Genomic DNA, 56537 nt, shown 5'->3' with positions numbered 1-56537 from the left:
CACGCCGCGACGCTGGCCAAGAACGGCTGCAAGATCGTCGCCGAGGGTGCCAACATGCCGTGCACCCCGGAAGCGGTCAAGCTGTTCACCGACGCCGGTGTGACGGTGGCCCCGGGTAAGGCCGCCAACGCCGGTGGGGTGGCCACCAGCGCCCTGGAGATGCAGCAGAACGCCTCGCGTGACTCGTGGAGCTTCGAGTACACCGAGCAGCGGCTGGCGGCGATCATGCAGAGCATCCACCACCGCTGCCTGGTCACCGCCGACGAGTACGGCGCCCCCGGCAACTACGTGGTCGGCGCCAACGTCGCCGGCTTCATCCAGGTCGCCGACGCGATGACCGCGCTCGGCCTGATCTGACGCTTCACCCTCGACTCTGCGGCTACCAGGCAGTGCTCTCGCACTTCTGCCGGGTAGCCGCAGAGTCAACGTCGTTTCGACGTACCATCGCCGGTATGAGTTGGATTCTGCGCACCGGCGCCTCCCTCAGCGTCGCCGCCCTGACACTCCTCGGCAGCGCGACCGCCCACGCCGACGACGCCAGCTACATCGCCGCCCTGGATTCTCAGGGCGTCTTCCGCTCCGGACCGCCCAACGCCCGACTGTCTGCCGGGCACCGGTTCTGCAGCCAGCTGCGCAACGGCGAGAGCCCCGAGCAGGTCGCCGACAGTTTCGTGCGCCGGCCGTCGTTCGGCGGCCCCTCGATGGTCGACGATCTGACCGTCAACCTGCGCCCGGTGATCAACATCGCCCAGCACGAACTGTGCCCGGAGACCTTGCGCTGACTATTCGGCGTCGTCGATGTCCGCTTCCGAAACCAGTTCCGCGTCAATGACCTCGTCGATCAGCGGGATGTCGATGACGTCGCCGGAGACCACGACCGGCGCCCACTGAGCAGCATCCAGGCCGTGCTTCTCGGTGAGGAACCGCAGCCGGTAGGCCTGTTGGGCCCTCTCGAATGTCTGATGCGCGATGCGGGCGTTGAGGCCACCGTTGACCACCGCACCCAGGATGGGAACCGCCTGTGCCAGTTTGCGTTTCGCGAGCCGGAATCCCAGTGCCAGGGAGACTTGGCGGATCACGTTGTCCGCCTGCTGCGGCTGAAGCCGGTGCCACGATGCCTGACGCATCATCTGCTGGGTCAAGCGCGAGAGCGACGCCAGCGCCGCGGCCTTCTCCGCGGAGTTCCCGGCGGCGCAGTAGGCGATCACCCCGGAGGCGAACGCCTGCTCGTCCGGTTCGCGGACGTCGTAACCATAATGCGCCGCAACCAAGGCCACGATGCGGCCCATCCCGACCATGACCGCGGTGACGTCGGCGACCACCGCCGAAGCTGCGACCGTCAGTGTGGTGCCGCCGCTGACCGTGCTCGACACCGCCGCACCCGTGACCGCCAGCGACGACGCCGCGCCCTCGGCCACCGCCAACGCGATATAGCGCTCCTTGCGGCGCGGCACCGAGCGGTCGCAGTGTTGCAGGTCGAGCCGGCGGACTTCGCCATAGGACCCGACCGCGACGCCCCCGTCGGCGAACGTCGCTAACACGTCGGCGGGCTTGACCGAATTGAGTCCGCGCTCGACCAGGAGTGTGTGCAGCGTTTCCAACGCCTTCATGGTGAGCTGGTCCAGCTTTCCGAGGGCGGCAGTGGCACCCGGTACTTGCTCGATGCCGGAGCGGACGTGGCCGGCGACCTGGTGGGCGCGACCCATGACGCCCTGACTCAGATTCTCGAACAGCCCGGGGCGCTGCGTGCCGGTAGCCGCCTCCAGCAGGGCATCCCAAGCCCTGCGCTCGTAGCCGGACATGCCGGGCTGGATGGTCTGGGCCACAGTCGAAACGTTACCGACGAAGTCAACGCTGCAGCGCGACCGCGCATATTCGCTGACGCTCGTCATTGACGACTGTCAGCGAGACGGCGTACGGTGCGGAAATGGACCAAACCGGCATACCGTCCGTAGCTCCCCCGTCTGGCGGGGGTGTCCGGGAGGCCCGTCGGCTCGAAACACGGGCACGGTTGCTCGACGCGGCCCTGGCAGAGATCGCTCAGCGTGGCCTGGCCGCCGCTGATGTCAGTGCGATCGCCGCCACGGCGGGCGTGGTGCGGGGAACGTTCTACTTTCACTTTCCCACCAAGGAACACGTCCTCATCGAGGTCGAACGCAACGAGGAGATCCGGATCGTCGGCGAGCTCGCCGGCGGAGTAGGCGATCTGGCGTCCGTGCTATCCCAGCTGGTCCAATACATTCTGAGCGCCGAACGTCGTTTGGGCGCAGCCGTTTTCCGGGACATGCTCGGTCTGCATTTCTCATCGACCCGTCCCGTCGAAGACGCGCTGACAGAGCATCCGTTGGCGCAGTTCCTGGTGGATGTCATCACCCAGGCGAAGTCTGCCGGGCAGGTTCCCCCAGAGGTCGACGCCGCCGAACTCGGAACGTTTTTCCTCACCGGCCTTTTCGCATTATTGGCCACCGGAGCCCACGATCCCGAACTGCTGGATCGGTACGTATCAACGATCGTCAAAGGAATGGAGATCCGATGAACAGCAATGGCATTGAGGGATACCGGGACTTCCTGGCCAGGCGCGACGGCGAAGCCGACTTGCTCAACAGACGGTTGGCCAATCGCGAACTGTTCTTCGACCGCCTTGGAGCGAAACCCATTCGATCAGCGAAAACCGTTGACCGGCCCACCTTTCTTCGTAACCTGCGGAAGCGACGGCCCGAGCCCGGCCTGGACCGACGGATGCTGTTCCTGCTGGCGACGGCGAAACTCAATCAGGCAGAACGATTCGGCGTCGGTCTGGGCGAGACCTACGGACGCAACAGCGACGAGAGTCTGCCGCCGGAGAACGTCTACCTCGAACTGGAGGAGCACTACCACACCAGACTGCTGGCCTACGCGCTCGACGTCTTCGGGCTGCCCTTCCAGGTCGTTCCCCCGCCGTTTGTGATACGGCAGTTCGTCAAGACCGGGGTGTTTCTGCCCGAACGACTTTCGTTCATGTTCGTCGGAGCCGCAGAGATGGCGGGCTGCATCATGTTCGACGAACTACGCCGTGTCAGCGCCGAACTGTTCGCCGACGAACCCGAAGTGGCAGAACGAATCACGTTGCTCTACCGAGAGATTCTCACCGACGAGATCGGCCATGTCGGCTACTGCGCGTCACGCTGCACGACGGCGGAGCGGGCGATCATGCGCCGCATCTACCCGTGGATCGGGCGATTGATCGCCGGGCAGACCGCCGAGATCGGCCTGCTGATCGATCCGGCGGCGTTGCATGCCCGATTGGACCGATCTTTTGACGTCGGGGACCTCACCGCCGAACTGGACAACGAAACGTATCTGGTCGCGCACCCTTGAGACGCTGAGCCCTGGAATCGGGGATGCGTCGCCACATGCGGCGCGGATCATGACAGGAGTGGAGCTAAGGGGAATCGAACCCCTGACCTTCTCGATGCGAACGAGACGCGCTACCAACTGCGCTATAGCCCCTGACGGATTGCCAGGCTACCAGCCTGCGACCGGTGCTCTGAAACCGAGACCTACTGGCCGGACGCGCGCGGCAGGTCGCCCCGCCAGTCGTACTCGCCGGCGGTCGAGGCGTACTCCAGGTGCTCGAACACCGGGTCCTCGTCGTCGATCTCCAGCACCGCCACGCCGGGCCGGCGCAGCCGCGACGGCGAGACCTCGAACGCCTCGGTGTGCGCGGCCTCGCGCTGGGCACGCGGCCGTTCGGCGCGACGCGCTCGACGCGCCCGCACCTGCTGCTCGATGCGGGTCTGGCGCCGCAGGTAAGCCAGGTAGAGCACGGTCGCGCCGGCCGCTCCGCCACAGATCCACCACGCAGTCGGGGCGACGGTGAAGGCCGTCAGCGCCGAGACCGTCAGGATCGATGCCAGCGACAGCAGCACCCGCTTGCGGAACTCGAACTTGCGGGCGCTGACCGCGGCCGCAGTCTTGCTGTCGGAGCGCGGACGCCGGACAGCCTGGCCGTCATTCGACGACTCGGCGGCGGCTTCCAGCCCCGAGCTGTCGTCGATGGTCTCGTACTCGTAGCCCTCGGCCTCGGTCTCCCGCTCGGCCTCAACAGCAGCCTCGGCCTCCGCCGCGACCTCGGCAACCCGCGCTGCCTCAGCCTCCGCCTCAGCCTCCGCAATGCGCGCCGCTTCAGCCTCAGCCTCGGCAACCCGCGCCGCTTCAGCCTCCGCCTCAGCCTCCGCAATGCGCGCCGCTTCAGCCTCCGCGGCAGCCTCGGCCTCAGCAGCCGCCTGCGCCCGCGCCTGGGCAAATCCCGCCTCCGACAGCGGCAATACGTCGGAATCGTCGTCGACGACGACGTCCACGTCGAGATAGTCGAGTTCGCACTGCTCGCCGACGGCGGCGGCAACGAACACCCGCGACTCGGAGTTCTCGGCGACCTCGACGGACTCGGCAGAATGCTCGGGTTCGTCGGACTCATCAAGGTCGTCGTCGGCGGTGTTCTGCTGCCAGTCCGGGTCGCTGCGGTGTCCGGCGGCCGGCCCGCCGCGCTTGAGTAGCCGGGCGCTGGAACCGCTGGTCAACACCCGGGTGGCCAATGCGACGTCGCTGGTGCGCCGCACGGCGTCGCGCTTGCTGACCAACATCGGCACCAGCACGAACAGCCAGAGGACGACCAGGGACATCCAGAGCAACGATTGCGGGATGCTGGGCATGGTGGCCTGCTCCTTTCCCAGCCAAGGCTAGGTCTGTGACCTACGCGACCTTCGACGGCGCGCCGAGCCAATTACACAGTTGTAATTTACTCCCTGACCTCGGTAGTCACAACTACCACACGGGCAACAACACGCCTTTAAACCCAGGCGGCACGTCCGGAGCGGACCAGCGCCGCGGTCACCGACCCGGCCAGCTCCTCGACGGTCAGCGCCACCAACAGGTGATCCCGCCAGCCGCCGTCCACGTCGAGGTAGCGCTGCAACAGCCCCTCCTCGCGGAATCCGGCCTTGGCCAGCACCGCTCGGCTGGCCGCGTTCTCCGGCCGGACGGTGGCCTCCACCCGGTGCAGCCGGAGCGGCCCGAAGCAGTGGTCAAGCCCCAGCGCCACCGCCCCGGTCGCCACTCCTCCGCCGGCCGCCGCACTGGACACCCAGTAGCCGATCCACGCCGAGCGCAGCGCGCCGTGGGCGATGTTCCCCACGGTCAACTGGCCGCAGAACCGGCCGTCGAGCTCGATCACGAACGGCAGCATCCGCCCGTAGCGGGCCTCGGTGCGCAGACTGGAGCAGACCTGCGGCCACGCCGCGGAGCTGTGCCGGGTTTCCCAGTCCACTTCGAGACTGGGTTCCCAGGGTTCCAGGTGAGCGCGGTCGGCCGTGCGGATCCGGCTCCACGCCACACCGTCGCGCATCCGCACCGGCCGCAGCCGGATCACCCCGGCCGCCACCCGTAACGGGCCGAGCACCGTCGGCCAACCCGGGTGCTGGACGGCCTTGAAAGGCCACAGATTCACCAGCATGTCCCGGAACTCAACCCCGCTGCGCCAGGAACGCGACGTCGACGACTTCGCCGGTGCCGACCTGCTCGATCTCCTCGGGAATCACCACCAGGCAGTTCGCCTCGGCCAGGGTGGCAAGCAGGTGCGACGACGTGCTCGCCGTCCCACCGAGCACCTGCACCAGGTACTCGTCGGTCTGGTCGTCGCGCATCAGCTGACCCCGCAGGTAACCCTTACGCCCCGGCATCGACGTGATCGGGCCCAGCGTTCGGGCCTGCACGATCCGGCGCATCGGTTCACGTTTGCCCAGCGACAGCCGGATCAGCGGGCGGATCATCACCTCGAACACCACCAGCGCACTCACCGGGTTGGACGCCAACAGGAACGTGGGCACACCATCCGGGCCGAGCTGCCCGAAACCCTGCACCGAGCCGGGATGCATCGCGATCCGGGCGACCTCCAGCTCACCCAGACCGGACAGCGCCGCGCGGACCTCCTCGGCGGCGGCCCCGCCGACACCGCCGGCGATCACCACCACCTCGGCACGGTTGAGCTGACCCTCCACCACCTCGCGCAGCTTCTTGGGGTCGGCGCTGACGATGCCGACGCGGTTGACCTCCGCGCCCGCATCGCGCGCGGCCGCGGCCAGCGCATAGGAGTCGACGTCGTAGACCTGGCCGTTGCCGGGCGTCCGGTTGACGTCGACAAGTTCGCCGCCCACGGCCAGCACCGAGACCCGCGGCCGCGGGTGCACCAGGACGCGATCGCGGCCGACGGCGGCCAGCAGGCCCACCTGCGCGGCGCCGACGACCGTGCCGGCGCGTACCGCGATGTCGCCCGGTTGGACGTCGTCCCCGACCCGGCGCACATAATCACCCGGTCGCACACCGCGCAGCACCCGGACCCGGGTGTTCCCGCCGTCGGTCCAGCGCAGCGGCAGCACGGCGTCGGCCAGGGTCGGCATCGGCGCACCGGTCTGGATGCGGGTGGCCAGCTTGGGCTGCAGTCGGGTGGGCGTTCGCGCGCCGGCCTCGATGGTGCCCAGCACCGGAAGGGTGACCGCGGCGTCTCGGCCGTCGTCGCGCTCTGGACCTCCTGAGCTGTCGCCGATCGCCTCGGCGCCGTACACGTCCACGCTGCGCACCGCGTAGCCGTCGATGGCGGCCTGGTCGAAGCCCGGCATGGGGCGCTCGGCGACCACCTCTTCGGCGCACATCAGACCCTGCGCCTCGGCGATCGCCACCCGAACCGGGCGCGGCGCCACCGCGGCAGCCGAAACCCGGGCCTGCTGCTCCTCAACCGAACGCACGACGCGCCTTTCTCCGATGCAGCCTGGGTCCTGGCGCCAGGTCAGTTCTCCGCCAAGCCCAACCGCGCCACCAGCCACCGGCGCAGATCCGGACCGTAGTCATCACGATCCAACGCAAAGTCAACCGCAGCCTTGAGGTAGCCGCCCGGATTTCCCAGGTCGTGTCGCGACCCGCGGTGCACGACGACGTGCACCGGATGACCTTCGGCGATCATCAAAGCGATGGCATCGGTGAGCTGGACCTCGCCGCCGGCCCCGCGGTCGATGCGGCGCAGCGCATCGAATACCGCCCGGTCCAGCACGTAACGTCCCGCCGCGGCGAACATCGACGGCGCATCTTCGGCCCGCGGCTTTTCCACCATGCCCCGGACCCGCAGCACATCGGGGCTGTCCGCGTCCGGCGCCTCTTCGACGTCGAAGACGCCGTAGGCGATGACCTCCTCCGGAGTGACCTCGATGGCGCACAGCACGGAGCCGCCGCACCGGGCCCGCACCTTCGACATGGTCTCCAAGACCCCGGTCGGCAGCACCAGGTCGTCGGGAAGAAGGACGGCCACAGCATCTTCGTCAGCCGACAACACCGGTTCGACACAACTGATGGCATGTCCCAACCCCAGCGGCTCGGCCTGAACCACCGACTCGACCTTGATCAGCTCCGGCGCCCGACGCACCTTGGCGAGCATCGCCTCCTTGCCACGCGCCTCCAGCGTGCCCTCCAGGACCAGGTCCTCGACGAAGTGCGCGACGACCCCGTCCTTGCCCTCGGAGGTGATGATCACCAGCCGTTCGGCACCGGCCTCGGCCGCCTCGGCCGCGACCAGCTCGATCCCGGGCGTGTCGACGACGGGCAGCAGTTCCTTGGGCACCGTCTTGGTGGCGGGCAGAAACCGGGTGCCCAAACCCGCCGCGGGAACAACCGCGGTGCGGGGAATCGAGACCTTCGGCGTGTGCATTGCTCAACACGATAACTCCCACCAGGCTCCACCCCCGCTCTGGCGGTGGGCGCGCCGATGCTGACAGGCTGGACGCCGTGACCGACAACGCGCCTGCGGCCGCGAAATCCGAGTTGCGCTCGCAACTGCTGGCAGCCCGGCGTGCGGTGTCGCCCGAGTTACACGCCGGCGAGGCGGCCGCGCTGGCCGGTCACCTGGCTGTGCTGGCGGCCGCCGCCGGCACGGTCTGCGCCTACCTCCCGGTACGCGGCGAACCGGGGTCGACAGCCATGCTCGACGGGCTGGCCCACCGCGGGGTCCGGGTGCTGCTGCCGGTGGTGCGCACCGACGACGACGGTGTTCCGCTGGCACTGTTGTGGGGCGACTATCACCCTGACACACTGGCCAATCCCCTGGTTGAAGCCCGATTCGGCCTGCTCGAACCCGCCCCGCCGTGGTTGCCGGCGGAATCGGTGGCGCAGGCGGATCTGATGCTGATCCCGGCACTGGCCGTCGACCGCCGGGGCGTTCGACTGGGCCGCGGGGCGGGGTTCTACGACCGGTCTCTGGAGTTGTGCCGGGCGGGAGTCCCGCTGGTGGCGGTGGTTCGCGACGCCGAGCTCGTCGACGAACTGCCTGCCGAGGACCATGACGTGCCGATGACCCATGCCCTGACGCCGGAGTTGGGCGCGGTGGCGCTGGGGTGACCCGGAATGCGGAAGGCCACATAGCGGTTCTAGCACTTGGCACGGTAGAGTGCTAACCCGATTGTCTCGATTCCACGGAGGTTCGTGTGCCCACCTACAGCTACGCCTGCACCGAGTGCGGCAACCGCTTCGACGTGGTCCAGGCCTTCACCGATGACGCGCTGACCACCTGCGATCAGTGCAACGGGCGGCTCCGCAAGATCTTCGGCAAGGTCGGCGTGGTCTTCAAGGGCAGCGGGTTCTACCGCACCGACAGCCGCGAGTCGGGCAAATCCTCCTCGAACGGCAGCAGCCCCGCCGCCAAGAGCGATTCGGGCAGCACCGCAGGCGAGAAGTCCGCGTCCACCGAGAAATCTTCCAGCGACTCCAAGCCGGCCGACAAGCCCGCCACCCCCGCTGCCGCCCCGGCGACCACCTCAAGCTAGTTATCCACAGTCTCGCTGCCTCGCCGACGGCCTCCGGCAGCTCTGGCACTTAACGTGTCGGCATGGGCGAATCGCTCAACCCGACACTGATCAACCGGATTTCGGCGAACCTGCGTCCGGATTGGACCCGCACCGTGCTCGCCCGACGGGTGACGGCCGGCGCCCTGGTCGTGCTGGCCGGTATCGCCGCCGTCCGCCCCGACCCGCAGGGCGGCCTCATCGGCGTGGTGGTGGCCAGTCGCGACCTCGCCCCCGGTACAGCACTGACAGTCGATGACGTTTCGATCGAAAGTCGTTCAGCCCGTACGGTTCCCGACGGCGCCTCCACCGACACCGAGACGGTGCTGGGTAGCATGCTGGCCGGGCCGGCCCGCCGCGGCGAGGTCCTCACCGACGTCCGACTGTTGGGCAGCCGGTTCACCGAGGCCGTCGCCGGGCCGGATTCCCGCGTCGTGGGTATCCACCCGGCAGACGCCGCCTTGACCGATCTGGTGCGCCCCGGCGACGTCGTCGACGTGGTGGCCGCAAATGATGGCGCCGCCGACCCGCCCGGTGGCGCACGAGTGCTGGCAGCCGGCGGGATCGTGGTGCTGGTGTCGGACAAGGGCAACCACGACGACCGGGTGGTGCTGGTGGCGTTGCCGGCCACCGCCGCGGTTGCGGTGGCCGGCGCCACGCTTACTCAATCGGTGACGCTCACGCTGCGATGAGCCGCTAGGCGACGGCCGGTTGCACGCTGGCGCAGAACTTGCACTTGGTCGCGTCGGGATCGATCTCGGACTTGCACTCCGGGCAGACCTTGGTCGGCGCCGGGTCACCGAACACGGTCTTCCCCCGCCGCTTCTGGATGTGCTTGTAGGGCAACACGATCAGGAAGTAGATCGTGGCCATGAACACGACGAAGTAGACGACCGCCGAGATCAGGCCGCCGTAGTCGAGGAAGGTTGCCTTGCACTCCTCGGCACCGCTGCAGGCGGTGTTGAGCTGATAGCCCAGGCCCAGCCCGTCGGTGTTCGGTTGAATGGCGGCGACCAACGGGTTGATCACGCTGTCGGTGAACGCCTTGACCAGGTTGGAGAACGCGAGGGCCACCACCAGACCGATGGCAACGGTGATGACATCATCACGCATCAGAAAATTCTTGAAACCCTTTAACACGCAACGCCCCTTTTCACGCACAACCGCAGGCAGCGACCCTCACCGCCCACGCGAACCGTAATGGCCGTCGGTGTGTCGGCGTGAGGGTTTCAGCGAAGTCGAATCTCAACCGTGATGAGGCGGAACGTTGTCTCGCAGCCAGCGCTCACGTTCCTCGGCTTCGCGGACGTCGTCGGTATCACGCTCGTCGGACGACTCCTGTTGCTCGCCGAGTCCGGGCATGGCCGCTTAGATCTCCAGGCTCGACAACTGGCCGATAATCGCCGCTGCCAGCGGGTTCAGCGTGGCCATGCCGTCGCGCACCGCAGCCCGGGAACCGGCCAGGTTCACCACCAGGGTGCTGCCGGAGACCCCGGCCAGCCCGCGGGACAATCCGGCGTCGGCGATCCCGGCCGACAGGCCCGATGCCCGCAGCGCCTCGGCGATGCCCAGCAGCTCACGGTCGAGGATCTCGCGGGTGGCCTCCGGGGCGACGTCGCGCGGGGTGACCCCGGTACCGCCGACCGACACCACCAGGTCGACCCCGCCGATCACCGCGGTGTTCAGCGCGTTGCGGATCTCCACCTCATCGGCTGCCACAGCCACCACGCCGTCGACCATGAACCCGCCTTCGGCCAGCAGCTCGGTGACCAACGGACCGCTGTGGTCCTCATCGCCGTGCGCGGTCCGGTCGTCGACGACGATGACCAGGGCGCGGCCGGAGACTTCCGGGGACTGTTCCATGGGTGCAACCGTATACCGGCGGTTCAGCGAGGCTCGACGAAGGAGAGGGGAAGCTGGGACCGCCGCGTCAAATCCGCGGTTCAGCGAGGCTCGACGAAGGAGAGGGGAAGCTGGGACCGCCGCATCAGCACGGTTTCCGGCCCCGCACTCACCAACCCGTCACTGCTGCGCTTTACCTAGGGTGACCTGCGCGGTCTTGGAGGCGCCACCGGCATCCAGGTACGTCAGGGTCACCTGGTCACCGGGCGCCTTGGACCGCACGGCGGCCACCAACGCGTCGGCGCTGCCGATCGGACGCTTGTCGAATGCGGTCACCGTCGCGCCCTCGGGCAGGCCGGCCTTGGCCGCCGCCTGGCCCGGAACCACCTCGACCACCTTCGCGCCGTGCAGGCTGCGCTCGCTGGTGACCCGCACACCCAGCGAGGCATGCGAGGCGATGTGGTCCGGGGAGTTGATGAGTTCGTCGGCGATCCGCTTGGCCTGATCCACCGGAATCGCGAAGCCCAGGCCGATCGAGCCGCTCTGGGCATCCGCGGAGTCGCCGCCCATGGTTGCGATCGCCGAGTTGACTCCGACCAGGTCACCGTTCATGTTGACCAGCGCGCCGCCGGAGTTGCCCGGGTTGATGGCGGCGTCGGTCTGGATCGCGTCCAGCACGGTGTTCTGGTTGCCGGCCTCGCCGCTGGTGGAAACGGGCCGGTTCAGCGCGCTGACGATCCCCGTCGTGACGGTGCCCTCCAGGCCCAACGGCGACCCGACGGCCACCACGTTCTGGCCTACCCTCAGGTCCGCCGACGAGCCAATCGTGATCGGGGTCAGATCGGAGACGCCCTGGACCTGCACCACCGCGATATCACTGGCCGGGTCGGTCCCCACCACGGTGAACGGTGCGGTGCGACCGTCGTAGAACGTCACCGTGGTCTTCGGCGCGGGCTTGCCGCCCGGATCGGGCTTGCCACCGGCGTCGGCGGTCTTGGCGGCAGCGGCCACGACGTGGTTGTTGGTCAGGATCATCCCGTCGGTGGACAGGATGATGCCGGAGCCCTCCTCGGACTGCCGGCCCAGGTCGGTCTCCAGCATGACGACGCTGGGCACCACCTTGGCGGCAACCTTCTCCACCGAGCCGTCCGGCAGGCTCACCGCGGCGGGCACGCCGGGCGCCTCGATCGGCGTGTGACTGCCGGAGGCCACCGGCCGGTGATCGGAGTGCAGCGCGGAGCCCACCAGGCCGCCCATCACTCCGGACATGCCCGCGATGGCGACCGCACCGATCACCAGCGGCGCGGTCCGGCTGCGCTTCTGCGGCGCCGACGGCGGACCGGCGGGGATCCCCGGCCGGCCGTAGGGCACGTCATAGCCGGGGCGGTATCCCGGCCGCGCCGGCTGTTGGCCGTAGCGCCAGTCGTAGTGGGAGTAGGGGCCCGGCGCGCCCTGGCCCGCGGCCGGGTTCGGCCGCTCCGGCTGCTGAGGCTGCTGGGGGTACCCCGGGTGGTTCATCATTGTGTTGACTACTCCTAGTGACGCGGCTGCGGCGACGTTGCTTCACCACCATGCCTACGCGGACTGAGAACCGCCTGTGACTGTTGCGGCCGATTCGGCGCCGCCGGAGACGGGCGAGCCGGGCAGCACCATTCGGATCGACGTGCCGGGCGGTTTGCCTCCCGGCGCGGTGTCTTCGATGGTGATCGCACCGCCGTGTTTGAGCACCACCTGTTTGACGATCGCCAACCCCAGCCCCGAACCGGGCATCGCCCGGGCCTGGTCGGACCGGTAGAACCGTTCGAACACCAATTCCCGTTGGTCCTCCGGGATTCCCGGGCCCTGGTCGGAGACCACCATCTCGACGTGGGTGGAGTCCAGGCGCCGCATCCGCAGCCCGACCACGCCTCCGGAGGGGCTCCACTTGGCGGCGTTGTCGAGCATATTCAACACCGCACGCGAGAGGCCCGCGGCGTCGCCGTGCACATACCAGGGCAGCACCTGGATGTCGAACTCGATGTCGTTGCGGCGCCGCCTGACTCGTTCCATGCTGCGATCGACGACTTCGGTGATGTCCACCTGCTCGACCACCGCCTCGCGCTGGTCATCACGGGTGAGGTCCACCAAATCGCCTACCAGCGTGGACAATTCCTCGATCTGACCGATCGCGTCCGCACGCAGTTCAGCCATCTCCTCTTCGGGCAGCGGCGGGGCGCCGGGCGCGGCCGAGGCCATCAGCAGCTCGACGTTGGTGCGCAACGACGTCAGCGGAGTCTTCAGTTCGTGCCCCGCGTCGGCGACCAGTCGGGCCTGGCGTTCGCGCGACTCGGCCAGCGCTCGCAGCATGGCGTTGAAGGCTTCGGTGAGCCGCGCCAGTTCGTCGCTGCCGTAGACCGGAATCGGATGCAGATCGTCGGTGCGGGCCACCCGCTCGGCCGCCTCGGTGAGTCGGCCCACCGGTCTCAAGCCGGTGCGGGTGACCATGCCGCCGGCCACCGCAGCCACCACCACTCCCGCCCCGCCTACGACCAGCAGCACCCAGCGCAGCTTTATCGTGACCGCCCGGGTGGGGGCGAGGCTCTTGGAGATCAGCAGCGTGCTGCCGTTGGGCAGATGCACCGCCAGGACCCGCTGGCCTGCGGCGGTGCGCCGCGACAGGAACAGCTCGCCGCGGATGACGGCCTTCTCCTGCGGCCCCACCGGCATCCGCTGGCCCGGCTGATTGGCGGTGTAGATCGACCGGCCCGGGTTGACCAGCATGGCGTTGACGTCGGAGTAGGCGGTGCCCTCGATGGCCTTGCGCGGATCGGCGGCCAGCGAGCCGCTGGCGATCAGCATCTCGGTGCGACTCTGCAGCTGATTGTCGATGTCTTTGTACAGCGCCGCCGAGATCACCGCGTAGACGGCGACGGCCATCAGGATGACTACCAATGCCACCATCGACATCGCCAGCAGCATCACCCGCCAGCGCAACGACAGGGAAGTCTTCTGTTCGTCTGTATCGCCGCCCTGCCTCCGGCGGAACAGCTGCATCAGGGTGGGGTCTCGCGCAGCACGTAACCCACACCGCGAACGGTGTAGATCAACCGTGGCTCCCCTTCGGCTTCGGTCTTGCGACGCAGGTACCCGATGTAGACCTCAAGCGCATTGCCCGAGGTCGGGAAGTCGAAGCCCCACACCTCTTCGAGGATGCGGCTACGGGTCAGCACCCGGCGCGGGTTGGCGATCAGCATCTCCAGCAGCGCGAACTCTGTACGGGTCAGGCTGATCTGACGCTCACCGCGGGTGACCTCGCGGGTCACCGGGTCCAGCGTCAGGTCCTCGAACGACATCGCCACCGACTCCGACAGGTCCTCGGCGGTGGTGCGGCGCAGCAGCGCCCGCATCCGCGCCAGCAGTTCCTCCAGGGCGAACGGCTTGGGCAGGTAGTCGTCGGCGCCGGCGTCCAGGCCCGCCACCCGCTCGGAGACCGAGTCGCGGGCGGTCAGCACCAGGATCGGCAGGTCGTCACCGGTGCTGCGCAGCTGACGGCAGACCTCCAGGCCGTCCAGCCGCGGCATCATCACGTCGAGAATCATCGCGTCCGGACGATCGCTGGTGATCGCCTCGAGCGCCTCGACGCCGTCGGTGGCCAGCGAGACCGAATAGCCATTGAACGAGAGAGACCTGCGCAGTGATTCGCGCACTGCGCGGTCGTCATCTACAACCAGTACCCGGGTAGCCATGACTGCCATCCAATCATTGATGGGCGTTCTGGTGGGTAAGGCACCGCTCGTGTCGGGACCTTATTAGGCCTTATTTAGGCCTTTTAGCGGCGGTCGAGGTCGATCAGGCCCAGCCGAGCGGCCTTCAGCAACCGGCGCGGAACCTTGTGCGCCCGGCCGGCGACCGACACGTTGACCAGGCCGGTTTCCTCGGCCTTCCACTGCGCGCGGCGACTACGGGTGTTCGCGCGCGACATCCTGCGCTTCGGCACGGCCATGGTCGAGCCTCTCCTCAAGTTGACATATTGCCGCTAGACGCCAGCGACGGACTCCCGAAAGGATAGCGGGTGACCAGCGTCGGCTCCAAAATGGTTAGACCCGTCGGCTGAGACACCTTGACGCGACACCCTTGGTACCGACTAACCTACCGGTTGGTTGATTGATGGGAGGGCCGATGACGGCAGCCGTTCGGATCGGCAACTGCTCGGGCTTCTACGGCGATCGACATGCCGCGATGCGCGAGATGCTCACCCAAGGTGACCTGGACTTTGTCACCGGCGACTACCTCGCCGAGCTGACCATGTTGATCCTGGGCCGTGACCGGATGAAGCACCCGGAGCGCGGCTACGCCAAGACCTTCCTCACCCAACTCGAACAATGCCTCGGCTTGGCCCACGACAAGGGCGTGCGCATCGTGGCCAATGCCGGCGGGCTCAATCCGGCCGGTCTGGCCACCGCGGTACGCGAACTGGCCGACCGGTTGGGTATCCCGGCCACCGTCGCCCACGTCGAGGGCGACGACCTGCTCCCCCGCGCGGCCGAGCTCGGGCTGGGCAGCCCCCTGACGGCGAACGCCTACCTGGGCGGCTGGGGCATCGTCGAGTGCCTGAACTCCGGAGCCGACGTGGTGATCACCGGCCGGGTGACCGACGCCTCGGTGATCGTCGGCCCGGCCGCCGCGCACTTCGGCTGGGGCCGCACCGACTACGACCGGCTCGCCGGGGCGGTGGTCGCCGGCCATGTGATCGAGTGCGGTGTCCAGGCCAGCGGGGGCAACTACGCCTTCTTCACCGAGATTCCGACGGCACAGATGCTGCATGCCGGTTTCCCGCTGGCCGAGATCTACCCCGACGGCTCATCGGTGATCACCAAACACCCCGGCACCGGCGGCCTGGTCAGCGTGGACACCGTCACCGCGCAACTGCTCTACGAGGTCACCGGCGCCCGGTACGCCAACCCGGACGTCACCGCCCGGATGGACAGCATCGAGCTGAGCCCCGACGGCCCGGACCGGGTGCGCATCTCCGGGGTGACCGGCGAGCCGCCGCCGCCGACGCTGAAGGTGTCGTGCAACAGCATCGGCGGCTTCCGCAACGCGTTCACGTTCGTGCTGACCGGACTGGACATTGAAGCGAAGGCCGCCTTGATCCAGGCCCAACTGGAGGCGGCCCTGACGGTTCGGCCCGCCGAACTGGAGTGGACGCTTGCCCGCACCGACCACGTCGACGCCGACACCGAGGAGGCGGCGAGCGCCCTGCTGCACTGCGCGGTCCGCGACCGCGACCCCGCCAAGGTCGGCCGACAGTTCACCGCGCCGGCCATCGAACTGGGGCTGGCCAGCTACCCCGGTTTCTGCGTCACCACCCCGCCCGGCGACGGCCAGGTCTACGGGGTGTTCACCCCGGGCTATGTCCCCGCCGATGAGGTGCCGCACGTCGCGGTGCACGCCGACGGGTCGCGCACCGACATCGCGCCCGCCACCGAAACGCTCGAACTCGCCGCTGCCTCCGAACCCGACCTTCCCGAACCACCACCGGCCGGCCCGACCCGGCGCGCCCCGCTGGGGTCGATCGCCGGCGCCCGCAGCGGCGACAAAGGCGGCTCGGCCAACGTCGGGGTGTGGGTGCGCACCGACGAGCAGTGGCGCTGGCTGGCCCACACCCTGACGGTAGCCAAGCTGCGCGAGCTGCTGCCCGAGACCGCCGAACTGCCGGTCACCCGTCACCTGCTGCCGAAGCTGCGCGCGGTGAACTTCGTCATCGAAGACATTCTCGGGCAGGGCGTGGCCTATAACGCCCGGTTCGATCCGCAGGCCAAAGGGCTGGGCGAATGGCTGCGCAGCCGGCACATCGACATACCGGAAAGGTTGTTGTGAGCATCTGGAACTCCCCTGAACGCGAGGCGCTGCGAAAGACCGTGCGCGGGTTCGTCGAACGCGAGATCGCTCCGAACGTCGATGAATGGGAACGCTCCGGCGAGCTGCCCCGCGAACTGCACCGCAAGGCCGCCGAGGCAGGCCTGCTGGGGGCGGGCTTCCCCGAGGAGGTCGGCGGCGGTGGCGGCGACGGCGCCGACGCGGTGGTCATCTGTGAGGAGATGCACGCCGCCGGGGCACCCGGCGGGGTGTTCGCGTCGTTGTTCACCTGCGGTATCGCGGTGCCGCACATGATCGCTTCGGGTGACGCCCGCCTCATCGAGGAGTTCGTCGCCCCGACGCTGGCCGGCGAGAAGATCGGCTCGCTGGCCATCACCGAACCCGGCGGCGGCTCGGACGTCGGGCACCTGCGCACCACCGCGGTCCGCGACGGCGACCACTATGTGGTCAACGGCTCCAAGACCTTCATCACCTCCGCGGTGCGCGCCGACTACGTGGTGACCGCGGTGCGCACCGGCGGGCCTGGGGCAGCCGGGGTGTCGCTGCTGGTGGTGGAGAAGGGCACCCCCGGATTCGAGGTGAGCCGCAAGCTGGACAAGATGGGCTGGCGCTCCTCGGACACCGCCGAGCTGTCCTACGTCGATGCCCGGGTGCCGGCGGCAAACCTGGTCGGCGCGGAGAACACCGGTTTCGCCCAGATCGCCGCGGCCTTCGTCTCCGAACGGGTCGGGCTGGCCGCGCAGGCCTACGCCAGTGCACAGCGCTGCCTGGAGCTGACGCTGGCCTGGTGCCGGGACCGGGAGACCTTCGGCCGTCCGCTGATCTCGCGGCAGGCCGTGCAGAACACCCTGGCCGAGATGGCGCGCCGGATCGACGTGGCCCGGGTCTACACCCGTCACGTCGTCGAGCGGCAGCTGGCCGGGGAGTTCAACCTGATCGCCGAGGTGTGTTTCGCCAAGAACACCGCGGTCGAGGCGGGCGAGTGGGTGGCCAACCAGGCTGTGCAGCTGTTCGGCGGCATGGGCTACATGTCCGAGTCCGAGGTGGAACGCCAGTACCGCGACATGCGGATCATCGGGATCGGCGGCGGAACCACCGAAATCCTCACCTCATTGGCCGCCAAAACGCTTGGATACCAATCATGACCGTACTGAAGTCCACGTTGGACCCGTCGTCGGCCGCATACGCCGACGCGGCGTCCGTGCTCACCGAGAAGCTCACCGAACTCGACGCCGAGCACGCCAAGGCGCTGGCCGGCGGCGGCGCTAAATACGTCGAACGGCACTACGCCCGAGGCAAACTCACCGCCCGGGAACGCATCGAGCTGCTCATCGACCCGGACTCGCCATTCCTGGAACTGTGCCCGCTGGCGGGCTGGGGCAGTTCATTTCAGGTCGGGGCCAGCGTGGTCACCGGGATCGGCGTGGTGTCCGGGGTGGAGTGTCTGCTGGTCGCCAACGACCCGACCGTCAAGGGCGGCACCTCCAACCCGTGGACGCTGCGGAAGGTGCTGCGGGCCAACCAGATAGCGTACGAGAACCGGCTGCCGGTGATCTCGCTGGTCGAGTCCGGCGGCGCGGACCTGCCCACCCAGAAGGAGATCTTCATCCCCGGCGGGCAAATGTTCCGCGACCTGACCCGGCTGTCGGCAGCCGGCATCCCCACCATCGCCCTGGTGTTCGGCAACTCCACGGCCGGCGGCGCCTACATCCCCGGCATGTCCGACCACGTCGTGATGATCAAGGAACGCTCGAAGGTGTTCCTGGCCGGTCCGCCGCTGGTGAAGATGGCCACCGGTGAGGAGTCCGACGACGAAGCCCTCGGCGGCGCGGAGATGCACGCCCGCACGTCGGGGCTGGCCGACTACTTCGCCGTCGACGAAACCGACGCGATCCGGGTCGGGCGGCGCATCGTGGCCCGGCTCAACTGGGTCAAGCGGGGCCCCCAACCCGTCGCCGTCGTCGAACCCGAGTACGACACCGAAGAGTTGATCGGCATCGTGCCGGCCGACCTGCGGATCCCGTTCGACCCGCGCGAGGTGATCGCCCGGATCGTCGACGGCTCCGACTTCGATGAGTTCAAGCCGCTGTACGGCTCGTCGCTGGTCACCGGCTGGGCCCGGTTGCACGGCTACCCGGTGGGCATTCTGGCCAACGCGCGCGGTGTGCTGTTCAGCGAGGAGGCGCAGAAGGCCACCCAATTCATCCAGCTGGCCAACCGCTATGACACCCCACTGCTGTTCGTGCACAACACCACCGGCTACATGGTCGGGCGCGCCTATGAGGAAGGCGGCATGATCAAGCACGGCTCGATGATGATCAACGCGGTGTCGAACTCCACCGTGCCGCACATTTCGCTGGTGATCGGCGCATCTTATGGTGCGGGCAATTACGGCATGTGCGGGCGCGCCTACAACCCGCGGTTCATGTTCGCCTGGCCGTCGGCGAAGTCGGCGGTGATGGGCGGAGCACAACTGGCAGGTGTGCTCTCGATCGTGAGCCGGGCCGCCGCGGCCGCGCGCGGACAGGAAGTCGACGAGGAGGCCGACGCCGCGCTGCGCGCCGCCGTCGAAGCCCAGATCGAGGCCGAGTCACTGCCGATGTTCCTGTCCGGCAGGCTTTACGACGACGGGGTGATCGACCCGCGCGACACCCGCACCGTCGTAGGAATGTGCTTGTCCGCCATCGCCAATGGCCCGATCAAGGGGACGTCGAACTTCGGCGTCTTCCGGATGTGAGGACCGACATGATCACAACAGTTCTGGTGGCCAATCGCGGCGAGATCGCCCGGCGGGTCTTCACTACCTGCCGCCGGCTGGGCCTGGGCACCGTCGCGGTCTACACCGACCCCGACGCCGGTATGCCGCACGTCGCCGAAGCCGACGCGAAGGTGCACCTGCCGGAGACCACCAGCTACCTGTCAGCCGAGGCGATCATCGCCGCGGCCCGCGCCGCCGGCGCCGATGCCATCCACCCCGGTTACGGATTCCTTTCCGAGAACGCCGAATTCGCCGCCGCAGTGCAGGCCGCCGGGCTGACCTGGATCGGACCGCCGGTCGCCGCGGTGACCTCGATGGGCTCCAAGATCGAGTCCAAGAAGATGATGGCCGCCGCCGGCGTGCCGGTTCTGGAAGAACTCGACCCGGCCACCGTCACCGCCGACCAACTGCCGGTGCTGGTCAAGGCCTCGGCCGGCGGCGGTGGGCGCGGCATGCGGGTGGTCAACGAACTGTCGGCGCTGGCCGACGAGGTCGCGGCCGCACAGCGCGAGGCCGCATCGGCCTTCGGCGATCCGACCGTGTTCTGCGAGCGCTACCTGCCGACCGGCCACCACATCGAGGTGCAGGTGCTGGCCGACGCACACGGCACGGTGTGGGCGGTCGGCGAGCGGGAGTGCTCCATTCAGCGCCGCCACCAGAAGGTCATCGAGGAAGCCCCCTCGCCCCTGGTCGAACGCACGCCCGGCATGCGGGCCAGGCTGTTCGAGGCCGCCCGGCTGGCCGCCGGCGCGATCGGCTACACCGGGGCAGGAACGGTGGAGTTCCTGGCCGACGACAACGGCGCGTTCTACTTCCTGGAGATGAACACCCGGCTGCAGGTCGAGCACCCGGTCACCGAGGAGACCACCGGCTGCGATCTGGTCGAACTGCAGCTGGCAGTCGCCGACGGCGCGCGACTGGACCCGGAACCGCCTGCGGCGCAGGGCCACTCCATCGAGGCGCGACTGTATGCCGAGGACCCGGCGCGGGGTTGGCAGCCACAGGCCGGGCCGGTGCACGCCGTCGACATCCCCGGGGTCACCGCACGATTCCACACCCTGTGCCGGCACACCGGGGTTCGACTGGACTCCGGCATCGAGGACGGCTCGACGGTGTCGATCCATTACGACCCCATGCTGGCCAAGGTGATCAGCTACGCACCCACCCGCCGGCAGGCGGCCACCGTGCTGGCCACCGCGCTGCACCGCGCCCGGCTGCACGGCCTGCGCACCAACCGCGACCTGCTGGTCAATGTGCTGCGGCATCCGGCATTCCTGGACGGCGACACCGACACGGCGTTCTTCGACACCCACGGCCTGGCCGAACTGTCCGCGCCGCTGGCCGACGCCGCGACCGTCCGGGCATCCGCGGTGGCGGCCGCGTTGGCCGACGCGGCGCAGAACCGTGCCGCCGCACAGGCATTCGGCTCCATTCCCGGCGGTTGGCGCAACGTGGCGTCGGGATTTCAGGCCAAGACCTACACCGACGACGATGGTGCCGAGCACCGGGTCGAATACCGTTTCAGCCGAACCGGATTGACCGTCAACGACGACGTCAGCCTGGTCTCGTCCACCCCGGGCCAGGTGGTGCTGGCGGATGCGACCGGGGTGGCGCGCGCCTTCGCCGTCGCCAGGTACGGAGCCGACATCTACGTCGACTCCCCCGCCGGGCCGGTACACCTGGTGGCGCAGCCGCGCTTCCCCGACCCGGACTCCGCGGTCGAGCAGGGATCGCTGCTGGCGCCCATGCCCGGCAACGTGATCCGGCTGGGTGCCGCCGTCGGCGACCAGGTGACCAGCGGCCAGCCGCTGATCTGGCTGGAAGCCATGAAGATGGAGCACACCATCACAGCACCGGCCGACGGAGTGCTCACCCAACTGGACGTCAAACCCGGCGATCAAGTCGAAGTCGGTGCCGTACTGGCCCGCGTAGAACAACCCGAAGGAGATCCACTGTGACTGATTCGACGAGCGACACCAGCTTCATCGAAAACGACGAACGTCGCGCACTGCGCGAGGCGGTCGCCGCCATGGCCCGCAACTACGGCCAAGACTACTACCTGGAGAAGGCCCGCGCCGGTCAGCACACCGACGAATTGTGGAACGAGGCAGGCAAACTCGGCTTCATCGGCGTCAACCTGCCCGAGGAGTACGGCGGCGGCGGCGCCGGCATGTACGAGCTGTCGCTGGTCATGGAAGAGATGTCGGCGAATGGCTGCGCGCTACTGATGATGGTCGTCTCACCGGCCATCAACGGCACCATCATCTCCAAGTTCGGCACCGACGAGCAGAAGAAGCGGTGGATCCCCGGCATCGCCGACGGATCGCTGACCATGGCGTTCGCCATCACCGAACCCGACGCCGGGTCGAACTCGCACAAGATCACCACCACCGCCCGCCGCGACGGGTCCGACTGGATCCTCAAGGGCCAGAAGACGTTCATCTCCGGCGTCGACCAGGCCCAGGCAATTCTGGTGGTCGGCCGCAGCGAGGACGCCAAGACCGGCAACCTGCGACCGGCGTTGTTCGTGGTCCCCACCGACACCCCTGGACTGAGCTACACGCCGATCGAGATGGAGCTGGTCAGCCCGGAGCGTCAATTCCAGGTGTTCCTCGATGACGTGCGACTGCCCGCCGATGCACTGGTGGGCTCCGAGGACGCGGCCATCGCGCAGCTGTTCGCCGGCCTCAACCCGGAACGCATCATGGGTGCGGCCAGCGCAGTGGGCATGGGCCGGTTCGCCATCGGCAAGGCCGTCGACTACGTCACCACCCGGCAGGTCTGGAAGACCCCGATCGGATCGCACCAGGGCCTATCGCATCCGTTGGCGCAGAACCACATCGAGATCCAGCTGTCCAAGCTGATGATGCAGAAGGCGGCGACGCTCTATGACGCCGGCGATGATTTCGGTGCCGCGGAGGCGGCCAACATGGCCAAGTACGCCGCCGGTGAGGCCTCGACGCGCGCGGTCGACCAGGCGGTGCAGTCCCTGGGCGGCAACGGCCTGACCAAGGAGTACGGCATCGCCGCGGCCGTCACATCGTCGCGACTGGCCCGGATCGCGCCGGTGAGCCGGGAGATGATCCTGAACTTCGTCGCGCAGACGTCGCTGGGTCTGCCCCGGTCCTACTGATGGATGTCCTGGTTCGCTACACCGGGCCCGAGGAGACCGGCGACGGGTCGGCCCGGCTGACCCTGGACTCGCCGCACAACCGCAACGCGTTGTCTTCCAGGCTGGTGGCCCAGTTGCACGCCGGCCTGCGCGACGCCGCCGCCGACCCGAACGTGCGAGTGGTGGTGCTCGGCCACACCGGCAACACGTTCTGCGCCGGCGCCGACCTGAGCGAGGCCTCCGGGGGTGACCCCGGCGGTTCAGCGAGGCTCGACGGAGGAGAGGTGAAGCTGGGACCGCCGCGTGAACCGAGCGATCTGGCCGCCGACCGGGCCCGCGAGATGGCGGCGCTGATGCGGGCGATTGTGGAGTCGCCGCGCCCGGTGATCGCGAAGGTCGACGGCCACGTGCGGGCCGGCGGGATGGGGCTGGTCGGTGCGTGCGACTTGGCGGTCGCCGGGCCGGCGAGCACCTTCGCGCTGACCGAGGCCCGGATCGGGGTTGCCCCGTCGATCATCTCGCTGACGCTGCTGCCCAAGCTGGCCCCGCGGGCGGCGGCCCGTTACTACCTGACCGGCGAGAAGTTCGGCGCCGCCCAGGCCGCCGAGATCGGGCTGATCACCCTGGCGGCCGACGACGTCGACGCCGCCGTCGCGGGCCTGGTGGCCGACCTGCGGCTCGGTTCGCCGCAGGGCCTGGCAGCCTCCAAAGCGCTGACCACCGCGGCGGTGCTGGCCGGATTCGACCGGGACGCCGAGCGGCTCAGCGTCGCCTCGGCGCGGATGTTCGTCTCCGAGGAGGCCCGCGAGGGAATGCTGGCCTTCCTACAGAAACGTCGTCCCAGCTGGGCGGAATAGGCAACATCAGCCAACCCTGCTCGCGGCAGATCAGTTCGTCGTAGGCTGTCTAGCCAATGAGGAACTCAACCCGGCGCAATCACAATGCCACCAGCACCGCGTCGCGTGCCGATGACACCGACCGGATTCAGCTGGCGCAGCTGCTCGGCGACGCCGTCGCGCAGGGCCAGCTGCCGATGAGCGAGTACGAGAACCGGCTGGCCAAGGCCTACGCCGCGCAGACCTACGACGAACTCGACGGGCTGCGCGCCGACCTTCCGGGATCGTCGGTGTGCCGCGGCGGTGACTGCAAGCCCGCGCCGTCGACCGTGCTGCTGGCCATCCTGAGCGCTTTCGAGCGCCGTGGCCGGTGGAACGTGCCCAAGCGGCTCACCACGTTCTCGCTGTGGGGCGGCGGAGTCCTCGACCTGCGGTATGCCGACTTCACCTCGCCGGACGTCGAGATCAACGCCTACTCGATCATGGGCGGGCAGACCATCCTGCTGCCGCCCGAGGTCAACGTCGACATCCGCGGCCACGGGGTGATGGGTGGTTTCGACCACCAGGTCGACGGCACCGGCGCCCCGGGCGCACCGACGGTCAAGATCCGCGGCTTCTCGCTGTGGGGCGGGGTCGGGATCAAGCGCAAAGGCCGCAAGCGCCGCAGGTCAGAGGTGAATTGACGCCTCCGCGTCGCTCGGTACGCTTTACGGAGCTACCCAGGCACGGAAGGCCCTAAGACCATGCACGTCGTTCCCCACGCACTGCGCACCGGCGCCAACGTCGCCGACGACGCCGGCGGGCACGCCGACACCGGATCCCAGCGGCTGGGCGCAGCCGGTGTCACCCATGGCATATTCGGTGACTTCGACGACGCGCACAGCTTCCACACCGCGCTGGGCAGCGCCAAGGACGACCACCGCGACGCCCTCAAAGGCCACCACCAGAACCTCACCGGCATCGCCCACAACGTCCGCACCGCCGCCACCACGTTCACCACCATGGACAACCACAACGCCCAGTTGCTGGGCGCCGGACTGCGGCGACCAGTTCCGCTTTCTCCCCGTCGACCGCCCCCGATACCGTTGAATCCATACGTTACGGTGCCGACAAATCCATATCCGCCCGGAGATCCGAGAAATCTAGCGGTTGCCGACCTCAATACACAACTGGTCACATATGGGACCGATTTAGCCAGTTACAGCAACAAACCGGCGCCGCTGAATCAGGCCGAATATCTTGAGCGGTATGCCGAATTCGTACAACTCCAAGGAGATTTGGCAGGCATCGTGGCAGGGTACAAGCAGTACAATATCCCAGTAACGTTCCTGCCGCCCGCGCCACCACCCGGGCAACCAACATCCGCGCCCCACCGATGATCGGGGAGAGGAATATTCACCGGTCTCCGATCCGCGCCGCGGTGGGTAAAGTCGCCCAGTTCGGCGTACTCATCTGCGGTGTCGTGGTAGTTACGTCGGCCTGCGCCCAGCCGGACTGCGCCGACCAGACGGGCACCCGCCCCATGTCACCCGGTGCCGCCGATTCGCTGGTGGTCAGCCTCGATGCCGTGCGTCAGATAACCGGCGTCGACGGCCTGACATCGAACCCCGATGGCGATGATCATCAGCCTCACCACCCGAGTTCTGAGCCCCCAGGGCCCTGCCGGGTTTTCGACCCGCAGGTCGCATTCGGCAGCGATTGGATTCAGTTTCGATCGACCGTCTACAACGGGCTCGCCTATGAACCGATAACCGCCGCACACGAACCCGGACCCATGCCGCCCGACTCCACCGGCGCCGCCGCGTCCCTACCACCCAAACCGCTGATGGTCGGCCAGGCCGTCGGGATCTACTCAGATAGAGACACAGCGAATGCCACATTCGAACGCCTCATCCCGGCACTGATCGAATGCTCCGCTCTGCACGCCAAGTATTATGACTTCGTCGTCAATAGACCCGACAAGTCGACCGTGGTGCTTAATTATGGCAACGATTCAAGAGCCATGTACCATGTCAAAGGTCCCGCGTTGATCAACCTCTCGGCATTGGGATTCCCCGAAAGTGAGCGGGTCATGGACAGAATTCTTCAAAACATCACGGACCGCGTGAAATGACCTCCGTATTCCTTGGCTGCGCCAAAGACGACCACCGCGACGCCCTCAAAGGCCACCACCAGAACCTCACCGGCATCGCCCACAACGTCCGCACCGCCGCCACCACCTTCACCACCATGGACAACCACAACGCCCAGTTGCTACGAGACGTCGGCGCACACGGCACTGGGTAGTGAGCCGCCCCCCGCTGCAACATCTGCAGATCGATGACCTGATCGCCGCGGCCGGCGGTGACCCGTGGGCGGTCGATGACAGCCTGCAGTCCGGCAGTCCGACCCAGATCAACTTCCTGGCCCAGGCGTTCCATCAAGCCGCCGGCTCGACAACCTCGGCCGAGGAAACCTTCACCACCGCCCAGCAGCATTTCCAGCAGTACAACCGCGAGAACGGCGAGCAGCCGATCAACAACGGCGCCGAGGTGCAGCGGGTCAAAGACGGCCTGCACGCAACCAACGAACAGCTGGGCCAGATCGCCGCCGACCTGGAGACCATCGCCGGCGACCTGGCCCAGGCCCGGGCGTCCTCGCAGGCCAACATCACCGGGCTCAACGCCAACCTGATCGTGCTGGACAACCGGATCGGCCAGTACCTGACCCAGGAGCAGCAGGGCCAGAACCATCAAACCGACATCCAGCAGGCCCGTCAGCTGGCCAAGGACGACACGAAGACCGCCGCGCACAACGCCACGGTGATCCGCAACGGTTATTCCGCAACGCTGAAGCAGGCCCTGACCAACCTGCGGACCAAAGACGGCTACACCCCCAACATCGCCGCCTACGACGCCGAGAAGGAACCGCCGCCCGCCGGGGCCGACGGCGGCAAGGGCGGCCCGACCCCCGGCACCCCCAATGGCACCCCGGGCACCCCCAACGGCACACCCGGAGCCGACGGCGGCGCAGGCGGCACGCACAACGGCACCCCACCCGTCGGCGACGCCGGCAACCCCGCTACCCCGCCCGCCGTTCCGCCCGGCACGCCGATGATGGGACCTGCCGGGGGGCCGCTGGTGCAACCGACACCGCCCCCGCCCAAGGAGATCACCGGGAAGTGGGGCAATGTCGGCGACGGCCTCGCCGCGGCCGGTGAACGAGCGAACGTACCCGGCAACGTTTCGAGGATGCCGGGCTTCGTACCGGGCGGATCGCCCAGTTCCGCAATTCCCGGCGGCGTCCCTACCGGCACTGCGTTGGAGACCGTCGAGAAGTTCGGCAAACGCCTGGGTATGGCAGGAAACGTCGTGACCGTAGCCAACGGGATCATGGAGGGCGTCAACGACGTCCAGAACGGTGCCGCCGTGAGCACCACCCTGGTCGACGTCGGCGCCAAGACCGCAGGTGATATCGGCGGCGGCCTGGTAGGCGCCAGTACCGGGGCCGAAGCCGGGGCCTTTATCGGGACCATGATCGCCCCGGGGGCCGGAACCGTCATCGGCGCCGGCGTCGGCGCGGTGGTCGGCGGCCTGGCCGGCAGCGAGATCGGCAAGAAGATGGGCGAAGAGCTTGCCGATGTGGGCCACAGCGTTTGGCGCGGCCTGTTCGGCTGAGCCGGGCCGATAAGGGAGAACGATCACCATCAGTAACTCAGAACGCATCGCCATTCTCGCCACCATGGTGATGCTTGCCATCGCCATACCCGTGGACCCACGGAAGAACACGACGTCGAAGTGGCTGTATTGGCTTGTCGGGCCGGTGGCGTGCACCGGACTCTTCGCCCTTGGCCTGTACCACCCGGCGACAAACCCCGGAGTATCCGACCTGATCTGGAATTTCGTGGTCGGAGCGATCTTCGCCTACCTCGGTTTCGGCGGCATCTATCTCCGCAAGCGCTGGCCGATCGGGCGATGGCCTGGTTCTCGTTCTTGACGCATCGAAAGGACTTCCCATGGAAACCACCGACCCGCCGCCCGGTGCACAACCCATCCAGCTGGCCCCCCGCACCCCCGACGAGCCGACGATCACCCTCCCCCAGCCGCCGGGCTGGGAGTTCATGCCGGGCAAGGACGAGACCTCGATTCGCGGCATCGTCTACAACCAGGACCTGCGACTGCACGGGTTCACGCCCAATGCCGTCGTCACCCTTGAAGAGCTCACCGGCCAGGCCGGGGTCCCGTCGCAGGCCCTGGCCAAGGAGCGCGCCGCGATCATCGACATCGTCGGCGAGATCGACACCGAAAGCCCCGGCACCGTGTCGGGTTTCGCCAGCAGAACCATCGACTACAACCTGCAGGGCCGCGCCGCGACCGGACTGATCGTCGCAATTCAGAACGCCAAGAACCGGATCTGGGCCGTCACCGTCACCATCCAGACCACCGACGCCGACAACCCGCACTACGTCACCGCAAAGAAGTCGATCCTGGACTCACTCGAAGTCCGCCTGCCGGAGCAGTAGCGCGCCCGCCCTGCGACAATGCACCCATGGTCGAGCAGAGCCTCTGGATGCAGAAAGTCGCCGACGATCCCGGGCATTCGCAGTGGTACATCGAACGATTCCGCGAAATGGCCCGCGCCGGTAACGATCTGGCCGGCGAAGCACGGTTCGTGGACGCGCTGGCCGCTCGGGGCGCGCGCATCCTCGACGCCGGTTGCGGCCCGGGCCGGGTGGCCGGTGTGCTGGCCGCCGACGGGCACGACGTGGTCGGCGTCGACGTCGACCCGGAACTCATCGAGGCCGCCGAGCAGGACTATCCCGGACCTCGCTACCTGGTGGGCGACCTCGCCGAGCTCGATCTGCCCGCCCGCGGAATCGCCGAGCCGTTCGACGTGATCGTCTCGGCGGGCAATGTCATGACGTTCGTCGCCCCCAGCACCCGCGTCGAGATCCTGCGGCGGCTGCGCAAGCACTGCGCCGACGACGGGCGCATCGTGATCGGCTTCGGCGCCGACCGCGACTACGAGTTCGACCAGTTCTTCGACGACGCTACAACGGCCGGCCTCACCGCCGAATTACGTTTGGGCACTTGGGATCTGCGTCCGTTCACCGCGGACTCGGATTTCCTGGTGGCGGTGCTGCGCCCGGTCGACTGACATCCTGATCCTCGTCGGTGAGCTCTACCAACTCGTCGACGGCCAGCACTTCGGTCATGTCCTGCTCCTGGTAGGCCAGCCGGCCGACCCGGTGCGCGACCACCGGCGCGGTGATCAGGGTGAAGATGATGCTCACGGTCACCATCCCGGCGTCGTGGCTGCCGCGCAGCCGGATCAACGCCCCGACCAGCACCAGGATCAGCCCCAACACCTGGGGCTTGGTGGCCGAGTGCATCCGGGCCAAGGTGTCCGGAAACCGGACCACCCCGATCGCCGCCGTCAGCGCCAGCACCGACCCGGCGAGCACCAGCGCCGCAGCGATCACGTCGAGCGCCATCACGGCTGCCTCCCCGAGTCCAGCGGCTCGTCGGGCACTCGGAACCGAGCCACACTCACCGATCCGATGAAGCCCACCAGAGCCAGCGCCGCGAGGCTGTAGGTCGCGGTGGTGTCCCGGGTGACCGCGGCCCACGTGCCGATTCCACACATCGTCATCGCAGCCAGGGTGTCCAATGCCACCAACCGGTCCAGCGTGGACGGTCCGGCCAGCAGTCGGTACATCGTGATGACCGCGGCGATCCCCAACAGCACGCCCGCACCACCCCACAGCACGTTCACGAGTTCCCTCCTCCCACCGGCATCCATTCGGAGTCGCGCTCGAATGCGGCCAGCAACAGGCGCTGCACCTGTGCGACCTGGTGATAGAACCTCTCGACCGACTGCGCCGATCCGACGTCGATCACGTGGCAATAGAGGATGCGTCGCACCTGGTCGATCTCCAGCACCATCGAACCGGGAATCAGGGTGGTGATGCTCGAGGCCAGTACCAACACCAGATCGGACTTGATGGTCAGTGGCACCCGCAACACCCCGGTGAGCGGCGGCGGCCCGGGTTTGATTGCCAGCCACATCAATTGGACACTGGACGCGACCAGATACCAGCCGAACAGCCCGATGAGCTTCAGCAACGGCACCGGATGTACCCGTCCCTGGACCGGCACCGGTGGCAGCGGCAGCAACACCATGATCATCACGGCGACCGCCATCCCGAGGACGATGTTGGGGACGGTGAAACTACCCCACAGCAGTGTCCAGATCAGGGACAGCGCGCACACCGCGAAGATCCGCAGCGCGATAGTCCTCACGGCGCACCTCCGCTCAATACCGCCGAGATGTACTCGCCGCGGTCGAGCACCTCGGCTGCGGCGCGCTCGGTGTAGCCGAAGATCGGTCCGGCCAGCACGGTGAACGCCAGCCCTAACGCGATCAGGGCCAGCGTCGGCACCACCATCCCAACCGGCATCCGGCCCACGTCGTCGCGGTCGTCGTAGGCAACCTCGGCGACGTCGTCGAGCAGTACCGGCGGCACGGCGCTCACCAGCGCTCCCTCGGGGGCGTCGCTGCGCAACCGCCAGAACGACTTGGTCCACACCCGCGCCAGCACAAACAGGGTCAGCAGGCTGGTCACCACCGCACCGCCCACCAGGCACCAGGCCAGCACCGAGCCGTCGCTGACTCCGGCCTGCAGCACCGCGGTCTTGCCGATGAAGCCCGAGAACGGCGGAATGCCACCGAGATTGAATGCCGGAACCAGGAACAGGAACGCCAGCAACGGGTTGGCCACCAACCCACCGAGACGCTTCACGGACGACGCACCGCCTTGGCGTTCGATCAGTCCGGCCGCCATGAACAACGTCGTCATCACGATGATGTGGTGCATCACGTAGAAGATGGCGCCGGACATGCCCAGCTCGCTCGACAGGGCGACCCCGAACACCATGAAACCGATGTGGCTGACCAACGTGAAGGACAGGATCCGTTTGATGTCGCTCTGTGCGATCGCACCGAAGATGCCGACCAGCATGGTGAGCAGCGCCGCGACCAGCAGCACCGAGTCCAGCCCGCCTTCGGGAAACAGCAGCGAATGCGCTCGGATGATCGCGTACACACCGACTTTGGTCAGAATGCCGGCGAACACCGCGGTGATCGGGGCCGGCGCGGTGGGATAGGAATCGGGCAACCAGGCCGACAGCGGGAAGACCGCGGCCTTGATACCGAACGCCACCAGCAACACCGCGAACACCGCACTGCGGGTGCCGCCGGGCAGGTCGCCGGTCCGGGTGGCCAGCTCCGCCAGGTTCAGCGTGCCCGTGGTGGCATAGACCAGGGCGATGCCGAGCAGGAAGATCAACGACGACGTCATCGAGACCATCACGTAGCCGATCCCGGCGCGGATGCGTTCGGCGCTGGCGCCGATGGTCAGCAGCACGAAGCTCGCCGCCAGCAGCATCTCGAATCCGACGAACAGGTTGAACAGGTCACCGGCCAGGAAGGCCAGGGAGACACCGGTGGCCAGGGTCAGGTAGGTGGGCAGGAAGATCGACACCGGCTGACGGTCATCGCCGTCGCGGACTCCCTGCCCGATGGCGTAGACCATCACCGCCAGCAGCACGACCGCCGACACCACCAGCATCAGCGCCGACAACCGGTCGACCACCAAACTGATGCCCAGCGGCCCCATCTCACCCTCGATCGGGCCCCAGCCACCGACATGCAACACCAGGGTGCCGTCCCGGTCGGTCAGATACAGCAATGCGGCACTGACCAGGGCCACCGCGCACAGCACCCCAATCGTGATCGGCCGCTGCAACTTCGGCCGTCGGCCGACGATGAGGGTCAGCGCCGCACCCAAGGTGGGCAGCAGCACCGGAAGCGGGATCAGCACAGCAGCGAGGCTCACCGCAGCACCCCGCTTTCGGTGACGGCGCTTTCCACGACGGCGTCCAGTTCGCCGGGCGCCACCGGCTCGCTGTGGTCTTCCTCGGCGGCGATGATCTCCTCGTCGGAGAGTTGGGACAGCCTGGTGGATTCGTGGTCGTCACCGATGTCGTCGGTGGTGGTCAGGTTGTAGGAGCGGTAGGTCAGAGCCAGCACGAACGCGCCGATACCCATAGTGATGACGATGGCGGTCAACACCATCGCCTGTGCCAATGGGTCGGCGTCGGTCTCCATCCCCTCGGTGCTGTTGTAGATCGGCGGGCTACCGCCCGGCCCGGAGACGTCGATGATCAACAGGTTGATGGCATTGCCGATCATCATCAGGCCCAGCAGCGCCCGGGTGAGGTTGCGCTCCAACAACATGTACACCCCGCAGGCGGTGAGCCCGGCGGCCATCAGCAGCGGAACCAGATGTGCGGTCATGACGTCCTCGCTATCGGTCGACGAGCGCGCCGCGATTCCAGTTCCTGGTCCAGTCGGGCACCGAGGCTGCGTAACACATCGAGCACCATCCCGACCACGACGAGGTACACCCCCACATCGAAGAACACCGAGGAGACCACCTTGACCGGGCCCAGCACGGGCAGGGTGAACGCCCATGCCGCCGACGACAGCACCGGCGCACCGAAGAACAGCGACGCCAGCGCCGTCCCCCCGACCAGGCTCAGCCCGACGCCCAGGATCTTGCCCGAGTCCAGCGGCAGGGTCTCACCGAGCTCGTATCGCCCACCGGCCACGTAACGCAGAGCCAGTGCCAGCCCGGCGGCCAGCCCGCCGGCGAAACCTCCGCCCGGGTGGTTGTGCCCGGCGAACAGGAAATACAGCGAGACCACCATGATCAGCGGGAAGATGATCCGGGTCGTCACCTCCAACACCAGCGACCGCTGATTGGGATCGTGGTAGTCGCTGCCGCGCAGCCAGGTGGTGGACGCGATGGCCGGGCTGTAGGGGGTGGCCACACCCAAATCCTTGCGGTGTTCGCCGGCGTCGGTGATGCGTGGCGCGCGGCCGAACCGCTGGTTGCGGAACACCATCGAAGCCACTCCGGTCGCGGCGACCAGCAACACCGAGATCTCCCCGAGGGTGTCCCAGGCCCGGACGTCGACCAGGATCACGTTGACGGTGTTGGCACCGTAGGCGCGCTCATAGGCCTCGGCAGGCAGCAGGCCGGCCACCCCGTCGCGGGTGCGCGCCGCCATCGCGAAGGCCCCCAGCACCGAGACGGCGGCGCCGACCGACATGGCCAGCAACGCCCGGGGCAGCCGGTTCATCGCCATCGAGGGACGCTCGGCCTCCGCCGGCAGCGTTCGCAGCACCAGCACGAAGATCACCAGGGTCACGGTCTCGACGAGCAACTGGGTCAACGCCAGGTCCGGAGCCCCGTGGAACGCGAACGCCGCGGCGCAGCCATACCCGGTCACCCCGACCATCAACACCGCGGACAGCCGGTTGCGAGCCACCGTGGCCCCGATCCCGCCGGAAACCACCAACACGGCCAGCGTGAGCTGCAACGGCGTATCCCACAGCCGCAGATCGACCCGGTCACGCGCACCCAACATCAGCACCGTCAGCGGCAGCAGCACCAGCGTCGCGAAGATCACCGCCTGGTTGACCGGCAGGGACCCACGCTGGGTGATCGCGGTCAACCGCACCGCGGCCACATCGAGCACCCGCAGGAAGTCGTCGTACATCTGATCGGCCTTGCCCAGCGGCAGCTGGCGCAGCCGGGCCAGCCGCAGTGGGCCGCGCGCGGCGAACACCCCGAAGCCCACCAGCAGTACCCCCGCCGACAGGAACACCGGCAGTCCCGCACCGTGCCACAGCGCCAGGTGGTAGGTCATCCCGTAGGGCACGGTGTCGGCGTAGCCGTGCAGCGCGGTGTCCAGCACCAACGGCCACAGGCCCAGGGCCAGGCTGGCGGCGGCCAATACGGCCGGCGCCGCCAGGAAAGCCATGGTCGGCCGGTGCATCTCGGCGACGTCGACGCTGGGTTCGGTCTGGCCCTTGCTTGCGAAGCCGCCCCAGATGAACCGCGCGCTGTAGATCACGGTGAACATCGAGGCGACGACCGCCGCACCCAAGACGTACGGGCCGGAGGAACCCAGCGCGGGTGCCTGGGCCTCGGTCCCGTAGATGGCCTCCTTGGCGATGAAGCCGATGAACGGTGGCACCCCGGCCATACTCGCGGCGGCCGCCGCCGCAACCACGAACAGCCCCGGCGCGCGGTGGCCCAGTCCGGCCAGCTCGCGCAGATCGCGGGTGCCGGTGGCATGGTCGATGATCCCCACCACCATGAACAGCGCCGCCTTGGCCGCCGCATGTGCGCACATGGCGGTCAGGCCGGCCAACATCAGATCGCGACCGCCGCCGCCGACCAGCACGATCATCATTCCCAACTGGCTGACCGTGCTGTAGGCCAACACCAGCTTCAGGTCGTATTCGCGGATCGCGCGCCAGCCCGCCAACAGGGCGGTGGCAAGGCCCAGGACCACCACCGTCGGCCGCCATCCCGGCGAGTCGGCGAATCCCGGCGTCAACCGCGCCACCAGATAAATCCCAGCCTTGACCATCGCGGCCGCGTGCAGGTAGGCACTGACCGGTGTCGGTGCCGCCATCGCGCCCGGCAGCCAGAAGTGCAGCGGCACAATCGCCGACTTGCTCAGCGCGCCGACCAGGACCAGCAGCACACCGACGGTGACGACCGTCCCCGACGGCGGATCGGCCACCAGGTCCGACAGCAGGTAGCTGCCGGCGGTCTGGCCCAGCATGATGATGCCGACCAACATGGCCAACCCACCGGCTGTGGTGACCACCAACGCCTGGATGGCGGCGCGCCGGTTGACCGCGCGTTCGGCGTAGTGGCCGATCAGCAGGAACGACAACACCGTGGTCAGTTCCCAGAACACGTAGAGCACCAACATGTTGTCGGCGACCATCAGCCCGAACATCGATCCGGCGAACCCCAGCATTTTCGCGGCGAAGCTGGGCAGTCGCGGGTCGAGTTCGGTGTGCGGGCTGACCGGGCGGAAATACTCGGCGCAGTAGAACAGCACCAGCGCACCGATTCCCAACGCCAGCACGCACATGATTGCGGCCAGCGTGTCAAAGCGCAGCGCGATGTCCATCGACAGTCCGGGCACCCAGCTGATCAGCGCCCGCCGGTCGTCACCCGGTCCGGGCGGCCAATTCCCCACCACCCACACCAGTGACAGCAACGGGATAGCGCCCAAGGGATAGAACGCCGATCGACCCCACCTGCGCACCATGGTCGGTGCCGCAGCCGTGCCAACAGCATGGGTAAGCAGTATCGCGAGCATCACTCTCCACGGACCGGTCTCATCGAGGTATCGGTATCAGGACACGGCAGCATGCGACAACGCGCCGGACGGCGCCGCAGTCGGACACACGTCAACGACTGCCCACCCGGGCAAAACGGTAGACCGCCTCGTGGACCTGCGTACCCACGCCCGGATCGTACCGTCTGCTCAATGCGCACCAAGGATCCTGACTGAACTGTCTCCAGTCTCCGTGGCGAACTGGCGAGGCGCCATGGGATGCAGCCCGCATTCGGCGGGGGGTGCTACCCCCATGAGGCCCCACGACCTGTTGGCGCTAGGGCTCTATCAGGCCCGTCCTGATCGCATACCGGGTCAATGCCAAGCGATCGCGCAGCCCCAGTTTCTGCAGGGTGTTGGTCCGGTGCCGGTCGACCGTCTTGGCACTGATGCCGAGGGTTTTGGCGATTTCACGGGCCGAGAGCCCCTCGGCGATCAACTTCAGGACTTCCTCCTCACGAGGCGTCAGGATGTTGTCGGGCACCGAGTCGCCCTGGCGTGCCCGGTGCAGGTGGTCCCGGATCAGGGCGGTCACCGCGCCGGCGTACAGAAAGGGCTCGCCGCGCATCGTGGCGCGGCAGGCCTCGATCAAGTCGCGGTCGGCGACGGATTTCAGCACGTAACCGGACGCGCCGGCCTTGAGCGCTTCGAACAGGTACTGCTCGTTGTCGTACATGGACAGCATCAGCATCCGCACGTGGGGATGGCTGCGTTCGATCTCCCGCGCAGCCTGCAGCCCGGTCATCCGGGGCATCGCGATGTCCAGGATCGCCAGGTCGATCGGGGTGTCCCGCAGGATGGTCAGTGCCTCGGAGCCGTCGGCCGCCTCGGCCACCACGCGAAGATCCGATTCGGCGTCCAGGATCATCCGCAGGCCACTGCGCACCAGGGCGTGATCGTCGACGAGCAGAATGCGCGCCGGCTCGGGTCTCGTCACGCGCCACCGTCGCTGCGAGTCGGTGCCACCAGCTTGATCTCGGTTCCTTTGTCGTTCGGGGAGGTGATCGTGAGCGTGCCCCGCACCAGTAGGGCTCGTTCACCCATTCCGCGGATACCCGCACCGGTGGAGCTGACCCCGCCGTGACCGTCGTCGGCGATCCGCAGCACCAACTCCTCGCGGCCGACATGCAGATCCAACCAGACCTTCTGGGCTCCGGCATGGCGGGCGATGTTGGTCAGGCTCTCCTGCGCGATCCGGTAGCAGGCCAGTTCCAGGTCGGGATTCAATCGGTCGACGTGGACCGGGACGTCCCGGACGACGTCGATGCCGGCCGCTTGGGTGAACTGGTTGCACAGGGCCTGCAGTGCGCTGGGCAGGCCGAGGTCTTCGAGCACGTCGGGGCGCAGGCGGCCGGCGATGCTGCGCACCTCGTCGAGGCTGGACCGCACGATCTCCTGGGCGTCGCGAAGGTCGCCGCGAATTTTCGCCGGCGCGTTGTCGACGGCCCGCTTTAGGGTCAGCAGGGCAGCTGTGAGGGTCTGCCCGATCTCGTCGTGCAACTCCCTGGCGATCCGCTGCCGCTCGCTCTCCTGTACGGCCAGCGCCAACGCGCTCGATGAGGCCCGCTCGGTCTCGAGCCGGTCCAGCATGGTGTTGAACGATTCGATGAGGTTGTGCAGGTCGCCGCCGCCGCCCGGTTCATGGATTCGGTCGCTGCGCAGCGGCGGATCGACGCGGCGCATCGACGCGGCCAGCCGATCCAGCGGGGCAAGACTCGACCGTAGGAGCAGTGCGTTCGCCCCCACCACAACGGCCAGGCCGACCACCAGCACCGGAACCTCGGTCAACTGGGTGCGCGCCGACACCGCGGCCGGCGTCACCGCAAGCAACAGGGTGCCGACGGTGAAGACCAGACCATTGATCAGAACGACCCGGTGGAACAGCCCTTGTGCCGGTACCCCGGTCAGTCGCCAGAACTTATCGATGACCGCCGTCCAACGGTGCATGTCACCCAGCCTCGCCTGCACACCACATATTTGTCCATACGGGTCACGCCTACCTCGGAATGGGTGCCAAACACCATGGCGACGGACTCGGCCCGATCCGGAAAATGGAGGCACGTCCACAACGCCCGAGCCGGTGCCAAACAACACATATCCCTGCCCGCCTCCGGGATATCATGCGGATTCGGAGAAGCGGCGGACGGCCTGACCCGCGGATCGGGCCTGCCCGGACCGAACCAGCAAGAACCGGAGGAGCTGAACCCCACGATGGATTTCGCGGCATTACCGCCGGAAGTCACCTCCGCCCGGATGTATACCGGTGCCGGCCCGGGGCCGCTGATCACCGCGGCCACCGCCTGGGACGGGGTGGCCACCGAACTGCACCTGGCGGCGACCGCCTATCAGTCCGTGGTCACCGAGTTGACCAGCGGAGCGTGGAGGGGTCCGTCGTCGATAGCGATGGCGGCCTCGATCGCCCCGTTCGTGACGTGGTTGAACAGCACCTCCGCCCAAGCGGCAACGACCGCGGGCCAGGCCAAGTCGGCAGTGGCCGCCTACGAGGCCGCGTTCGCCATGGTGGTGCCTCCGGCGGTGATCGCGGCCAACCGTGCTCAGCTGATGACCCTGCTGGCCACCAATGTTCTGGGTCAGAACGCCGCGGCGATCGCGGCCACCGAGGCCCTGTACGCCGAGATGTGGGCCCAGGACGCCACCGCGATGTACGGCTACGCCTCGACGTCGGCGACCGCCGCCGAGCTGGCACCCTTCCAGCCGCCGCCCAAGACCGCCTCAGGGCCGGGCGACCAAGGTGCTTCTCAGGCCGCCCAGGGCAACTCGGTGGCCAACAATGCCCAGGCGCTGCTGTCCAAGACGGCCTCGACGTTGTCGGGGCCCGGATCGTCGGAAGCCTCATCGCCGTTCACCGCCATGCCCGCGGAGGCCGCCTTACCGGTCGATCCATTTGAATGGCTTGCGATCCTGGCCGACGAGGTCGGCATCGGTATCGCCCTGCCCCTGTCGATCGTCGGTGTCTACCTGGCCGGCGCGGCCATGTACTTCTCCGAGATGGACTCGCGCGAGATCTTCGACACCCAGGACCTGCTGCGCGGTGGGCAGCGCAGCATCATGGACGCCCTGGGCCAATTGGGAGCGGAGGGGGAACTGCCGTCGACCGACAACCTCCGCGTGCCGCACGCCTCGGTCATTGCGGCCAGGGGCGAGGCGTTCCCACTCGGGTCGCTTTCCACGCCCATCGGGTGGGCCGAGATGGCCCCGGAGATCCGCAACGCGAGCTTCTCGACGCCGCTGGCCGCCGGACCGTCGGCGACCACGCCGGGCGGATTGGGTACCGCGTTCGGTCAGATGGCCCTGGCGGGTATGGGCGGCAGCGCGCTCGCCGGCGCGGTCAACCGCAACCGCGGCGGGGACGGCCAGCCGACTCCCGCGGCGGACGGCACGCCGGCGCAGGAGCCCGGTTCGCCATCGCCGGCAGTACCGCCACCGGTGCGGCCACTGACGGTTCCGCTTGCTGAATTGGCGGCAGGGATCCGGGAACTCGGCGAGCTCCACGACGCCGGATATCTGACCGCGGAGGAATTCGCCGAACAGAAACGCCGGCTGCTGTCCCGATAGGAGATCAGCGCCGCCGCGAGCGCAGATAGTCGCCGACGACCGCCGCACCCAACCCGTCGAGTTCGGGCACCACGACCCGACCCTGGACCCTCCGCGCCACCTGATCGATGAATCGGGCCAGTCCCGGATCGTCACCAAGCCGGAAGATCGTCACCTGCGCGCCGAGCCGGGCTACGTCGTCGAAGCCCTTGACGGTGTGGGCGATGGTCCGCGGGTGCGGTGGGTAGTCGAAGAAAACCGATGCGCCATCGCCTCGGTAATCCTCCAGGTGCGCCGTGGGCTCCCCGTCGGTGACCACCAGTACCACCGGCTGTGCGTTGGGGTGCCGGCGCAGGTGCCGGCTTGCCAGCGCCAGGGCGTGATGCAGGTTGGTGCCCTGCTCGTAGACGCCTTCCAGGCCGGTGAGCTCGGCTGCGGTCACGGTACGCGCGTAGCGCCCGAATGCGATGATCTGCAACGCATCCGAGCGGAAGCGGGTACTCACCAGGTGATGCAGCGCCAGCGCGGTGCGTTTCATCGGCAGCCAGCGGTTGTCCATCACCATCGAGAAGGATGTGTCGACCAGCAGTGCCACGGCGGATTGGGTGCGGGTCTCGGTCTCGGACACCTCGACGTCGTCGACGCTGATCGACAGGCGGGAACTGTGCCGGCCCGACTGATCGCCAGCCCGCCGCAGCACGGTATTAGTCAGGGTGCGGGTGACGTTCCACGGCTCGGTGTCGCCGAACTGCCACGGCCGGGTCGCACCGGTCAGCTCCCCGGCAGCCCCGGCCCGGCGGTGGTCACGTTCACCGCGCCGGCCCGAAAGTTGGCGTGCCACATCACGCAACGCGGTCTGCCCCAGCTGGCGCATCGCCTTGGGCGACAGCCGCCACTGCCCGTCAGAACTGCGGTCCAGAAAACCCTGATTGAGCAGTGCACGCTCCAGCTCGGCCAGAGTGCGTGCATCGACCGCGGCCTCGTCGCCCAACTGGCGGGCCAGCGCATCGAGGTCGACGTCGTCCATGCTGGCGCCCGGATATGCCTGTGAGAGCTGCTCGGCCAACTGCTCGAGCTCGGCGATGTCGCTCAATGCCTGGGCGCCCTCGCCCATCCCCAGCGGGTTGTTGCCGGAGAACTCCGATGAGCCGTTCCAGTCCTCCCCCGGCCGGGCCGCCTGCAGATGCGCGTCCAGGCGTCCCAGCGCCTGCTGCAAGGCCGGTGATCCGAATGCCTGCTGCGCCAACGCATCCAGTTCATCTCGTTGCTCATTGGTCAGGCTGTTGCGGAAGCGCTGGGCGGCGGCCGCGCGCTTGGCCAGGGAGTCCAGCAGCTCGTCGACGTTGGCAGGGTTCTCCGGGAAGAACTCACCGTGGGAGTCCATGAAGTTCTGGAAATCCTCGGGGGTGTCTTCACCCCGGGCGTGCTTGTCCAACAGCTCGTTGAGGTCGTCGAGCATGTCGGCGACCCGTTGCCGGTCTTCGTCGGTGGCGCCTTCAAGTGCCTGCTTCATGCCGGCGAACCGTTGGTCGAGCATCTCCCGGCCGAGCAGATCCTTGATCTTCTCGTAGGACTCGCGGGCCTCGGGACTGCGCCAATCGTATTCCGCCAGCTCCTGCACCGCCTTGGCCGGCGACGGCGACAGTCCCTCGATCTGCATCTCGGCGAAGCGCGCGTCGTCGTCCAACGCACGAGCCAGTTCCTTGCGCTCGGCCAGCACCGCGTCGTCGAGCAGCTTCTTGATGTCCGCCAGCGTTCCGTCTAAATTGTTGTTGCGCAACAATTCTCGACGACGTCGTTGCACCTCTGCCGCCAGCCGGTCGGCACCCGGCATGTTCTTGGTTCCGCGCCGCATCAGTTCCTGCAGAGCCCGGCGCGGCGACGTCCCCTCCATGACATCGCGCCCGATCTCCTCCAGCGCCTCGGCCAGATCAACCGGCGGCGCCAACGGATCCGGCCCACCGGAGTAGGCCGAATACCGGGAGCCGTGCGCTCTAGCCATAGACGGTTTCGCCCTCGTCGGACGTCTTGTCGATACGCTTGGCCAAATACAGTGCTTCCAAGGCCAATTCGAGTGCTGCGGCGCGCTCTCCCTCGGACTGCGCACCGAGGCGCTGGGCGACTGCGTCAATGACCGGCAGATCCGGCAGCGCCGCCAGCACAGCCTTGGCCGCCACCCGATCGCCGGTCGTCACGGCCGCGTCCTCCACCGCGGCCACCAGCGGCCCGACGTCTATGCCGCCCAGTGCCCGCGAAGCGGTGTCGGCAACGGCCCGGCGCAGCAGGTGTTCCAGCACCGCCTGCTCACGCCCCTCCTCACCGGACTCGAACTCCAGCTTGCCGCGCAGCACGTCGATGATCGTGCCGAGGTCGACCACCCGGGCCACCGGATCGGTCTCGCCCAGCAACGCACCGCGGTGCCGCGCCGAGGCCGCTACCGTCTCCGCCGCGGCGATCGCGAACCGCGCCGACACCCCCGACCGCTGATCGATCGACCGCGACTCGCGCAGGTAACGCGCGAACCGGGCCAGCGCCGCCAGCAGATAGTCCGGCACGCTCGCGCTCAGGTGCGCCTCCTGGGCGATCACCCCGACCTCGGCGTCGAGCTCCAGCGGATAGTGCGTGCGGATCTCGGCGCCGAACCGGTCCTTGAGCGGGGTGATGATCCGGCCCCGGTTGGTGTAGTCCTCCGGGTTGGCGCTGGCCACCACCACGACGTCCAGCGGCAGTCGCAGCGTGTAGCCGCGCACCTGGATGTCGCGTTCCTCCATCACATTGAGCATCGCGACCTGGATGCGCTCGGCAAGGTCGGGCAGCTCGTTGACGGCGACGATGCCGCGGTGCGCCCGCGGGATCAGGCCGTAGGCGATGGTCTCGGGGTCACCGAGGCTGCGTCCCTCGGCGACCTTGATCGGGTCGATGTCGCCGACCAGGTCGGCCACCGACGTATCGGGGGTGGCGAGCTTCTCGGTGTAGCGCTCGCTGCGGTGCCGCCAGGTCACCGGCAGGGCGTCGCCGAGTTCGGCGGCGCGGCGAATCGATTCCGGCGTGATCGGCGAGTACGGGTGCTCACCGAGTTCGGCGCCGGCGATCACCGGCGTCCACTCGTCGAGCAGCCCGGTGAGCGCGCGCAGCAGCCGGGTCTTGCCCTGGCCGCGTTCGCCCAGCAGCACGATGTCGTGGCCCGCGATCAGCGCGCGTTCCAGCTGCGGGAGCACGGTGTCGTCGAATCCGAAGATGCCCGGCCAGATCGCTGCGCCGTCGTCACCCTCGGCGAGGCGGGCCAGCAGGTTCTCGGCGATCTCTTGCTTGACCCCCCGTTCACGGTGGCCGGTGGCACGTAGCTCACCGAGGGTTGAGGGCAGATCGTGCGGGATTTTCGGCGCGGTCACCACTCCACGCTACGACGGGTGCGATGGTCCGTCACGGCGTCCTGCTTTATCCGGCCGGCAGATACCCGATACCCTGGGTACCGTGAACTCACCGGAATGGCGTGATCGTCCGCCTCAGACCTACTTCGGCCCGGCCAGTTGGCAGGCCCGACTGCTGGGCTTGGCGGCGCTGATCTTCCTGCGGTCCTCGATCGCCGTGCTGACGGTTCTCGGGACGGTCATCAACCGCTTCTGGCCCGCCGGTATGCAACGGGCTCGCCTGGATCTCATCGACAAGCCGATGCGGTTCATCCGGCCGCTGCCGGGCACCCAGGTGACACGGATACAACTACCGGACTGCCCGGCGGAGTGGGTTGTGGCCCCCGCGTCCCGCGATTCGGACCGGGTGATCGTCTACTTCCACGGCTCGGCGCTGGTGACACTGGGCCTCAACTCGCATCGCCGGTTCGTCAGCAAGCTGTCCGAGGCCGCGGGTGCCCGGGTGCTCAATGTCGGGTACCGGTTGGCTCCGCAGGCCGGCATCGACGAGGCGATTGCCGACGGGCTGAATGCCTACCGATACGCGCTGGACGCCGGGTACTCCGCGGATCATATTGTGCTGGCCGGTGATTCGGCCGGTGGCTTGATGGCGGCCAACACCGCGCTCGTCGCGCGCGACGCCGGGTTGCCCGTGCCGGCCGGTCAGGTGCTGATGTCGCCGCTGACGTCGTCGGACATGCAGATCAAGCGGCAGGCCGCCGCCGCCCACCGCGATCCGTTCTTCCCGTTCATGGCGTTCATGTTCCTGTATCGCGTCTACGCCACCGTGAACGGAACCCGCGAGCTGCCGGTGATGCCCCCGGAGGCGCAGCTTCGCGGACTGGGGCCGTTTCTTTTGCAGGTCGGCAACAACGAGATGCTGCGCAACGACACCTTCTTGCTGGCCGACGAGCTCACCGCCGCCGGCGTGCCGAACTGGGTGCAGGTGTGGGATCGCGCGCTGCACATGTTCCAGCTCACCTTCGACTTCAACCCGGATGCGCGACGCGCCGTCGACGAGATCGTCGCCTTCATGGGTCACGTGACGGCGGCCGCGACGCCGAAGGATCTAGGTCTGTCCGGCTAATAACTTCAGCAGCAACGGAATACGATTGGCCTCGATCTCGGGCTGAGGCAGCACGGCCCGCACGATCGAGGCGCCGTCAAAGGTGTTGGTGAGCAGCGCAACCACGCTGGGGAACAGCTCCTCGGGAAATGCGTCGGCGCCGGGAAATCCCCGGGCGGTGTCGTAGATCTTCGCACCGTATTCGTCCAACACCTCGGCCAGCGCGGTCCGCAGGTTCTCGTCCGTGCGTGCCGCGATCAGCAGCTCGTAGATCACCGCGCTGTTGGAGTTTGCCGTCAGATCACGCAGCACGGTCAATACCGCCTCCAGTGCCGAGCCGTTGGCCGGGATCTCCGCCACCTGCTTACTGATCAGCTCCACCTGGCGGCGCAGCACCTCTTGTGCGGTGGCCGCCATGAAGTCACACATGGTGTCGAAGTGGCGGAACAGCGCTCCGTCAGAGACGCCTGCGCGGCGGGCGATCGTCTTCGCCGACGCGCGGGCATATCCGATCTCGGCGATGGTGGCGATGCTGGCGCCCAGCAGTCCCGCGACGGTCGCCTCCCGGCGTTCTCGCTGGGTTCGGGCCATTGGCTACGCCCGCCTATACCGTTGCCAGCTCACGTGATCCGGCACGCAGGAACCGGCCGGACTTCATCGTCGTGCCGTAGCCGTCGCGGAACTGCCCGTTGCCGTACACCACGGTGCCGCCCACCACGGTCGCCACCACGGCGTCGTCGTTGCGGTTGACCATTCGGCTCAATCCACCGTAGAACTCCACCTTTTCCTCGTGGTAGGCATCCACTTCCTGGTTCAGTCCGGCCGGGTCGATCACCACGAGGTCGGCGCGATCGCCTTGGCGCAGCGTGCCCGCATCCAAGCCGAACCAATCGGCGACCTCGGCGGTCAGCCGGTACACCGCCCGCTCGACGCTCATGAACGGCCTGCCCGCCAGCTCGGCATCACGTACTCGCTTGAGCAGGCGCAGCGCGTAGTTGTAGAACGCCATGTTACGCAGATGTGCTCCGGCGTCGGAGAACCCGAAGTGGATGGTCGGCTCGTTGGCCAGCCTGTCGAGCTGGCGGGGCCGGTGGTTGGCGACGATCGTGGTCCAGCGCACGTTGCGTTCGCCGTTGGCCACCAACACATCCAGGAACGCGTCCAGCGGATGCAGTCCCCGCTCGTCGGCGATCTGCCCGAAGCTCTTGCCGATCAGGCTCGCATCCGGGCACTCGACGATCACCGCGTCGTGGAAGTCGCGGTGCCACAACGTCGGCCCCAGCTTCTTGCGGTCGAACGACTTGCGGAATCGGCGCCGGTAGTCGACGTCGGCCAGCAGTGCGTTGCGCTCCAGTTGATCCCGCAGGTGCAGTGCGGCGGTGCCGGCGCCGAACTCCTCGAACACCGGCAGATCGATTCCGTCGGAATACAGCTCGAACGGCACCGGCAGGTGCTGAAAGCGCACCGAGGAACCGAGCAGTGCGTTGAGCAGCCGGGTGCCGGGGCCGAGAACGCGCACCGCGCCCGGTGAGGACTTGGCGTCGGCGGAGACCAGCAGGCTCATCTTCACCCCGCGCCGGCGGCCGAACATTCCGCTGCTGGTGAGGAAGAAATTCAAGGCTGTCAATGGTTTTGCGACATTCGGGGCGCTCTGCAGCATCCGGCCGCGCTTGCGCAGCACCTTGATCAGCCGGCGTCGTTCCCGCCAGGTGGCGAACGTCGAGGGCAGTGCCCGCGAGCGGAAGCGCTCACCGTCGAGTTTGTCGATGGCCGCGTCCATTCCCGACATGCCGAGCAGTCCGGCGTCGAGCCCATCTTCGAGCAGTGCGGCCATCTTCTCCAGCTCGGCGTCGCTGGGGACGACGCCGTCGGTGGTGGCGCGGTCCAGGCCCAGCACCGCGGTGCGCAGGTCCGAATGACCAAGCATGGAGCCGATATTGGGCCCCAGCGGCATGTCGTCGAGGGCGCGGACGTACTCGGCCGGGGTGGTCCAGGCCTTCTTGGCGCGCAGCGCATCCAGCACGAATTTGCGCGGCACCGCCTCCACCCGGCTGAACAGGTCAGCGGCGTCCTCGGAGTCGGCGTACACCGTGGACAGCGAGCAGTTGCCCAGCAGGACGGTGGTGACGCCGTGGCGCACCGATTCGGGCAGACCCGGGTCCAGAAGCACCTCGGCGTCGTAATGGGTGTGCACATCGAGGAAGCCGGGCACCACCCACTTGCCGGCGGCATCGATCACCTCGGGGCAGTCCGTCTCGTCCAGCGGTCCGGACGCGATGTCGGCCACCACGCCGCCGCGGATGCCGAGGGTGCGGACCTGCGGGGTATTGCCCAAGCCGTCGAACCACAGGCCGTTGCGGATGATCAGGTCGTAGGCCACCAGCGCTCCTCACTTCGGGGTCGAGTTAGATAGTGAGTGCCTGCAATCTTTTTGTCAAGGGTGGAATTGTTCCGCAGCTCTCGGCCGTCCCTCTATTCACTTGTGTCACTGTGGTTTTGGCGTGGGCGCGTGTCGGTGGGGCGTCGTATCATTCGAACATGCTTTCGATCAATGGTCGCGATGAGATCGTCGAAGCCTTCGACGCGACGGCACCACCGAAACACTCCCACCCGCCAACCAAGACCGAGGCCAAGCGCGCACCAACACCTACCACCACCCCGAAAAACTGCTGCGAGACAGCGAAACCGGCGACGAGGACGGCGAAGACCCCTAGCTGAGTCAGTGAGCGAAGTGCCGGGCCCCGGTCAGGTAGAGGGTGATCCCCGCCTCGGCAGCCGCCGCGGTCACCTCGTCGTCGCGCACCGAACCACCCGGGTGCACGATCGCCTTCACCCCGGCCGCGGTCAGCGTCTGCAGGCCGTCGGGGAACGGGAAGAACGCATCCGATGCAGCCACCGCACCGGCCACCCGCTCGCCCCCGCGCTCCACCGCCAGTCGGGCCGCGTCGACCCGGTTGACCTGGCCCATGCCCACGCCGATGGTGGCGCCGTCGCCCGCAACCACGATCGCGTTCGATTTGACCGCGCGGCAGGCCCGCCAGGCGAAGACCAGGTCGGCCAGGGTGGCCGCATCGGCCGGTTCGCCGGTGGCCAGCGTCCAGTTCACCGGGTTGTCACCGGAAGCGTCGAGGCCGTCGCGGCTCTGCATCAACAGCCCGCCGCTGAGCTGGCGCCATTCGGTGCCACCGCGCAGCGGCTCGGAGGCCACCAGCACCCGAATGTTCTTCTTGCGGGCCAGGATCTCCACGGCCCCGGGCGCGTAAGCCGGCGCGACGATGACCTCGGTGAAGATGGTGCTGACGTACTCCGCCATCTCCACGCTGACCTCGGTGTTCGCCGCGATCACTCCGCCGAACGCACTCAGCGGGTCGCACTCGTGGGCCTTGCGGTGCGCGTCGGCCACCGACGTCGCCGAGACCGCGATGCCGCACGGGTTGGCGTGCTTGATGATCGCCACGCAGATCTCGTCGTGGTCGAACGCCGCCCGCCACGCGGCGTCCGCGTCGGTGAAGTTGTTGTAGGACATCTCTTTTCCGTGCAGCTGATCGGCCTGCGCCAACCCCGGCCAGGCCCCGCCGTCACAGAACAGAGCGGCCTGCTGGTGCGGGTTCTCGCCGTACCGCAGCTGCGTCGCCCGGCGGTAGGTACGCCCGATCCATTCCGGCAGGCCCTGACGAGGCTCCTCGGGCGCAAGCGTCGACGACATCCAGTTGGCCACCGCGACGTCGTATTCAGCGGTGTGGCGGAAAGCCAACGACGCCAACCGTTTCCGCTCGGCGAGGGAGAAACCGCCAGCCTTGACCGCGGCCAGCACGCCGTCGTAGCCGAGCGGGTCCACCACCACGGCCACGCTGGGGTGGTTCTTGGCGGCCGCCCGGATCATCGACGGGCCGCCGATGTCGATCTGCTCGACGCACTCGTCGATACCCGCACCGGAGTCGACGGTCTCGCTGAACGGGTAGAGGTTCACGACCACCAAGTCGAACGGCGCGATGTCCAGTTCTTCCAGCGCCGCAGCATGTTCGGACTTGCGCAGGTCGGCCAACAGCCCGGCGTGCACCCGCGGGTGCAGCGTCTTGACCCGGCCGTCGAGCACCTCCGGGAACCCGGTGAGCTGTTCCACGGGAGTGACCGGAATGCCCTTGGCGGCAATTGATTTGGCAGTAGAACCAGTGGAGACGATAGCCACCCCGGCGGCATGCAGTCCGGCAGCCAGGTCGACCAGGCCGGTCTTGTCGTAGACGCTGATCAGCGCCCGGCGAATCGGTCGCTTGCCGTCGGTCATCCTATGGTTGCCTTTCGTCCGGTCCAGGTCACGCCGCGGGTCGCCAGCGCGGCCAGAACGTCTACCAGGAGCTTGCGCTCCACTGTCTTGATGCGTTCATGCAGGGAGTCTTCGTCGTCGTCGTCGAACACTGCGACCGGCTCCTGGGCCAGCACCGGACCAGTGTCGGTCCCGGCATCCACCAGGTGCACGGTGCAGCCGGTGACCTTCACCCCGTAGGCCAGCGCCTCGGGCACCGCGTGCGCGCCGGGGAAGGCGGGCAGCAGCGCCGGGTGGGTGTTGACGGTGCGCCCCATGAAGCGGGACAGGAACTGCGGCCCCAGGATCTTCATGAAGCCGGCCGAGACCACCAGATCAGGGGTATGCGCGGCGGTGGCCTCCGCCAGCGCGAGGTCCCAAGCAGCCCGGTCGGAATGGTCGGGCATCGCGACGGTGAACACCGGTAGCCCGGCGTCCTTGGCGATCTGCACGGCCCGGCAGTCGCGGTCGGTGCCGACGGCCACCACCCGCGCCGGGTAATCACCCACCGCCGCGGCCAGCAGCGACTCCAGCAGCGATCCGGTACCCGAAGCCAGCACCACCAGCCTCGACGGGATGCGTGGGGCCACGTGGATCGGTTGCACGAAGCAAGAGCCTACCGCCGAAGATCCGGCCGGCGATCAGGCCTGGCGCTGCCCTTCGTCGCGCATGATCCGGAGCGCGGCGGCCACACCGTCGGTCCAGATCTCGACCTTGTCCCAGATCACGTCGGGGTGGCCGACCGGATGGATGCCGTGGCTGATCTTCTCGACCCGGCCACACGCAAGATCCTGGAAGTCGCGATCGTCGAGCTCCGGGAACTCGTCGTATTCGCTACAGAGTTCGGCGCCTTCCAGCTGCTGGTACAGGTCCTCCGCCAGGGCGCCCGACAGCCCGATCGATACCGCCTCGGCCATCTGGAACCCGGCCTCGACGCCGTCGACCCAGATCGACGCCATGACGTCGAGGATCGGCTCATGGCCGGGTGGCAACACCAGCTGCGTGAGCTTCTCCACTCGGGCACTTGCCAGTCTGTGCAGGTTCCACGTGCTCACGACGCTTGTCATGTCACTATGCGACCAGGACGGCGAGCAGTATATAAGGGACTCAAGTCCTTAATTCTGCCAAGGGGTGGCGCTAGCGCGGTCGGTCGAGCCCGTCATCGTCGGTGAACATCAGGTCTTCGGGGTCTTCCCACGGGCCGGGCGGCTCGGTCGGCGGGTGCGGCTCAGATGCTGCCGGCTGCTCGGGTTGCGGCGTCCAGCTCAGCTCACCCCCCTCCTCGATCTCGTCGGGTTCGAACAGCTCGTCGGGTTCGAAAAGCTCGGGTTCGACGGGCTCGAGGTCAAGCTCGGGCTCGGGCTCGACCGTGGGCACCGGCTCGGGGGCGGGCGGCAGCATTGGCCGAGGCAGCACCGGCCCGCGCCGCACCCCGCCGATCATCACCACCGTCAGTGCACCGATCGACGCGAACCACAGGAACACCGCCGGGCCGAATGTCACCTGGTCCACCCCGACATCGCCGAAGTTGCCCAGCCGTCCGCCGCCGGCCCACCCGAGCAGTGCCATCAGTACCGCAGCGATACCCGCTGCGGCCGCAACCTTGCCCAGTGCCGGAACCAGCGGCAGAGGGCGCCGGGCGCACTGCTGACCCACGGCCACCGCCGCGGCGGCTCCGATGATCAGCAATGCCACCCACGCGGGTCCCAGCGGAGGGGTGGGCGCAGCGGCCAGAATCGGCAGCGCCGGAATGTCGCCACCGAGCACGGTGAATGCGCTGAACAGCGCGGGACCGATGTGCGCACTCGATCCGACGGCCATCGCCGCCCCACCGATCAGGACATTGGGCACATACAGCACCGCCAGCAGCGTCAGGCTGAACTGACCGAACAATGAATCGGTGACCGCGTACAGCTCGTGCATGGTCCCCCAGTGCAGGACCAGGGATACGACAGTGATGGTCCCGGCCAGCCCGACCAGCGCCAGCATTCCTGCGACCGCGGCTCGCAGCGCGTCGAAGATCCAGTCCGGCAGCGGCGTCTCGGCCACAGCGCGCCGGCCCACCCGCGTCCCCATTCCGATCGCCGCGCCGATCGCATGCACCAGGAACACATGGCCGAAGGCGCCCAACGCATGTGGGGTCTGCAGTTCGGTCATGACCGACGCCGCGTCATGGATGACCGCCAGGCAGATCGCCGCGATCAACAGCGGGCCGCCCAACGCCGACGCCACGATCCAGCGGATGACGAACCAGGAGGCACCCCGGTCGGTGGCCTGCGCGGTGGTCCGGGCCGTCCCGGCAACCATCAGCAGCACCGGCAGCAGCGGCAGCACGCCCAGCTCCCGACCGCCGATTGCGATCGGCACCTGATGCACACCCAGCCACATGCTGGCGATGGCGCCCGACGCCCCGGTCATGTCGCTGTTGGCGATCAGCAACTGCAGCAGCGTCACCGCTGCGATCACCGTCAACGCCACCACGGACGGGCCGAACGCGACCCGCAACAGATCGCGGGTCGGGTTCGAGCCTGATTTACCGACGGCCACCGGTGTCACGTCACGGGCACGTTCAACTCGGCGCGCCGGAGCGCGCTAGGGCTGAGCCGGACCTGACGGGGCGGAACCGCCCTGCGCCTGCTGGCCACCCGTCGAGCCCTGGCCCGACCCGCCGGAGCCCCCGGAACCCGCAGTCGACGAGCTGCCCGAGCCGCTGGACGGCGGCGGGCTGAAGCTGGGGAATCCGGTCGGAGGGGTGGGCGGGCCCTGCTGCATCGACGGCACCGACTGGGTCGGCTGCGAGGCGGTGCCGAAGCCACCCATCGAACCCATCCCGGACGAGGCCGGACCGGACTGCGCGCCGAAGCCACCGGAGGACGGAGCCGACGGGTAACCGCCGTAGGACGGGTAACCGGGCTGCTGCGGCGCCTGCTGACCGTAGTAGTTGCCGCCCGGGGGCAGGCCGTACTGGCCGTAGGGGTCGTACTTGGGCCGCGGCGCCGGGGCGGTGACGACACCGGTCTCCAGCAGCAGCACGCCGACCGCGGCGGCGGCCTGCAGGATGCTGAACGTCAACACCAGCCACAGTCCCCAGCCGACCGTGTAGTCGTCACCGGCGTCGGCAAGCGTGGCAATCGCCAGCAGTGCTCCCAGCGTCGAGATCACCGCGACCACCGTGGTGTAGGACTTCACCTTGGGCAGCAGAGCTGCCCCGGCCAGCAGCCCGGCCAGCAGTGCCAGCGGAACAGTGTGGCCGGCGTCGCCGAGGATGAGCGGGTACTCGCCGTTACTGACGGTGACGATCGGCCCGAAGTTCGCGAGGTAGACGCCCAAGCCCAGTACCGCGACCGCCATCCGCAGGTACAACGGCAGCTTGCTCTCGGCATCTGCGGTCTTGGTGAACGACGGCGTGGACGGGCCGAAGGAGCCCGGCGGTTGGGAAGACTGGAATCCGGGAGTCCCTGGTGAGTAGGTCATGACCTCTCCTGTGATCGGCGGCAGTGCGTATGAGGGGTGCGGCGCGGTTCGACCATCCACGCTAGCGCACACCGCGGTGACACCGCCGAGTCAACACCGTGGGTAGGGGACCCCCGGTTGCCCGAACAAATAGGAACACGTTCTAATCACCCATATGGATTACGGGCTTGTGCTATTCACCAGTGACCGAGGCATCGCCCCTGCGGCTGCCGCCAAACTCGCCGACGACCACGGCTTCACCACCTTCTACGTACCCGAACACACCCACATCCCGATCAAGCGTCAGGCGGCGCACCCGACGACCGGTGACGAGTCGCTGCCCGACGACCGCTACATGCGCACTCTCGACCCTTGGGTGAGCCTGGGGGCCGCGAGTGCGGTCACCTCGCGCGTGCGGCTGTCGACCGCGGTGGCACTGCCAGTCGAGCACGACCCGATCACCCTGGCGAAGTCGATCGCCACCCTGGACCACCTGTCCGGCGGCCGGGTGAGCGTGGGCGTCGGATTCGGTTGGAACACGGATGAACTCGCCGACCACAACGTGCCGCCGGGACGTCGTCGCACCATGTTGCGCGAGTACCTGGAAGCCATGCGTGCGCTATGGACGCAGGAGGAGGCCGAGTTCGACGGTGAATTCGTGAAGTTCGGCCCGAGCTGGGCCTGGCCCAAGCCGGTGCAGTCACACATCCCGGTGCTGGTCGGCGCCGCCGGTACCGAGAAGAACTTCAAGTGGATCGCCCGCAGTGCCGACGGCTGGATCACCACGCCGCGGGACTTCGACATCGACGCGCCCGTCAAGCTGCTGCAGGACACCTGGGCGGCCGCCGACCGGGACGGCGCACCGCAGATCGTCGCACTGGACTTCAAGCCGGTGCCCGAGAAGCTGGCGCACTGGGCTGAGATCGGCGTCACCGAGACGCTGTTCGGGTTGCCGGACAAGCCCGAAGCCGAGGTCGCCGCCTACGTGGAGCGACTGGCCGGCAAGCTCGGGCTCAGCGCCTAGCACCTGCCGCCCTTTTTTTGGGCGCGAGCGCGCACAACGGTCCGCGCCCACCTGGGCTTTTGGCGGACCGTTGTGCGCGCTCGCGCCAAAAAATGGAGTAGGTCAGCGCAGCGAGCAGCGGTTGCCGTAGTCCAGGGCGCGCACGGTGACGGCCGCCCCCAGCGGTTCACCGTCGGACAGCAGCGCCACCAGATCTTCGTCCTCGCTGGTCGCCAGGAAGCGACTGCCGTCGGCGTCCAATCGGCCGATGATGATTCCGGTCGGGGTGTCCCAGTCGTAGCGGACGCTGTAGGTCTCGATGGTCCCCGGACCGTCGGCGTGCTCGGTGACGGCGATCTTGGGCGCCCGGTCGAGCCCTTCCTGCAGTTCGGCGCTGCGATCCGGGGTCCAAGCCACCGGCGTGGTCGAGTACACCCCGACCGCATACTTGCTCTGCATGCCGCCGTTGGCCCCGACGAATGTGAATTGTCCCGGGGCGTTGCGCGCTGCCGCCACCGCCTCGGCGATGGCGTGCGTCGAATAGTTGTTGCCGGCACCGCCGAAGAACGGCAACCCGCCGGTCAGGGTCAGCCCACGCGGATCATCGGCGGCCAATCCGAAGGCATCGCAGATGGTGAACACCGGCACCGGGAAGCAGCTGTAGAGGTCCATCGCCGCGACGTCGCCGAAGCCGATCCCGGCCATCGCCAGCGCCTCGGTGGTGGCCGCGACGGCCGCCGGGTAGGCATTCAGGTCGGCGCGTTCCAGCAGACGTTGCGCGCGCAGGTCGGCGTGGCCGTGCAGGTACACCCAGCGGTCTTGCGCCACACCGAGGCGCCGGGCGGCCTCGACCGACATCAGCAGCGCCGCGGCCCCCTGGTTGACCTGATCACGGGCCACCAGCAGCCGCGGGTAGGGGTCGCAGATCATCCGGTTGGCGCCGGTGATCGTGGCCAGCTCGTCAGCCGAGCGCTCGACCGGTGACGCCGAGAACGGATTCTTGGCGGCGATCTTGGTCATCGGGGCGAACAGTTCCGCCATCTCCCGGCGGTAGTCGGCCGGGCTCAGGCCGAGCCGTGCGCGGCGGGCGTTCTCCAGCAGGCCGTACTGCACCGGCGCTCCGGTCAGCCCATGGATCACGGTGTAATGCTCGATGAAGTCCTCGAGTCCGTAGCCGCGGTCTTCGAGCTGGCCGTCGACGGTCTCGGTGAAGTCCGGCTTGTCAGCAGCGTTGGCGAAATGCCGCAGCGTGGAGGTCGCATCCGCACCGCACAGCAGCACCACGTCGGCGGCGCCGGAGGCGATCTCGCCGGCGAACTCGGTGAGCAGCTTCTGCGGACCCTGACCGCCGACCTTGTCCAGCACCGCACGGGCCGGGTCAGCACCGATCAGCCTGGCAACCGACCGCGGAAAGTTGTTCGACTTGCCCAGCGGTGCAGGAGCTTTCGGAATCGAGTTCTCGAACGCCCGGGTGGCTACCACCGTGTCAATGGCGACCGCGGCCGAGGCGGCCCCGCAATCGGCCAACGCAGCCCGGGCGGCTGCGGCGGCCAGTTCGACCGGCGACATGCCGCGGTAGCCGGCGTCGTCGATGCGCTCGGCCGCCTGCCCGACGCCGACGACGACGGGTGTGCGCGGATCGATGCTCATGGGTTCACCCTTCGCTGGGCGGGAGACACAAAAGCCCCCGACGAAGCGGGGGCTTTTGCGTCTGCCGTTTTACAGACTCTGCAGGATCTCGCGAGCCAGGGCCGCGGTGGCCGACGGGGTCTTGCCCACCTTCACACCGGCGGCCTCCAGGGCCTCCTGCTTGGCGGCCGCGGTGCCCGACGAGCCCGACACGATGGCGCCGGCGTGGCCCATGGTCTTGCCCTCCGGCGCGGTGAACCCGGCGACATAGCCGACGACCGGCTTGGTGACGTTGGCCTTGATGTAGGCCGCGGCCCGCTCCTCGGCGTCGCCGCCGATCTCACCGATCATCACGATGACCTTGGTGTTCGGGTCCTTCTCGAACGCCTCGATGGCGTCGATGTGGGTGGTGCCGATCACCGGGTCACCGCCGATGCCGATGGCGGTGGAGAAACCGAAGTCCCGCAGCTCGTACATCATCTGGTAGGTCAGCGTGCCCGACTTCGACACCAGACCGATCGGGCCGGTGCCGGAGATGTTGGCCGGGGTGATGCCGACCAGGCACTCACCCGGGGTGATGATGCCGGGACAGTTCGGCCCGATGATCCGGGTCTTCTCACCCTTCTCGACGTTATAGGCCCACGCAAAGGCGCTGTCCTGCACCGGGACTCCCTCGGTGATGACGACCAGCAGGGGAATCTCGGCGTCGATGGCCTCGATCATCGCGTCCTTGGAGAAGGCCGGCGGCACGAAGGCGATCGACACGTCGGCGCCGGTCTCCTTCATGGCCTCGGCGACGCTGGCGAACACCGGCAGCTCCACGTCAGCACCGGACGCGTCCTTGTGCGACACGGTGGTGCCGGCCTTGCGGGCGTTGACACCGCCGACGATCTGGGTGCCGGCGGCCAGCATGCGCGCAGTGTGCTTGGTGGCCTCGGCACCGGTGATGCCCTGGACGATGACCTTGCTGTCCTTGTTGACGAAGATCGACATGCTTATACGTCCTTTCCGGCGTGCGCCAGCTCAGCAGCCTTGTCGGCGGCCTCGTCCATGGTGGCGACGACGGTCACCAGCGGGTGGTTGGCCTCGGCCAGGATCGCCCGGCCCTCCTCGACGTTGTTGCCGTCCAGGCGGACCACCAGCGGCTTGGTCGCGGCGGGGCCGAGCATTTCCAGGGCCTTGACGATGCCGTTGGCCACCGCGTCGCACGCGGTGATCCCGCCGAACACGTTGACGAACACGCTCTTGACCTGCTTGTCACCCAGGATGACGTCCAGGCCGGCGGCCATGATCTCGGCGGAGGCGCCGCCCCCGATGTCGAGGAAGTTGGCCGGCTTCACGCCGCCGTGCTTCTCACCGGCGTAGGCGGTGACGTCCAGGGTCGACATGACCAGGCCGGCGCCGTTGCCGATGATGCCGACCTCGCCGTCGAGCTTGACGTAGTTCAGGTCGTGCTCTTTGGCCTTGATCTCCAGCGGGTCGGTCGCGTCCAGGTCAGCGAACTCGAGGTGGCCGGGCTGACGGAACTCGGCGTTGCCATCGAGGGTGACCTTGCCGTCGAGCGCAAGAATCTGGTCGTCGGGGGTGCGCACCAGCGGGTTGACCTCAACCAGGGTGGCGTCTTCGGCGACGAAGACCTCCCACAGCTTCTGGATGGTCACCGCGGCGGCGTCGAGCACCTCGGCGGGCAGGTGGCCCTGCTCAGCGATCGAGCGGGCGAACGCCAGGTCGACACCCTTGACGGCGTCGACGGGCACCTTGGCCAGCCGTTCGGGCTTGGTGGCGGCGACCTCTTCGATCTCCATGCCGCCCTCGACCGAGCACATGGCCAGGTAGGTGCGGTTGGACCGGTCGAGCAGGAAGGAGATGTAGTACTCCTCGGCGATGTCGCTCGCCTCGGCCACCAGCAGCTTCTTGACGATGTGGCCCTTGATGTCCAGGCCGAGGATGTTCTGCGCGTGGGTGAAGGCGTCTTCCGGGGTGGCGGCGTACTTGACGCCGCCGGCCTTGCCGCGTCCGCCGGCCTTGACCTGGGCCTTCACCATGACCGGTCGGCCGATCTCGGTGGCGATAGCTTTGGCGTCCTCGGCGGTGGTGGTCACTCGGCCGGGAGTGGTGGGCACGTTGTGCTTGGCGAACAGTTCTTTCGCCTGATACTCGAAGAGATCCATGGACTCACTGTCTTATAACGGGTAGCCGGTAGGCCGGCAACTGTCGGGTTCATAAGGATTTAACTCCGATCGCACTGTATCGACCCGGCGCCGAGGTTCCCTCCTCGCCTACCAGTGCTGTGGCACATCTCACCACCAGAAATTAGTGATTCGGTTCACATTCAATCCCCGGATTCAGCCGATGGCTTGCCAGGAACCCCGCCCAGTGGTTACCGTCTCCAGGTCTAGGTCTTTATAACGTTCTGATCACGACCAGAGGAACTCCCAGGCAGATGCAGCGCGGTACAACCATGCGTTCGTTTCCGGGTGGGGCCATGCCCCGCCGTCGGGCTGACGTTGACATGCGTGCATATCGCCCCTCGGAACTCGACCCCGCCGAGATCACCGAGGTCCTGCCGTTCAACGGCCGCCTCGGTGCCGCGTTCAGTGACCTCCCCTTCGACGACGCGTCGGCGGAGGTCCTCTCGGCCCCCGAGCTCGACGACCTGACCGACACCGACAACATGCCGGTGCTGCGGCTGGCGTTCCCGCGCGGCGGCTACCCGGACGAGTACGCCCAGCGGCCGACTCGGGGCAAGCACCGCGGGCAGCCGGCCGGTGCCGTCAAGAGCCGCGTGATGATCGCCGCGATGGCCGCCGGGGCAGCTGCTGCGGCCGCGCACGCCGCCACCCACCCGTCGGGTGATACCGTCAACCGGCCCGCGGTGCTGGCCGCCAGCAAGACGGTCCTCGACGACGCCACCACGACCACCTCCAACCGCGGCATGCAGATGATCACGGTCAAGGCGGCCGCCAATGTCGTCGTGCACAACGAAGAGCTGGCCAAGGGTGTGGCGTTCGCCCAGGAGCGCGCCGAGCGCGAGGCCCGGCTGCAGCGGCCGCTGTTCGTCGCACCGACCCACGGCGCATTCACCTCGAACTTCGGTTACCGCTGGGGTGTGCTGCACGCCGGCATCGACATCGCCAACTCCATCGGCACCCCGATCCTCGCGGCCTCCGACGGCGTGGTGATCGAATCCGGCCCCAGCGCGGGCTACGGCATGCTGGTCAAGCTGCGGCACTCCGATGGCACGGTGACGCTCTACGGCCACATCAACCGGTCGCTGGTCAGCGTCGGCGAGCGTGTCATGGCCGGTGACCAGATCGCCGAGATGGGCAACCGGGGCTACTCCACCGGCCCGCATCTGCACTTCGAGGTTCTGCAGAACGGCACCAGCCGGATCGACCCGGCATCCTGGCTCGCCAAGCGCGGCATCAACTTCGCCTAACCTGGTTGGGTGACCGACCCTCACCGACCACCCACCGGCGCGAATCCGGCAACCTCTCCCAGCCGCATCATTCGTCGTGCCCCCACCGGCGCCATCCCGATCGTCACCGGCGCCATGCGGTCGTCCTCGCCGCTGCAGCCGCCGTCGGCCGTGACAGGCCAG

Annotated in this window: 57 protein-coding genes, 1 tRNA gene and 1 pseudogene (2 of these 59 cut by a window edge); 27 read left to right on the top strand and 32 right to left on the bottom strand. The window is 68.0% G+C overall.

The genetic code is table 11. The features are described from left to right. Window positions 1–357 carry the final stretch of an NADP-specific glutamate dehydrogenase gene (gene gdhA, locus K6T84_RS08645; protein WP_224864710.1) on the top strand. 993 nt of this gene lie to the left of the window's left edge, so the window shows 357 of its 1350 coding nt (coding positions 994–1350); the start codon falls outside the window, past its left edge; its stop codon occupies window positions 355–357. A gap of 95 nt (window positions 358–452) precedes the next feature. Beyond that, the gene (locus tag K6T84_RS08640) at window positions 453–782 is read left to right on the top strand and encodes a DUF732 domain-containing protein (RefSeq protein ID WP_224864709.1); all 330 of its coding nucleotides are present in this window, start codon (window positions 453–455) and stop codon (window positions 780–782) included. On the opposite strand, the gene K6T84_RS08635 is transcribed toward K6T84_RS08640, so the two are convergent. After that, window positions 783–1826, bottom strand: a complete 1044-nt coding sequence (locus K6T84_RS08635; RefSeq protein WP_225401572.1) for an EcsC family protein — start codon at window positions 1824–1826, stop codon at window positions 783–785. Window positions 1827–1927: 101 nt separating this feature from the next. On the opposite strand from K6T84_RS08635, the gene K6T84_RS08630 reads away from it, so the two are divergent. Then, complete coding sequence (locus K6T84_RS08630; protein WP_225401571.1) at window positions 1928–2536, top strand: TetR/AcrR family transcriptional regulator; 609 nt, start codon at window positions 1928–1930, stop codon at window positions 2534–2536. Beyond that, window positions 2533–3357, top strand: a complete 825-nt coding sequence (locus tag K6T84_RS08625; RefSeq protein WP_225401570.1) for a hypothetical protein — start codon at window positions 2533–2535, stop codon at window positions 3355–3357. Before K6T84_RS08630 ends, K6T84_RS08625 begins: the two co-directional genes overlap by 4 nt. Window positions 3358–3416: 59 nt before the next feature. Here K6T84_RS08625 and K6T84_RS08620 read toward each other — a convergent pair. The 5 genes from K6T84_RS08620 to K6T84_RS08600 all read right to left on the bottom strand — a co-directional run bounded on the left by K6T84_RS08620 (window position 3417) and on the right by K6T84_RS08600 (window position 7732). Further along, a tRNA-Ala gene (locus tag K6T84_RS08620) sits at window positions 3417–3489 on the bottom strand. Window positions 3490–3539: 50 nt separating this feature from the next. Further along, window positions 3540–4691 (bottom strand): divisome protein SepX/GlpR, encoded by a 1152-nt coding sequence (gene sepX / locus K6T84_RS08615; RefSeq protein ID WP_225401569.1) that lies wholly within the window; start codon window positions 4689–4691, stop codon window positions 3540–3542. Between the two features lie 137 nt (window positions 4692–4828). After that, a complete protein-coding gene (locus K6T84_RS08610; RefSeq protein ID WP_224864704.1) occupies window positions 4829–5491 on the bottom strand; it encodes a GNAT family N-acetyltransferase in 663 nt (220 codons plus the stop codon). 10 nt (window positions 5492–5501) lie between these two features. Further along, complete coding sequence (gene glp, locus K6T84_RS08605) at window positions 5502–6779, bottom strand: molybdotransferase-like divisome protein Glp (protein ID WP_224864703.1); 1278 nt, start codon at window positions 6777–6779, stop codon at window positions 5502–5504. A gap of 41 nt (window positions 6780–6820) precedes the next feature. Further along, window positions 6821–7732: a UTP--glucose-1-phosphate uridylyltransferase gene (locus K6T84_RS08600; protein ID WP_225401568.1), complete on the bottom strand. Its 912-nt coding sequence runs from the start codon at window positions 7730–7732 to the stop codon at window positions 6821–6823. Window positions 7733–7809: 77 nt separating this feature from the next. Between K6T84_RS08600 and K6T84_RS08595 the strand changes: the two genes are divergently transcribed. From K6T84_RS08595 to K6T84_RS08585, 3 genes are all read left to right on the top strand, one after another. Beyond that, window positions 7810–8418, top strand: a complete 609-nt coding sequence (locus K6T84_RS08595) for a 5-formyltetrahydrofolate cyclo-ligase (protein ID WP_224864701.1) — start codon at window positions 7810–7812, stop codon at window positions 8416–8418. An 86-nt stretch (window positions 8419–8504) separates the two neighbouring features. Further along, window positions 8505–8843 carry an FmdB family zinc ribbon protein gene (locus K6T84_RS08590; RefSeq protein WP_224864700.1) on the top strand — a complete coding sequence of 113 codons (339 nt, stop codon included), beginning with the start codon at window positions 8505–8507 and terminating at the stop codon, window positions 8841–8843. Between the two features lie 62 nt (window positions 8844–8905). Continuing rightward, window positions 8906–9553: an SAF domain-containing protein gene (locus tag K6T84_RS08585; RefSeq protein WP_225401567.1), complete on the top strand. Its 648-nt coding sequence runs from the start codon at window positions 8906–8908 to the stop codon at window positions 9551–9553. A 4-nt stretch (window positions 9554–9557) separates the two neighbouring features. Here K6T84_RS08585 and K6T84_RS08580 read toward each other — a convergent pair whose 3' ends face one another. The 6 genes from K6T84_RS08580 to rpmF all read right to left on the bottom strand — a co-directional run bounded on the left by K6T84_RS08580 (window position 9558) and on the right by rpmF (window position 14685). Then, window positions 9558–10001 (bottom strand): large conductance mechanosensitive channel protein MscL, encoded by a 444-nt coding sequence (locus K6T84_RS08580; RefSeq protein WP_224864697.1) that lies wholly within the window; start codon window positions 9999–10001, stop codon window positions 9558–9560. A 228-nt stretch (window positions 10002–10229) separates the two neighbouring features. Beyond that, window positions 10230–10724, bottom strand: a complete 495-nt coding sequence (locus tag K6T84_RS08575) for a MogA/MoaB family molybdenum cofactor biosynthesis protein (protein ID WP_224864695.1) — start codon at window positions 10722–10724, stop codon at window positions 10230–10232. A 159-nt stretch (window positions 10725–10883) separates the two neighbouring features. Next, on the bottom strand, window positions 10884–12224 hold the full coding sequence (locus K6T84_RS08570) for a S1C family serine protease (RefSeq protein ID WP_225401566.1): 1341 nt from the start codon (window positions 12222–12224) through the stop codon (window positions 10884–10886). 54 nt (window positions 12225–12278) lie between these two features. Then, entirely contained in the window at window positions 12279–13736 is a 1458-nt protein-coding gene (locus K6T84_RS08565) for a HAMP domain-containing sensor histidine kinase (RefSeq protein ID WP_224864692.1), read from the bottom strand. Next, complete coding sequence (locus tag K6T84_RS08560; RefSeq protein ID WP_224864691.1) at window positions 13736–14428, bottom strand: response regulator transcription factor; 693 nt, start codon at window positions 14426–14428, stop codon at window positions 13736–13738. The genes K6T84_RS08565 and K6T84_RS08560 overlap by 1 nt, the downstream gene beginning before the upstream one ends. An 83-nt stretch (window positions 14429–14511) precedes the next feature. Further along, window positions 14512–14685 carry a 50S ribosomal protein L32 gene (gene rpmF, locus K6T84_RS08555; protein ID WP_224864689.1) on the bottom strand — a complete coding sequence of 58 codons (174 nt, stop codon included), beginning with the start codon at window positions 14683–14685 and terminating at the stop codon, window positions 14512–14514. A gap of 176 nt (window positions 14686–14861) precedes the next feature. Between rpmF and K6T84_RS08550 the strand changes: the two genes are divergently transcribed. The 14 genes from K6T84_RS08550 to K6T84_RS08485 all read left to right on the top strand — a co-directional run bounded on the left by K6T84_RS08550 (window position 14862) and on the right by K6T84_RS08485 (window position 28404). Next, a complete protein-coding gene (locus K6T84_RS08550) occupies window positions 14862–16562 on the top strand; it encodes an acyclic terpene utilization AtuA family protein (protein WP_224864688.1) in 1701 nt (566 codons plus the stop codon). Continuing rightward, complete coding sequence (locus K6T84_RS08545) at window positions 16559–17707, top strand: acyl-CoA dehydrogenase family protein (RefSeq protein ID WP_224864686.1); 1149 nt, start codon at window positions 16559–16561, stop codon at window positions 17705–17707. Before K6T84_RS08550 ends, K6T84_RS08545 begins: the two co-directional genes overlap by 4 nt. Next, window positions 17704–19299 carry an acyl-CoA carboxylase subunit beta gene (locus K6T84_RS08540; protein WP_225401565.1) on the top strand — a complete coding sequence of 532 codons (1596 nt, stop codon included), beginning with the start codon at window positions 17704–17706 and terminating at the stop codon, window positions 19297–19299. Before K6T84_RS08545 ends, K6T84_RS08540 begins: the two co-directional genes overlap by 4 nt. Window positions 19300–19307: 8 nt before the next feature. Beyond that, window positions 19308–21278 (top strand): acetyl/propionyl/methylcrotonyl-CoA carboxylase subunit alpha, encoded by a 1971-nt coding sequence (locus tag K6T84_RS08535; RefSeq protein ID WP_225401564.1) that lies wholly within the window; start codon window positions 19308–19310, stop codon window positions 21276–21278. Then, window positions 21275–22453 carry an acyl-CoA dehydrogenase family protein gene (locus K6T84_RS08530; protein WP_225401563.1) on the top strand — a complete coding sequence of 393 codons (1179 nt, stop codon included), beginning with the start codon at window positions 21275–21277 and terminating at the stop codon, window positions 22451–22453. Before K6T84_RS08535 ends, K6T84_RS08530 begins: the two co-directional genes overlap by 4 nt. After that, on the top strand, window positions 22453–23289 hold the full coding sequence (locus tag K6T84_RS08525; RefSeq protein WP_224864681.1) for an enoyl-CoA hydratase family protein: 837 nt from the start codon (window positions 22453–22455) through the stop codon (window positions 23287–23289). Before K6T84_RS08530 ends, K6T84_RS08525 begins: the two co-directional genes overlap by 1 nt. Before the next feature lie 56 nt (window positions 23290–23345). Beyond that, window positions 23346–23951, top strand: a complete 606-nt coding sequence (locus K6T84_RS08520; RefSeq protein ID WP_224864680.1) for a DUF1707 SHOCT-like domain-containing protein — start codon at window positions 23346–23348, stop codon at window positions 23949–23951. A 60-nt stretch (window positions 23952–24011) separates the two neighbouring features. After that, entirely contained in the window at window positions 24012–24647 is a 636-nt protein-coding gene (locus tag K6T84_RS08515) for a DUF2563 family protein (protein ID WP_224864679.1), read from the top strand. Then, complete coding sequence (locus K6T84_RS08510; RefSeq protein ID WP_224864678.1) at window positions 24644–25381, top strand: sensor domain-containing protein; 738 nt, start codon at window positions 24644–24646, stop codon at window positions 25379–25381. The genes K6T84_RS08515 and K6T84_RS08510 overlap by 4 nt, the downstream gene beginning before the upstream one ends. Then, window positions 25378–25554, top strand: a complete 177-nt coding sequence (locus tag K6T84_RS08505) for a DUF2563 family protein (RefSeq protein ID WP_224864677.1) — start codon at window positions 25378–25380, stop codon at window positions 25552–25554. Before K6T84_RS08510 ends, K6T84_RS08505 begins: the two co-directional genes overlap by 4 nt. After that, the gene (locus K6T84_RS08500; RefSeq protein WP_225402097.1) at window positions 25554–26924 is read left to right on the top strand and encodes a putative alpha/beta hydrolase; all 1371 of its coding nucleotides are present in this window, start codon (window positions 25554–25556) and stop codon (window positions 26922–26924) included. Before K6T84_RS08505 ends, K6T84_RS08500 begins: the two co-directional genes overlap by 1 nt. Before the next feature lie 64 nt (window positions 26925–26988). Further along, window positions 26989–27243 (top strand): hypothetical protein, encoded by a 255-nt coding sequence (locus K6T84_RS08495; RefSeq protein ID WP_224864676.1) that lies wholly within the window; start codon window positions 26989–26991, stop codon window positions 27241–27243. Between the two features lie 19 nt (window positions 27244–27262). Further along, on the top strand, window positions 27263–27769 hold the full coding sequence (locus K6T84_RS08490) for an LpqN/LpqT family lipoprotein (protein ID WP_224864675.1): 507 nt from the start codon (window positions 27263–27265) through the stop codon (window positions 27767–27769). A 26-nt stretch (window positions 27770–27795) separates the two neighbouring features. Beyond that, window positions 27796–28404 (top strand): class I SAM-dependent methyltransferase, encoded by a 609-nt coding sequence (locus K6T84_RS08485; protein WP_225401562.1) that lies wholly within the window; start codon window positions 27796–27798, stop codon window positions 28402–28404. Here the strand turns inward: K6T84_RS08485 and mnhG are convergent. The 8 genes from mnhG to K6T84_RS08445 all read right to left on the bottom strand — a co-directional run bounded on the left by mnhG (window position 28355) and on the right by K6T84_RS08445 (window position 36464). Then, entirely contained in the window at window positions 28355–28744 is a 390-nt protein-coding gene (gene mnhG, locus K6T84_RS08480; protein WP_224864673.1) for a monovalent cation/H(+) antiporter subunit G, read from the bottom strand. The two genes, K6T84_RS08485 and mnhG, sit on opposite strands and share 50 nt — an antisense overlap. Further along, on the bottom strand, window positions 28741–29022 hold the full coding sequence (locus tag K6T84_RS08475; protein ID WP_224864672.1) for a monovalent cation/H+ antiporter complex subunit F: 282 nt from the start codon (window positions 29020–29022) through the stop codon (window positions 28741–28743). Before K6T84_RS08475 ends, mnhG begins: the two co-directional genes overlap by 4 nt. Further along, window positions 29019–29549, bottom strand: coding sequence for a Na+/H+ antiporter subunit E (locus K6T84_RS08470; RefSeq protein WP_224864671.1), 531 nt, complete (start codon window positions 29547–29549; stop codon window positions 29019–29021). Before K6T84_RS08470 ends, K6T84_RS08475 begins: the two co-directional genes overlap by 4 nt. Then, on the bottom strand, window positions 29546–31144 hold the full coding sequence (locus K6T84_RS08465; RefSeq protein WP_225401561.1) for a Na+/H+ antiporter subunit D: 1599 nt from the start codon (window positions 31142–31144) through the stop codon (window positions 29546–29548). Before K6T84_RS08465 ends, K6T84_RS08470 begins: the two co-directional genes overlap by 4 nt. Continuing rightward, a complete protein-coding gene (locus tag K6T84_RS08460) occupies window positions 31141–31605 on the bottom strand; it encodes a Na(+)/H(+) antiporter subunit C (RefSeq protein ID WP_224864669.1) in 465 nt (154 codons plus the stop codon). The genes K6T84_RS08465 and K6T84_RS08460 overlap by 4 nt, the downstream gene beginning before the upstream one ends. Then, window positions 31602–34499 (bottom strand): Na+/H+ antiporter subunit A, encoded by a 2898-nt coding sequence (locus K6T84_RS08455; protein WP_225401560.1) that lies wholly within the window; start codon window positions 34497–34499, stop codon window positions 31602–31604. Before K6T84_RS08455 ends, K6T84_RS08460 begins: the two co-directional genes overlap by 4 nt. Window positions 34500–34794: 295 nt before the next feature. Beyond that, entirely contained in the window at window positions 34795–35454 is a 660-nt protein-coding gene (locus K6T84_RS08450; protein WP_224864667.1) for a response regulator transcription factor, read from the bottom strand. After that, on the bottom strand, window positions 35451–36464 hold the full coding sequence (locus tag K6T84_RS08445; protein WP_225401559.1) for a HAMP domain-containing sensor histidine kinase: 1014 nt from the start codon (window positions 36462–36464) through the stop codon (window positions 35451–35453). Before K6T84_RS08445 ends, K6T84_RS08450 begins: the two co-directional genes overlap by 4 nt. Window positions 36465–36728: 264 nt before the next feature. Between K6T84_RS08445 and K6T84_RS08440 the strand changes: the two genes are divergently transcribed. Then, a complete protein-coding gene (locus tag K6T84_RS08440; RefSeq protein WP_304621326.1) occupies window positions 36729–38093 on the top strand; it encodes a PPE family protein, SVP subgroup in 1365 nt (454 codons plus the stop codon). Between the two features lie 4 nt (window positions 38094–38097). Here K6T84_RS08440 and K6T84_RS08435 read toward each other — a convergent pair whose 3' ends face one another. Beyond that, window positions 38098–40074: a vWA domain-containing protein gene (locus K6T84_RS08435; protein WP_224864665.1), complete on the bottom strand. Its 1977-nt coding sequence runs from the start codon at window positions 40072–40074 to the stop codon at window positions 38098–38100. Further along, window positions 40067–41449: a sigma 54-interacting transcriptional regulator gene (locus K6T84_RS08430; RefSeq protein ID WP_408066077.1), complete on the bottom strand. Its 1383-nt coding sequence runs from the start codon at window positions 41447–41449 to the stop codon at window positions 40067–40069. The genes K6T84_RS08435 and K6T84_RS08430 overlap by 8 nt, the downstream gene beginning before the upstream one ends. A gap of 97 nt (window positions 41450–41546) precedes the next feature. On the opposite strand from K6T84_RS08430, the gene K6T84_RS08425 reads away from it, so the two are divergent. After that, window positions 41547–42569, top strand: coding sequence for an alpha/beta hydrolase (locus K6T84_RS08425; protein WP_225401558.1), 1023 nt, complete (start codon window positions 41547–41549; stop codon window positions 42567–42569). On the opposite strand, the gene K6T84_RS08420 is transcribed toward K6T84_RS08425, so the two are convergent. Both K6T84_RS08420 and K6T84_RS08415 read right to left on the bottom strand, forming a co-directional pair. Next, window positions 42552–43139, bottom strand: coding sequence for a TetR family transcriptional regulator (locus tag K6T84_RS08420; protein WP_225401557.1), 588 nt, complete (start codon window positions 43137–43139; stop codon window positions 42552–42554). The genes K6T84_RS08425 and K6T84_RS08420 overlap by 18 nt on opposite strands. A 13-nt stretch (window positions 43140–43152) precedes the next feature. Further along, the gene (locus K6T84_RS08415; protein ID WP_225401556.1) at window positions 43153–44928 is read right to left on the bottom strand and encodes an N-acyl-D-amino-acid deacylase family protein; all 1776 of its coding nucleotides are present in this window, start codon (window positions 44926–44928) and stop codon (window positions 43153–43155) included. A gap of 199 nt (window positions 44929–45127) precedes the next feature. Between K6T84_RS08415 and K6T84_RS08410 the strand changes: the two are divergent. After that, window positions 45128–45262 (top strand): annotated as a pseudogene (locus K6T84_RS08410) (hypothetical protein); the annotation flags it as partial. 5 nt (window positions 45263–45267) lie between these two features. Here K6T84_RS08410 and purH read toward each other — a convergent pair. The 5 genes from purH to K6T84_RS08385 all read right to left on the bottom strand — a co-directional run bounded on the left by purH (window position 45268) and on the right by K6T84_RS08385 (window position 50325). Further along, window positions 45268–46833, bottom strand: a complete 1566-nt coding sequence (purH, locus tag K6T84_RS08405) for a bifunctional phosphoribosylaminoimidazolecarboxamide formyltransferase/IMP cyclohydrolase (protein ID WP_225401555.1) — start codon at window positions 46831–46833, stop codon at window positions 45268–45270. Beyond that, window positions 46830–47456 carry a phosphoribosylglycinamide formyltransferase gene (gene purN / locus K6T84_RS08400; protein WP_225401554.1) on the bottom strand — a complete coding sequence of 209 codons (627 nt, stop codon included), beginning with the start codon at window positions 47454–47456 and terminating at the stop codon, window positions 46830–46832. Before purN ends, purH begins: the two co-directional genes overlap by 4 nt. Before the next feature lie 36 nt (window positions 47457–47492). Then, window positions 47493–47918: a hypothetical protein gene (locus K6T84_RS08395; protein ID WP_224864658.1), complete on the bottom strand. Its 426-nt coding sequence runs from the start codon at window positions 47916–47918 to the stop codon at window positions 47493–47495. Window positions 47919–47988: 70 nt separating this feature from the next. Continuing rightward, a complete protein-coding gene (locus tag K6T84_RS08390) occupies window positions 47989–49407 on the bottom strand; it encodes a cell division protein PerM (protein WP_408066075.1) in 1419 nt (472 codons plus the stop codon). A 36-nt stretch (window positions 49408–49443) separates the two neighbouring features. Continuing rightward, complete coding sequence (locus tag K6T84_RS08385; RefSeq protein WP_224864656.1) at window positions 49444–50325, bottom strand: DUF5336 domain-containing protein; 882 nt, start codon at window positions 50323–50325, stop codon at window positions 49444–49446. A 154-nt stretch (window positions 50326–50479) separates the two neighbouring features. Here K6T84_RS08385 and K6T84_RS08380 point away from each other — a divergent pair, with 154 nt between their 5' ends. Next, entirely contained in the window at window positions 50480–51328 is an 849-nt protein-coding gene (locus K6T84_RS08380) for an LLM class F420-dependent oxidoreductase (protein ID WP_225401553.1), read from the top strand. Window positions 51329–51430: 102 nt separating this feature from the next. Here the strand turns inward: K6T84_RS08380 and K6T84_RS08375 are convergent, their stop codons facing one another. The 3 genes from K6T84_RS08375 to sucC form a co-directional block, all read right to left on the bottom strand. Further along, window positions 51431–52957: an acetyl-CoA acetyltransferase gene (locus K6T84_RS08375; protein WP_225401552.1), complete on the bottom strand. Its 1527-nt coding sequence runs from the start codon at window positions 52955–52957 to the stop codon at window positions 51431–51433. A gap of 69 nt (window positions 52958–53026) precedes the next feature. Further along, window positions 53027–53929, bottom strand: a complete 903-nt coding sequence (sucD, locus tag K6T84_RS08370) for a succinate--CoA ligase subunit alpha (RefSeq protein ID WP_224864653.1) — start codon at window positions 53927–53929, stop codon at window positions 53027–53029. A gap of 2 nt (window positions 53930–53931) precedes the next feature. Beyond that, window positions 53932–55107 (bottom strand): ADP-forming succinate--CoA ligase subunit beta, encoded by a 1176-nt coding sequence (sucC, locus tag K6T84_RS08365; protein WP_224864652.1) that lies wholly within the window; start codon window positions 55105–55107, stop codon window positions 53932–53934. A gap of 341 nt (window positions 55108–55448) precedes the next feature. On the opposite strand from sucC, the gene K6T84_RS08360 reads away from it, so the two are divergent. Together K6T84_RS08360 and K6T84_RS08355 are read left to right on the top strand one after the other, a co-directional pair. Further along, window positions 55449–56375: a M23 family metallopeptidase gene (locus tag K6T84_RS08360; protein ID WP_224864651.1), complete on the top strand. Its 927-nt coding sequence runs from the start codon at window positions 55449–55451 to the stop codon at window positions 56373–56375. 9 nt (window positions 56376–56384) lie between these two features. Then, window positions 56385–56537: the start of a hypothetical protein gene (locus K6T84_RS08355; protein ID WP_224864650.1), read on the top strand. It continues 381 nt past the right edge of the window; 153 of the gene's 534 nt are visible here — the first part of the coding sequence; its start codon is at window positions 56385–56387; its stop codon lies off the right edge, out of view.

Source organism: Mycobacterium zoologicum, assembly GCF_020181635.2.
Lineage (GTDB): Bacteria > Actinomycetota > Actinomycetes > Mycobacteriales > Mycobacteriaceae > Mycobacterium > Mycobacterium zoologicum.
Note: the sequence above shows the minus strand (reverse complement) of the source record. Positions and strands in the feature narration are given on the sequence as shown.

Bases quoted from the DNA above. Each gene is read 5' to 3' on its own strand.
- K6T84_RS08540 (WP_225401565.1), top strand. From the start codon at position 17,704: ATGACCGTACTGAAGTCCACGTTGGACCCGTCGTCGGCCGCATACGCC.
- K6T84_RS08575 (WP_224864695.1), bottom strand. From the start codon at position 10,724: ATGGAACAGTCCCCGGAAGTCTCCGGCCGCGCCCTGGTCATCGTCGTC.
- K6T84_RS08525 (WP_224864681.1), top strand. From the start codon at position 22,453: ATGGATGTCCTGGTTCGCTACACCGGGCCCGAGGAGACCGGCGACGGG.
- K6T84_RS08625 (WP_225401570.1), top strand. From the start codon at position 2,533: ATGAACAGCAATGGCATTGAGGGATACCGGGACTTCCTGGCCAGGCGC.
- K6T84_RS08445 (WP_225401559.1), bottom strand. From the start codon at position 36,464: ATGCACCGTTGGACGGCGGTCATCGATAAGTTCTGGCGACTGACCGGG.
- K6T84_RS08440 (WP_304621326.1), top strand. From the start codon at position 36,729: ATGGATTTCGCGGCATTACCGCCGGAAGTCACCTCCGCCCGGATGTAT.
- K6T84_RS08585 (WP_225401567.1), top strand. From the start codon at position 8,906: ATGGGCGAATCGCTCAACCCGACACTGATCAACCGGATTTCGGCGAAC.
- K6T84_RS08570 (WP_225401566.1), bottom strand. From the start codon at position 12,224: ATGATGAACCACCCGGGGTACCCCCAGCAGCCTCAGCAGCCGGAGCGG.
- K6T84_RS08360 (WP_224864651.1), top strand. From the start codon at position 55,449: ATGCGTGCATATCGCCCCTCGGAACTCGACCCCGCCGAGATCACCGAG.
- K6T84_RS08505 (WP_224864677.1), top strand. From the start codon at position 25,378: ATGACCTCCGTATTCCTTGGCTGCGCCAAAGACGACCACCGCGACGCC.
- K6T84_RS08375 (WP_225401552.1), bottom strand. From the start codon at position 52,957: ATGAGCATCGATCCGCGCACACCCGTCGTCGTCGGCGTCGGGCAGGCG.
- K6T84_RS08495 (WP_224864676.1), top strand. From the start codon at position 26,989: ATGGTGATGCTTGCCATCGCCATACCCGTGGACCCACGGAAGAACACG.
- sucC (WP_224864652.1), bottom strand. From the start codon at position 55,107: ATGGATCTCTTCGAGTATCAGGCGAAAGAACTGTTCGCCAAGCACAAC.
- K6T84_RS08455 (WP_225401560.1), bottom strand. From the start codon at position 34,499: ATGCTCGCGATACTGCTTACCCATGCTGTTGGCACGGCTGCGGCACCG.
- K6T84_RS08435 (WP_224864665.1), bottom strand. From the start codon at position 40,074: ATGGCTAGAGCGCACGGCTCCCGGTATTCGGCCTACTCCGGTGGGCCG.
- K6T84_RS08510 (WP_224864678.1), top strand. From the start codon at position 24,644: ATGATCGGGGAGAGGAATATTCACCGGTCTCCGATCCGCGCCGCGGTG.
- K6T84_RS08490 (WP_224864675.1), top strand. From the start codon at position 27,263: ATGGAAACCACCGACCCGCCGCCCGGTGCACAACCCATCCAGCTGGCC.
- K6T84_RS08515 (WP_224864679.1), top strand. From the start codon at position 24,012: ATGCACGTCGTTCCCCACGCACTGCGCACCGGCGCCAACGTCGCCGAC.
- K6T84_RS08565 (WP_224864692.1), bottom strand. From the start codon at position 13,736: ATGCAGCTGTTCCGCCGGAGGCAGGGCGGCGATACAGACGAACAGAAG.
- K6T84_RS08380 (WP_225401553.1), top strand. From the start codon at position 50,480: ATGGATTACGGGCTTGTGCTATTCACCAGTGACCGAGGCATCGCCCCT.
- rpmF (WP_224864689.1), bottom strand. From the start codon at position 14,685: ATGGCCGTGCCGAAGCGCAGGATGTCGCGCGCGAACACCCGTAGTCGC.
- K6T84_RS08560 (WP_224864691.1), bottom strand. From the start codon at position 14,428: ATGGCTACCCGGGTACTGGTTGTAGATGACGACCGCGCAGTGCGCGAA.
- K6T84_RS08550 (WP_224864688.1), top strand. From the start codon at position 14,862: ATGACGGCAGCCGTTCGGATCGGCAACTGCTCGGGCTTCTACGGCGAT.
- K6T84_RS08385 (WP_224864656.1), bottom strand. From the start codon at position 50,325: ATGACCTACTCACCAGGGACTCCCGGATTCCAGTCTTCCCAACCGCCG.
- K6T84_RS08535 (WP_225401564.1), top strand. From the start codon at position 19,308: ATGATCACAACAGTTCTGGTGGCCAATCGCGGCGAGATCGCCCGGCGG.
- K6T84_RS08600 (WP_225401568.1), bottom strand. From the start codon at position 7,732: ATGCACACGCCGAAGGTCTCGATTCCCCGCACCGCGGTTGTTCCCGCG.
- K6T84_RS08630 (WP_225401571.1), top strand. From the start codon at position 1,928: ATGGACCAAACCGGCATACCGTCCGTAGCTCCCCCGTCTGGCGGGGGT.
- K6T84_RS08420 (WP_225401557.1), bottom strand. From the start codon at position 43,139: ATGGCCCGAACCCAGCGAGAACGCCGGGAGGCGACCGTCGCGGGACTG.
- sepX (WP_225401569.1), bottom strand. From the start codon at position 4,691: ATGCCCAGCATCCCGCAATCGTTGCTCTGGATGTCCCTGGTCGTCCTC.
- K6T84_RS08460 (WP_224864669.1), bottom strand. From the start codon at position 31,605: ATGACCGCACATCTGGTTCCGCTGCTGATGGCCGCCGGGCTCACCGCC.
- K6T84_RS08610 (WP_224864704.1), bottom strand. From the start codon at position 5,491: ATGCTGGTGAATCTGTGGCCTTTCAAGGCCGTCCAGCACCCGGGTTGG.
- K6T84_RS08520 (WP_224864680.1), top strand. From the start codon at position 23,346: ATGAGGAACTCAACCCGGCGCAATCACAATGCCACCAGCACCGCGTCG.
- K6T84_RS08640 (WP_224864709.1), top strand. From the start codon at position 453: ATGAGTTGGATTCTGCGCACCGGCGCCTCCCTCAGCGTCGCCGCCCTG.
- purH (WP_225401555.1), bottom strand. From the start codon at position 46,833: ATGACCGACGGCAAGCGACCGATTCGCCGGGCGCTGATCAGCGTCTAC.
- sucD (WP_224864653.1), bottom strand. From the start codon at position 53,929: ATGTCGATCTTCGTCAACAAGGACAGCAAGGTCATCGTCCAGGGCATC.
- K6T84_RS08485 (WP_225401562.1), top strand. From the start codon at position 27,796: ATGGTCGAGCAGAGCCTCTGGATGCAGAAAGTCGCCGACGATCCCGGG.
- K6T84_RS08395 (WP_224864658.1), bottom strand. From the start codon at position 47,918: ATGACAAGCGTCGTGAGCACGTGGAACCTGCACAGACTGGCAAGTGCC.